At 44.4% G+C, this 42,250-nt stretch carries 34 protein-coding genes and 1 pseudogene; 29 read left to right on the forward strand and 6 right to left on the reverse strand.

Annotated elements, in window-relative coordinates; all coding sequences use genetic code 11:
- Positions 1-183 precede the first annotated feature (183 nt).
- Positions 184-2,856 carry a beta strand repeat-containing protein gene (locus EO124_RS08610; RefSeq protein WP_241230695.1) on the forward strand — a complete coding sequence of 891 codons (2,673 nt, stop codon included), beginning with the start codon at positions 184-186 and terminating at the stop codon, positions 2,854-2,856.
- 253 nt (positions 2,857-3,109) lie between these two features.
- A complete protein-coding gene (locus tag EO124_RS08615) occupies positions 3,110-4,732 on the forward strand; it encodes an LPO_1073/Vpar_1526 family protein (protein ID WP_127059197.1) in 1,623 nt (540 codons plus the stop codon).
- A gap of 102 nt (positions 4,733-4,834) precedes the next feature.
- Here EO124_RS08615 and EO124_RS08620 read toward each other — a convergent pair whose 3' ends face one another.
- A complete protein-coding gene (locus tag EO124_RS08620) occupies positions 4,835-5,551 on the reverse strand; it encodes a Crp/Fnr family transcriptional regulator (RefSeq protein WP_021840449.1) in 717 nt (238 codons plus the stop codon).
- A 212-nt stretch (positions 5,552-5,763) separates the two neighbouring features.
- Between EO124_RS08620 and hcp the strand changes: the two genes are divergently transcribed.
- From hcp to EO124_RS08720, 20 genes are all read left to right on the forward strand, one after another.
- Complete coding sequence (gene hcp, locus EO124_RS08625; RefSeq protein WP_127059198.1) at positions 5,764-7,335, forward strand: hydroxylamine reductase; 1,572 nt, start codon at positions 5,764-5,766, stop codon at positions 7,333-7,335.
- Between the two features lie 409 nt (positions 7,336-7,744).
- On the forward strand, positions 7,745-8,425 hold the full coding sequence (gene sdaAB / locus EO124_RS08630) for an L-serine ammonia-lyase, iron-sulfur-dependent subunit beta (protein WP_127059199.1): 681 nt from the start codon (positions 7,745-7,747) through the stop codon (positions 8,423-8,425).
- A complete protein-coding gene (sdaAA, locus tag EO124_RS08635; RefSeq protein WP_127059200.1) occupies positions 8,422-9,294 on the forward strand; it encodes an L-serine ammonia-lyase, iron-sulfur-dependent, subunit alpha in 873 nt (290 codons plus the stop codon). Before sdaAB ends, sdaAA begins: the two co-directional genes overlap by 4 nt.
- Before the next feature lie 181 nt (positions 9,295-9,475).
- Positions 9,476-10,897, forward strand: coding sequence for a CCA tRNA nucleotidyltransferase (locus EO124_RS08640; protein WP_127059214.1), 1,422 nt, complete (start codon positions 9,476-9,478; stop codon positions 10,895-10,897).
- 9 nt (positions 10,898-10,906) lie between these two features.
- Positions 10,907-12,868: a penicillin-binding transpeptidase domain-containing protein gene (locus EO124_RS08645; RefSeq protein ID WP_127059201.1), complete on the forward strand. Its 1,962-nt coding sequence runs from the start codon at positions 10,907-10,909 to the stop codon at positions 12,866-12,868.
- 33 nt (positions 12,869-12,901) lie between these two features.
- Entirely contained in the window at positions 12,902-13,750 is an 849-nt protein-coding gene (locus tag EO124_RS08650; protein ID WP_127059202.1) for a bifunctional 5,10-methylenetetrahydrofolate dehydrogenase/5,10-methenyltetrahydrofolate cyclohydrolase, read from the forward strand.
- Positions 13,728-14,069, forward strand: a complete 342-nt coding sequence (hypA, locus tag EO124_RS08655; protein WP_021840604.1) for a hydrogenase maturation nickel metallochaperone HypA — start codon at positions 13,728-13,730, stop codon at positions 14,067-14,069. The genes EO124_RS08650 and hypA overlap by 23 nt, the downstream gene beginning before the upstream one ends.
- Before the next feature lie 36 nt (positions 14,070-14,105).
- Complete coding sequence (hypB, locus tag EO124_RS08660; RefSeq protein ID WP_127059203.1) at positions 14,106-14,765, forward strand: hydrogenase nickel incorporation protein HypB; 660 nt, start codon at positions 14,106-14,108, stop codon at positions 14,763-14,765.
- Between the two features lie 2 nt (positions 14,766-14,767).
- The gene (locus tag EO124_RS08665; RefSeq protein ID WP_127059204.1) at positions 14,768-16,432 is read left to right on the forward strand and encodes a hypothetical protein; all 1,665 of its coding nucleotides are present in this window, start codon (positions 14,768-14,770) and stop codon (positions 16,430-16,432) included.
- Positions 16,433-16,456: 24 nt separating this feature from the next.
- Entirely contained in the window at positions 16,457-16,921 is a 465-nt protein-coding gene (brxF, locus tag EO124_RS08670) for a BREX-3 system P-loop-containing protein BrxF (RefSeq protein WP_021840601.1), read from the forward strand.
- Positions 16,922-17,280: 359 nt separating this feature from the next.
- Positions 17,281-17,430, forward strand: a complete 150-nt coding sequence (gene rpmG, locus EO124_RS08675) for a 50S ribosomal protein L33 (protein ID WP_006555618.1) — start codon at positions 17,281-17,283, stop codon at positions 17,428-17,430.
- 40 nt (positions 17,431-17,470) lie between these two features.
- Positions 17,471-17,701, forward strand: a complete 231-nt coding sequence (gene secE, locus EO124_RS08680; protein ID WP_241230696.1) for a preprotein translocase subunit SecE — start codon at positions 17,471-17,473, stop codon at positions 17,699-17,701.
- Positions 17,702-17,712: 11 nt separating this feature from the next.
- Positions 17,713-18,249, forward strand: a complete 537-nt coding sequence (nusG, locus tag EO124_RS08685; RefSeq protein ID WP_021840599.1) for a transcription termination/antitermination protein NusG — start codon at positions 17,713-17,715, stop codon at positions 18,247-18,249.
- A gap of 104 nt (positions 18,250-18,353) precedes the next feature.
- Positions 18,354-18,779: a 50S ribosomal protein L11 gene (gene rplK / locus EO124_RS08690; protein ID WP_006555621.1), complete on the forward strand. Its 426-nt coding sequence runs from the start codon at positions 18,354-18,356 to the stop codon at positions 18,777-18,779.
- A 79-nt stretch (positions 18,780-18,858) separates the two neighbouring features.
- Positions 18,859-19,569 (forward strand): 50S ribosomal protein L1, encoded by a 711-nt coding sequence (gene rplA / locus EO124_RS08695; protein ID WP_006555622.1) that lies wholly within the window; start codon positions 18,859-18,861, stop codon positions 19,567-19,569.
- A gap of 181 nt (positions 19,570-19,750) precedes the next feature.
- Positions 19,751-20,254, forward strand: a complete 504-nt coding sequence (gene rplJ / locus EO124_RS08700) for a 50S ribosomal protein L10 (RefSeq protein ID WP_006555623.1) — start codon at positions 19,751-19,753, stop codon at positions 20,252-20,254.
- Between the two features lie 52 nt (positions 20,255-20,306).
- A complete protein-coding gene (rplL, locus tag EO124_RS08705; protein WP_006555624.1) occupies positions 20,307-20,678 on the forward strand; it encodes a 50S ribosomal protein L7/L12 in 372 nt (123 codons plus the stop codon).
- Between the two features lie 308 nt (positions 20,679-20,986).
- Positions 20,987-22,732, forward strand: a complete 1,746-nt coding sequence (locus EO124_RS08710; RefSeq protein ID WP_127059205.1) for a multicopper oxidase family protein — start codon at positions 20,987-20,989, stop codon at positions 22,730-22,732.
- A 60-nt stretch (positions 22,733-22,792) separates the two neighbouring features.
- Positions 22,793-23,221 (forward strand): FKBP-type peptidyl-prolyl cis-trans isomerase, encoded by a 429-nt coding sequence (locus EO124_RS08715; protein ID WP_127059206.1) that lies wholly within the window; start codon positions 22,793-22,795, stop codon positions 23,219-23,221.
- A gap of 539 nt (positions 23,222-23,760) precedes the next feature.
- A complete protein-coding gene (locus EO124_RS08720; protein ID WP_127059207.1) occupies positions 23,761-25,176 on the forward strand; it encodes an aspartate ammonia-lyase in 1,416 nt (471 codons plus the stop codon).
- A 150-nt stretch (positions 25,177-25,326) separates the two neighbouring features.
- Here the strand turns inward: EO124_RS08720 and EO124_RS08725 are convergent, their stop codons facing one another.
- The 5 genes and pseudogenes from EO124_RS08725 to thiS all read right to left on the reverse strand — a co-directional run bounded on the left by EO124_RS08725 (position 25,327) and on the right by thiS (position 29,232).
- On the reverse strand, positions 25,327-26,079 hold the full coding sequence (locus EO124_RS08725; protein ID WP_127059208.1) for a thiamine phosphate synthase: 753 nt from the start codon (positions 26,077-26,079) through the stop codon (positions 25,327-25,329).
- Entirely contained in the window at positions 26,060-27,298 is a 1,239-nt protein-coding gene (gene thiH / locus EO124_RS08730) for a 2-iminoacetate synthase ThiH (RefSeq protein ID WP_127059209.1), read from the reverse strand. The genes EO124_RS08725 and thiH overlap by 20 nt, the downstream gene beginning before the upstream one ends.
- A gap of 119 nt (positions 27,299-27,417) precedes the next feature.
- Positions 27,418-28,242 (reverse strand): annotated as a pseudogene (locus tag EO124_RS08735) (thiazole synthase).
- Positions 28,243-28,246: 4 nt separating this feature from the next.
- Positions 28,247-29,038 carry a sulfur carrier protein ThiS adenylyltransferase ThiF gene (gene thiF, locus EO124_RS08740; RefSeq protein ID WP_127059210.1) on the reverse strand — a complete coding sequence of 264 codons (792 nt, stop codon included), beginning with the start codon at positions 29,036-29,038 and terminating at the stop codon, positions 28,247-28,249.
- Positions 29,038-29,232 (reverse strand): sulfur carrier protein ThiS, encoded by a 195-nt coding sequence (gene thiS, locus EO124_RS08745; protein ID WP_021842333.1) that lies wholly within the window; start codon positions 29,230-29,232, stop codon positions 29,038-29,040. Before thiS ends, thiF begins: the two co-directional genes overlap by 1 nt.
- A 505-nt stretch (positions 29,233-29,737) precedes the next feature.
- Between thiS and rpoB the strand changes: the two genes are divergently transcribed.
- From rpoB to EO124_RS08780, 7 genes are all read left to right on the forward strand, one after another.
- Positions 29,738-33,889 (forward strand): DNA-directed RNA polymerase subunit beta, encoded by a 4,152-nt coding sequence (gene rpoB, locus EO124_RS08750; protein ID WP_127059211.1) that lies wholly within the window; start codon positions 29,738-29,740, stop codon positions 33,887-33,889.
- A 33-nt stretch (positions 33,890-33,922) separates the two neighbouring features.
- Positions 33,923-38,134 (forward strand): DNA-directed RNA polymerase subunit beta', encoded by a 4,212-nt coding sequence (gene rpoC, locus EO124_RS08755; RefSeq protein WP_127059212.1) that lies wholly within the window; start codon positions 33,923-33,925, stop codon positions 38,132-38,134.
- A 413-nt stretch (positions 38,135-38,547) separates the two neighbouring features.
- The gene (locus EO124_RS08760) at positions 38,548-38,793 is read left to right on the forward strand and encodes a ribosomal L7Ae/L30e/S12e/Gadd45 family protein (protein ID WP_021842336.1); all 246 of its coding nucleotides are present in this window, start codon (positions 38,548-38,550) and stop codon (positions 38,791-38,793) included.
- Positions 38,794-38,870: 77 nt separating this feature from the next.
- Complete coding sequence (gene rpsL / locus EO124_RS08765) at positions 38,871-39,245, forward strand: 30S ribosomal protein S12 (RefSeq protein ID WP_006555648.1); 375 nt, start codon at positions 38,871-38,873, stop codon at positions 39,243-39,245.
- A 46-nt stretch (positions 39,246-39,291) separates the two neighbouring features.
- A complete protein-coding gene (gene rpsG, locus EO124_RS08770; RefSeq protein ID WP_006555649.1) occupies positions 39,292-39,762 on the forward strand; it encodes a 30S ribosomal protein S7 in 471 nt (156 codons plus the stop codon).
- Between the two features lie 22 nt (positions 39,763-39,784).
- Complete coding sequence (gene fusA, locus EO124_RS08775; protein ID WP_021842338.1) at positions 39,785-41,860, forward strand: elongation factor G; 2,076 nt, start codon at positions 39,785-39,787, stop codon at positions 41,858-41,860.
- Positions 41,861-41,917: 57 nt separating this feature from the next.
- On the forward strand, positions 41,918-42,250 hold a 333-nt coding region (locus EO124_RS08780; protein ID WP_206512548.1), incomplete at its 3' end, for a GTP-binding protein.

Genomic DNA, 42,250 nt, shown 5'->3' on the forward strand with positions numbered 1-42,250 from the left:
GTGATTTTCATTTCTCTGATCCATATCCTAACTATCTCTGGGATTAAATTACCAACTCAAAATGTCCTATAACCCGTAAATTACTCACAGTTAAAAGATGTTGAAACATTAGCCGGTAAACATACCGTTGTAACGGTTGAAGGTGGTACTGCAGCGGGAACAGAAACTTATGCGGGTACTAACTTGCAGTTAAAAGAAACTACAACGGATGGTCAGAAATCGTATGACTTGAAATTAGCAGATATTATTTCTATTGGCGCTAAGAATGGTGTTGATGGTAAAGACGGTAAAGACGGCTCTATCGGTGTAAACGGTAAAGACGGTTCTTCCGTGGTTATTAACGGCAAGGATGGATCTATCGGCTTAACGGGTCCTGCTGGTGCTGACGGCACAGATGGAAAGACGATTACTATCAAAGGCCTTGACGGTAAAGATGGTGTAGATGGAAAATCTGTTGATCGTATCGTAGTTAATGATCAAACAGTAGCGACTATGAATGACGGCATGAAATACGGTGGCGACTTCGGTACTACATCTGCTGTAAAACTTAATAATCAAGTTAATGTAAAAGGCAATGCAACTAACGAAGCTGACTTAACTGATGGAAATATCGGTGTCGTATCCAGCCAAAAAGGCGACAATGGTCAATTGTTGATTAAGTTGAACAAAGACTTGAACCTCACCGATAAAGGCTCTGTAACTATGGGTAACACTGTAATTAACAACAGCGGCGTTATCATCGGCAGTGGTACATCTGCTGTAAAACTTACTGATGGCGGTTTAAATAATGGCGGTAAACAGATTACGAATGTGGCCAGTGGCACAACCGGTAAGACGTATGACACCACTAAAGACGGTCAGGCAAGCTGGAATAACGCAGCCAATATCGGCGATTTGAACACGGCTATTAATGACATCAAAGGTCAAGCAAACGGCGGCTTCGGTTTAACAGCTGATGACGGCAAGTCTGTAAAACAAGATTTAGGTCAGACGATTACAGTAACGGGCGATAAAAACATCGAAACGAAAGTGACCGAAGACGGCAAGTTACAAGTTGGCTTGAAAGATAATCTGAATCTTGGTCAGAATGGTTCCATTACAGCCGGCAACACAACTATCGATAAAGGTGGCGTTGCTACTGACAAGATTACTGTTAAAGATTCCGGCATTTCCATCGACAAAGATGGCATTAATGCAGGTAATACGGTGATCAAGGACGTAGGTAGCGGTCTTGGTAACAACTATGACACAACTGTAGAAGGTCAAGAAAACTGGAATAACGGTGCTAACATCGGCGATATCCATACTATTGTTGATAATGCAACGGAAGCTTCTAAAGCTAAGTCCGGTAAAAATATTACCGTTGATAAAGATAACAAAGTTAACTTGAACGATAATATTACTCTTGGTGATAAGATTGATCCAACTAAGCAAGTTAACATCGATGGTAACGGCGCAACTGTGACAGCCGGCAGCGGGGACAACCAGGTTAAGATGGATGGTTCTAAAGGCCAAATTTCCGCAGGCGGTGCAGTTCTTGGTAATCATGAAAACACAGCAGGTGACAAGAATCCGGCAAACGGCAGTTACCTCAACGGCTTGGACAATACTAAGTGGGATGGCCAAAACATTCAGTCCGGTCGTGCGGCTACGGAAGATCAGTTGAAAGCGGTTAATGATAAGATTACCGGCGCCCGTGTATTCGAAGGTGACGATGGTACCGATAATAAAGTGACTGTTGGTCTTGGCGACACCTTAAAACTTAACGGTGGTGCTGATACTTCTAAGTTATCTAGTGGTAATATCGGCGTCGTAAAAAATGCTAACGGTGATGGCCTCGATATTAAACTTGCCAAGGACTTAACCGGCCTTGATAGTGTAACAACCGGCAATACGACTATTAATAATAGTGGCGTTACCATCAAGACTGTAGACAGTGATCGTACGATTACTATCCAGGATAGCAATATCAACATGGGCAACAATGTGGTGAGCGGTGTTGCTGATGGTGTTGTTGCGCCGGGTTCCACCGATGCGATTAACGGCAGTCAACTTGCACAACGTGACCAGGCTATCAATAACATTGGTGGTGCGGTGAATAAATTAGATAACCGCATTAACAAAGTCGGTGCCGGGGCAGCAGCTCTCGCAGCCCTTCATCCGCAGGACTTTGATCCGGATGATAAATGGGATTTCGCATTTGGCTACGGCCACTATAATGGCGCGAATGCCGGTGCGCTTGGTGCTTTTTACAAACCAAATGAAGATACGACTTTCTCCATCGGTGGCACTATCGGCGGTGGTGAAAACATGATTAACGCCGGTGTATCCTTCAAATTAGGTCAAGGCAACAATGTGTCTAATTCCCGTGTTGGTGTGGCTAAAGAAGTGAGAGATCTTCGTGCCGGTATGGCCAAACTTGAAGAATTAGTTAATAATCAAAATGCTGTAATTAATCGTCAAAGCGAATTGATTAATCAATTGACCGGTCAAAATCCGGGCAGACTTCAGGAAGAAAACAGCGAACTCTTCCCTGATGTTCCTGATAATCATTGGGCATACGAATACGTGACTAAACTTCATGAACTGGGCATTGTTGAAGGCTATCCTGACGGAACCTTCGGCGGCGATCGCATGATGACTCGTTATGAATTTGCCACAATCGTGTATCGTGCCATTATGGCAGGTGCGGCTTCTAATGCGGCTCTTAAGGGTGACAACACCTTAAGTCGTTTGGCTAAAGAATTCTCGCCGGAACTCAAATATATCCGTATTGACACGGTAAGAAAAGACAAAGATGGTAATCCAACTATCCAACGTGTCCGTATCGTTCCGGAAAATAAGGATAAATACTAAGAAGTATTGATGTTTTAATGAATTGTTAAAAGGGTATTGATTAGTTTTGAAAAATTGGGTCGTAACATAATGTAGGTTTTAACTTGCATTGTGTTACGACCCTTTTTTCGTCATATCTTCATTGGCGAATACCCCAAGATGTGGTAACATAATATAATAATATAGGAATAAATAGAAAGGCCGGCACGGATTTTTGACAAGTATTAATCGTGTGGTCTATATGATCTAAATAAACTACAGCAGGAGGAATAACATGTCTGCATTTATACCATATTTAGTAGTGTTAGGGGTTATCGTCGTATTTTTCGGCGTATGCTATTTAGTATTTCGCGATAGCGATAAATCGGAAAAGACAAACGGTGCAGTCGCCGACAATGTAAGCAATCGAGATTATTATGAGCGTAAACGTCGTGACCACGGCGCCGCTTACTATCGTGAGGGTGCAAAACAGAATAGAGACAATTATAGCACCGGCAGTGCAGTTGGTAGCATTCGTCAAGAGGCAGGCAATGGGCAGCAAGAAACATCCGATAAAGAAATGGCAACGACTTTTGTGCCTTTATCCAATCGTCAAATGGAATCCGATTTCCATAATGCGATGACGGAACCGTCGGCATCGCGGTTCGGTTCGGCCCATGATGATTCAGCGGAAAGCAGTTTAAACCGTGACATAGTGTCTGATTTGGACATTACGAAGCCTATGCTTAAAATTCCGACCGAACCGCCAACAGCCGCTTTAGATGACAGCGAATTAACGCGTCGTATTCATCGTGTGACACCGACTGAAGCAACGTCGGAGGAAGTAGCAGATGATGCAACTCGTATCATTCCGATTGTGCGTGACCATGCAGGTTCTGATGCGGTTGCTCATGGCACCGGTCGCGGTGCAAGCCATATCGGCTATGGCGAGCCGGACATGTCCGACTTAATTACCCTTGGCACATCGCACTTCATGAGTTCTTTCGGTGCCGTTAGCGCAAGCACTAAAGAACAGGTGTTGGATATTACCAAAACGGCTTTCGACCGCTTAGGTATTACGGCCAGTGGTGAATTAAATGCCTTGTTGGAAAATATCGTGGTGCAGGAAGCCTTGCTTTGTATGCAAAAAGCCTACGCTACAACGCCGACGGTGTGGATGAAGGAAACCGCTATTGAGGCCTTTGTTGACGTAGTGCAGCAACCTAAATCCAGTACGCCGTACTTGGTAGCTTTTGACGCTTTGCGCATCTTGCCGCATTTGCAGCTCGGTCATTTTCAGATTATGGCCTTGGCGTTATTGCTTCAATACTCCCGCAACTCCAATAACTACAGCTTGGAACATCTACAGCATTATGTAGATAAATATATCGAGCCGTTCTTGTCCGAATTGCCAAGGGAAGAAGCTATGTATCGTCAATTGGATTATCTTCGTTGCTCCATTCAAGAGCCGGAACGTAATACCTTCTGGGATATTATGGTTCATTCCTATCCGCTCGTATTCGGTTATGCCGGTTTTGGCAAAGACGAATTGACCCGTGCCTTGCGCGGTAATTATTTGGATGCCCGTTATGTGGTGAAAAGTGTAAACTCTCCGCTTCTTAAATTAGCGGTTGTTGATGAAGGCTTGGCACCGCGTTACTTCCAGATGGCTCATTTGGATAATCCGGAAATTCAGCAACACATTTTAGGGTTGGCGATGAGCAAACCGGTTGATTTTAACTCAACCGAACGCAAACAGGTATTGGAATACATTTCACCGGTATTGCCTAAAGTGGCTGAAATGTATGACTCCATGCCACTTAGCCATTCCAGCTTGACCCTCTTGGGACTCTATTTAGGGCGTGCCCATGTGAAAGTAACCATTGGTGAAGAGTTCGATTTGTCCCCTTGGTTCTAAAAAATCCATTGTGTATATGTAAATAACAGATTATAGATGTACTATATATGTATATAAATAAAGAGTGTACCTCCGAGTCGAAACTCGATGGTACACTCTTTTTTAAAAGCTATACTCGTTAATCGCATTTAAATCCAATAGCTTAACTTTTTTACCTTCAAACTCGATTATCTTTTCATCCTGCAAGCGTCCCAGTTCGCGACTCAAAGATGTACGAGATACATTGAGCACATCTGCCATTTCTTGGCGATTGTGGGGCAGGCGAATGGGGTTTTGTTTTTGGTAAGTATATAAATCGTCAAAGTAGGCGAAAATTCGTTCACGCATCCCTTTTAAGGATAAATAGTGAACCTTACGGGTGAGGGCCAAGGCTTTTTCAGACATGTCATGCAACAGATTGGTCAGAATTTGCACCTGGCAGGCATCGCAATTGTTGAACGATGTGGTGAAGGCCGATTTTGGCAAAAACAAAACCGTACTGTCCAAGGTGGTTTGGATGGTGGCCGGCCAATTGGGCATGTCCGTAAAGAGGATGGCCTCGCCGAACATGGCGGACGGTGTGAGATCGGTCATAATCGTTCGCTGGCCTAAGACGTTTTCACGGGTCAGGTGAGCATGACCTTTGAGTAAAATGCCAATCCCTTCCATGGGTTCGCCGGCAATGGCGATAAAACTATTTTTTTTATAATTGGATATAGATAAGTTCGGTGAACTTAAGAAGCGACGTAACTGTTCTTCCGAAAGGTCGCGAAATAAGGGACTGCTGCTGAGCACAGCCAGATATTCCGTTACAAGTTCAGTAGATAATCCGATATGCATAGGAGCCTCCTTAATATAAAATTTTTGTAAATGTTGCCATAGCTACAGTTTTTTACCTATAAGTATACTATACTTTAAATGTAGTCACAAAGTAAACAACTTGCGATAAGTGACAATTTGATTTTGTAATAAGCAAGTATTTTATATTTTTTGCTTTCTTACGAGTGATAAGAAAGTACCGTATCGGGAGAGTCCCGAAGAAGGAGGCTATTATGAGTATGTTTTGTTTCCAATGTGAACAGTCTGCAAATCCTGGTGGTTGTACAGTACAAGGCGTATGTGGTAAAACAGCGCCGGTAGCTAACAAACAGGATGAGTTGACGTCCGCCTTAATCGGTTTGGCGCGTGCTTGTGATGCAAAAGGCGCTTCCGCTAAGGAATATCAATTGTTAAAACAGGGCTTGTTCATGTGCGTAACAAACGTTAACTTCGACGAAGAACGCGTTCAGGAATTCATCAACCGTGTAGAAGCAGCTCGTCAGGCTATTGACGCTACGGCTCAAGACTTTGATTGGGAAGCTCTTTGGGTAGGCGAAGAAGATATCATCTCCTTGCGTTCTACTTTATTGCTCGGCATGCGCGGTATGGCAGCTTACGCTTGGCATGCATCCGTACTCGGCTATGATGATGCTGAAGTAGATGCTTGGTTCGTAAAAGGCCTCGTTGAATTTGCTAAAGATCACAGTGCTGATGAATGGCTCGCTTTGTTGATGGAATTCGGTCACATCAATCTCAAATGCATGGCCTTGCTTGATTCCGCTAACACAGAAAGCTATGGCACACCGGTTCCGACTAAAGTGTCCTTGACTGTAGAACCTGGTCCATTCATCGTAGTAACCGGTCATGATTTACATGATCTCAAAATGTTATTGGAACAATCCGAAGGTAAAGGCGTTAACATCTATACTCATGGTGAAATGCTTCCTTGCCACGCCTATCCTGAACTTAAAAAATATGCTCACTTAAAAGGTAACTTCGGTACTGCTTGGCAGAACCAGCAGAACGAATTCGACGGCGTTCCGGCAGCCTTCTTATTCACTACTAACTGCTTAATGGTTCCTCGTGAATCTTATGAAGACAACATTTTCACAACCGATATGGTAGGCTTCCCTGGTTTGAAACATGTGGAAACTAACGAAGACGGTACAAAAGATTTCTCCGCAGTGATTGAAAAAGCGCTTGAACTCGGCGGTTACAGCGAAGCTCAAGAATTCACCGGTATCAACGGTGGTCACGAAGTAACTACCGGTTTCGGTCATGGCACCGTACTCAGCATTGCCGACAAAGTAATCGATGCTGTTAAAGCCGGCGCTATTAAACATTTCTTCTTGGTTGGCGGTTGCGACGGTGCTAAAGTAGGCCGTAACTACTATACTGAATTCGTAAAACAGACTCCGAAAGACACTGTTGTATTGACTTTGGCTTGCGGTAAATATCGCTTCAACGACCTTGAAATTGGTGAAATCGGTGGTATCCCTCGTATGCTCGACATGGGTCAGTGTAACGACGCTTACTCCGCTATTCAGGTAGCCGTAGCGCTTGCCGGCGCGTTTGAATGCGACGTAAACGACTTGCCGTTGACTTTAGTATTGTCTTGGTACGAACAAAAAGCGGTATGTATCTTGTTAACCTTGTTAGCATTAGGTATCCGCAACATCTACATCGGACCTACTTTGCCAAAATTCTTATCCAGCAACGTATTGGGTATCTTGGTAGAAAAATTCCAGTTACACCCAATCACGACTCCGGAAGCTGATATGAAAGCTATCCTTGGCAATAACTAATATATAGGTTATATTTGTCTGATAAATAGTGTTTGAGATATCAGAATAACTGTGTGACCTCGCAGTGTTGTCCATCTGGCAATTACTTCTGTTTCTCAGTAACTATCAATTAAAATTTCTCATAGCTCCCTCTATAGAGGGAGCTATTTTTTATATTTTTCTATGCAGTGGGTACTTTTTTGAATAATTCGTTCACCTGCTGTGTACCTTGCAAACCGCGTAGCAATAGGCTTTATGAGCAAATGAGAATCTTAAAAGAAGTAATATGCATAAAAAGTATGGCCGTGTCTATTCTATGGAAACAAACTATGGTATAATACAAATTAAGGAAATTCAAGGGTTTACCCTGAATTAGTTTGTGAGAAATGCACAGTGTAGGTGTGATAATGTTTTCTTAGGGAGGACATAAATGAGTAGTATCTTTGAGATTATCGGACCGGTTATGATTGGTCCATCCAGCTCTCATACTGCCGGAGCTGCCCGTTTAGGTAAAATGGCTCGCTCTATTTTCAAAGAGCCCATTGAACGCGTTGATTTAACCTTATATGGTTCTTTTGCCAAAACCTATAAAGGTCATGGTACGGACCGTGCCTTGGTAGGTGGTCTTTTGGGATTTGATGCGGAAGACGAACGTATTCGTGACGCATTTAAAGACGCCGCTGAAGCTAATTTGCAGTATCAGTTCATTGAATCGTCTGAAGAAGGCGGTCATCCGAACGAAGTTAAATTCGACCTTTACAGCAAAGACGGTCATCATATGAGCATTGTAGGCCGCTCCCTTGGCGGTGGTCGTATTTTGGTGACAAATGTAAACAATTTGGAAGTGGAGATTTCCGGTGAAGACTTTACTATTTTGACATTCCATCATGATTGTCCGGGGGTTATTGCTTGGGTAACGAGCCGCCTTGGTCAAGCAAGTGTTAATATTTCGACGATGAAAGTGTTCCGCAAACGTAAGCATTGTGAAGCTGTTATGTTGATCAATACGGATGAGCCGGTTGATACACAAGTTATGGCGGATATTCAGAATCATAAAAGTATTTCCTCCGTTATGTATTTTGAACCTTTGGAAAAGGCGGTAGCAGAATGAGTTATTTATATGATACATTAGCCGACTTGGCGCATTTGAGCGATACCCATAATTTACCTATGTGGGAAATTGTAATTCGCGCCGAAATGGAAGCGTCCGGTCAATCTCGCGAAGCCATTGAGAAAGAAGCTTTGCGTCGTATTCAGATTTTTAAAGATTCCGTTGTCAACGGTATTGAAGACCGTAAACGTACGGTGAGCGGTATGTCCGGCGGACAGGCCCACGTTTTGTTGGAACATACGCCGCGCTTAATGAGCCCGACAGCTTATAAAGCCTTAACGTATGCGATTGCGGTTAATGAAGCAAATGCCAAAATGTTCCGTGTCGTAGCCTGCCCTACAGCCGGTTCCTGCGGTGTTATGCCCGGTACGATGTGCGCTGTAGCCGAAGAGTTGAAGCTTGATGATGAGGCTATGTTACGCGGTTTCTTCATGGGTGCCGGTATCGGTAACGTTATTACGAATCAAGCCTGTGTAGCCGGTGCCGTAGGCGGCTGTCAGGCCGAAGTAGGTTCCGCTGCCGCAATGGCGGCCGGTGCCGTGGTAGCTATGCTTGAAGGCACTACTAAACAAGCTATTAATGCAGTTGCGCTTTGCCTCAAAAATGTATTGGGCTTAGTATGTGACCCGGTTGGGGGCCTCGTAGAAGTGCCTTGCGTAAAACGTAACGGTATTTATGCCGTTCATGCCCTTAGTGCCGCTGAAATGGCTATGGCCGGCTTGATCAGCCAGATTCCGGTTGATGAAGTGATTGAAGCGATGGACCGGATCGGTCGTGCGTTGCCAAGCACATTGCGTGAAACCAGTGAAGGTGGTTTGGCCACTACAGAAACCGGTCGTCGCATTGCTAAACAATTAGCGGAAATGTAAGAGTGCGTCATTAAAACGTCTTTATGAGGAAACTCATAAAGGCGTTTTTTTATTATTCAGCCACCTCGAAAGGGTGAATTCAATACATGGGTATGTTATAATAAATTATCGTGATAAGAGTGAGGTGATATGGGTGAGTTGGTTTACATCAAAGAAAATAACGTTAGAACCGAGCGGTGAAATCTGGCAAGGTGCGACGCGGATTTTGCGTGCTTTAGCGGATGCCGGGTTCGAAGCCTATGTTATTGGTGGTGCGGTGCGAGATTTGGTGCTCAAACAAACACCTCATGATTATGATATTGTAACGAAGGCAAGACCCGATGATATTATAGATATTATGGCTAAGGCCGGTTTTAATACGACCGGTGTAGTCGGTAAGTCTTTTGGCGTGGTTGTGGTGATGGTGCCGGAAGGCAGTTATGAAGTCGCCACATTCCGCCGCGAGCGCTATGGTGCGGACAGTCATCGCCCGGAAGAAGTGGTATATGCCGATACGCTTGAAGAAGACGTGGCTCGTCGCGATTTTACGGTGAATGGCATGGCCATGACCGCTCAGGGTGAAGTGATAGATTTAGTGGGCGGCCTTAAAGATATTAAAAGTCGTACTTTGCGTACCATTGGTAATGCGGAAGAACGATTTCAAGAAGACGCGCTACGTTTATTTAGGGCTTGCCGTTTTGTGGGCAAGCTCGGTTTTTTGCCACACCGCAGCTTATTAGATGGTATGGCGCCTAACTTTAAACGCGTAGAAGGGCTCTCCTTGGAGCGTGTTCGTCAGGAACTGGACGGACTCTTGGTCACACCTCATACGGCCAAAGGTCTTGATGTTTTGGTTCAGTCCGGCTTGGCCGATTGTCGCTGTCGCGTACTCATGAATGGTGAATATGAGTTAGTTCCGATTTTGCCGGAATTGCATCATTTGGTGGGATTACCGCAGCAACCGGAATTTCATGCCTATGACGGCTGGGTTCACACCTTGGCCGTAGTGCAGGCGATTAAGCCTGATCTGACATTGCGTTGGGCTGCTTTATTGCATGATGTGGCCAAAGGCATGGATGGCATTCGCGGTTTTCACAATGGCCGTATTACGGACCGTGGCCATGATCAATTGGGCGCTCAAATGGCAGAAGTTATTTTGACACGTTTACAATACCCCAAAAAGATGGTGCAGCGCGTAGCATGGCTCGTCAGCAGTCATATGCGCTTTCACTTTTTTGCCAATAATCAGGATGCCGACCCTTGGCGCTGGATGCGTAAAGAGGCTCAGAGTGGCCGCTTTCGTAAAAGCAGTGAGTTAAAAGAAGCGGTACAGCAAATGGCTGAAGTGTGTGCTGCCGATGTTATCGGCTGTGGCCGGCCCCATAGCAGTACCGATGGTACATACGCCATGGGCGAATGCCTGGCGGCGATAACGGAGTCGATGCCGATTCATACGCGCGATTTGGCGTATGGGCCTGAATTGCCGGCCCTATTGGGTGACAAAACAGGGGAGATATTGCAAGCATTGTTAGTTCAAGTGCGTAGCGGTCAAGTTGCGAATGAACCGGAGGCCTTAATGGAGGCGGCTAAGCGTAAACTGGCTCGTAAAGCACGTAAGGAGTAATAGGGATTCATGATTACTAATAAGGATCAGAAAGCCTTACAAAATAAAATATTTCTAATTCTCGTGATTTTTTCCGGCGTAATGGTTCTCTTAGCCGGGCGTTTGTTATGGCTCCAGGTGTTTGATAACAGTCAATTGGATACGAAGAATTTAAGTCAGGTAAAAGAAGAACGTAAACTTCAATCGCCACGCGGCACGATTTTTGATCGCAACGGGAATCCTTTGGCCATCAGTATCGTGACTCGTTCCTTGTATGCGGATCCGAAGATGATTAAACAGTCGCCGGAAGAAATTGCGAAGCTTATTGCGCCGTATACGCGTATTAAGGAAGAGACCATTGTCAAACGGCTGCAAGAAGATACAGCGTTTATTTGGCTTGACCGTATGATGGATCCGGATAAATCGAAAGCGGTTGATCAAGTTATAAAGGATAATGAACTTGTAGGCCTTGATTTCGTTAATGAAAGTCGTCGTTTCTATCCTAACGGTAATTTGTTGGCTCAGGTGCTTGGTTTTGTAGGCACCGATGATAAAGGGCTGGACGGTTTGGAAATGCAAATGGATGATACTTTGCGCGGTGGTACGACTAAAGAGTTAATTGCTACGGACTCACATGGTACCGCTATTTTTGGCTCTGTATTATCGCAGTTTTTGCCGGAAAAAGAAAAAAGTATCACCTTAACGATTGATACGACGGTTCAGTTTATTGCGGAACGGGCTTTGGATAAAGCCATGGCGGATACGAAGGCGACGGGCGCCAGCATTATTGTTATGGATCCGAAGACGGGCGAAATTTTGGCAATGGCTAATCGCCCGACCTATGACCCGAACCACTTTGATAAAGGGAATGATAATTCTTATAAAAACCGCGCTGTTACCGACATGTATGAACCGGGCTCTACCTTTAAACCGTTGACTGCCTCGGCGGCGTTGGCTTCCGGTAAATGGACTGTGGATACCGTTTTTAATGATACCGGTTCGTTTGTTGTGGGAGACCATACGATTCAGAACTGGGATGGCGAAGGCAACGGCCCGGTTCGTTTGTTGGAAATCTTAAAATATTCCCTCAATACCGGTATGGCTAAGTTGGGTATTACGACCGGTAAAGAGATTATGGATAAATATCTCCGGGCTTACGGATTCGGCAAGGCCACAGGTATTGAGTTGCCGGGTGAAGCGGAAGGTCAGCTCCGGTCGTTAGATGATATGTCTCAGCTTGATTTGGCGACAATTTCGTTTGGCCAAAGTGTTAACGTTACCCCGCTCCAAATGGTACAGGCCTTTAGTGCCATTGCCAATGGCGGTAAAATGATGAAACCGCATATTATTAAGAGTATTAATAATCCGGATGGCTCGGAAGAAGAGATAACTCAAGATATGTCGGCGGGTCAACCGATTCCGGAAGATGTGGCCAAGACAATTCTTGATATTTTGGAAAAAGAAGTATCCGAAGGGGGCGGCAATAAGGCGGCCGTTGACGGTTACCATTTTGCCGGTAAAACCGGTACGGCTGAAAAACTGGATCCGGAGCATGGCGGTTATTTAAAAGGGCGTTATATTGCGTCCTTCATCGGCATGGGTCCGGTGGAAGATCCACGGTTTGTAACGCTCATTGTAATTGACGATCCGAGCGGCACCTACTATGGCGGTCAAATTGCAGCACCTGTTTTTAAAGACATTATGAGTCAGCTGGTGCGTTACTTCCAGTTGTCACCATCGGTAACGCGTGAAAAAGACTTGAAAGGGCAGAGTGATACTCGTCCGGCTAAACCGAGCGTTGAAAAAGCGCCTGATGGTAGCGTTATCATTCCTGATTTTACCGGTTGGACGACCGGTGAAGTGCGCGATTGGCTCCATGACGCAGGTTTACAATTTGCTCCTGACGGTACCGGTTATGCAGTATCTCAGGATATCCCCGCCGGTGGTGAAGCCGAAGCGGGCGAAGCGGTAACAGTTTATTTTAAACGATAAAGATATTGTTATATATAATTAGGAGGCGTTGGCATGATTGAATTACGTGGCAAAGCTGTGGCGGATGCCCACAAAGCAGTGTTAAGTGAGCGTTTGGCAGAACTTCAGGCAAAAGGTATTGTGCTGAGTTTAGGCATTTTATTGGTAGGCGATGATAAAGCGGCGCAAATGTATGCTCGTTTTATGGAAAAAACTGCCAAGAGTGCCGGCTTTGGTGTTGAAGTAGAACATTTGTCGGCTGATGCATCCCAAGAGGAAGTACTGAGTGTTGTTAAACGGTGGAATGAAGATGACCGCATTTATGGTGTCTTGCCGTTGATGCCGATGCCACCGCAGGTAGACCCTGATGTGATTATTGAAAGCCTGGATCCCGGTAAGGATATCGACGGTCTTACGGCGCGCAATATCGGCCTTGCCAGCTCCGGTAAAGGCGGGTTCTGGCCTTGTACACCGCTCGCTTGTATGGCCATTTTAGAACATTATAAAATTCCGTTGGCCGGCAAACATGTTGTCGTTGTCGGTCGCAGTCAGGTTGTAGGTAAACCGGTAGCATTGCTCCTGTTGGAACAACATGCGACGGTTACTCTTTGCCATTCCAAAACGACAAATTTAGAGGAACATTTAAAGCAAGCTGATGTAGTGGTAGCTGCTGTGGGCCGAGCTCATGTTATTACCGGTGATATGCTAAAACCGGGCGCTACCGTTATCGATGTAGGCATTAATGATTTAGACGGCAAGACGGTAGGCGATGTAGAGTATGCCTCGGCTATTGAAGTGGCCGGCGCTGTTACGCCCGTACCGGGTGGCGTAGGTTCGGTAACGACTACGATGTTATTAGAAAATATTTACGAGGCCTATCATGCACGAAATGTCAATCGCTGAGGGAATTGTTGATATTGCCCTCGACACGCTAAAAGCTAATGAGGGCCACGTAATTCACGCTATTCAATTAAAACTCGGCGTTATGTCGGGTGTTGAACCGGATGCATTACAGTTCTGTTTTGATTCGGTTACTAAAAATACGGCCGCCGAAAATGCGGTTTTGCAAATTGAAATGATACCGCTTTGTGGCAAATGCCTTGATTGTGACAAGGAATTTTCCGTCACCGATTATGTATTTAAATGTCCTCATTGCGGCAGTTTGGCCATTTCCACCATAACAGGCCGCGAATTGCAAGTGGCGTCAATCGATATGGATTGATATGGTCCGTGTATATAGATTAAGAGTGAGGTAGCTATGGAAGTAAAAGTTATGACCAATGTGCTGGCCAAAAATGATGCTATTGCAGCTGATTTACAGCGCTTGTTTAAAGAAAAAAATATATTTGTTTTTAATTTATTGGGCTCACCGGGAGCGGGCAAAACCTCACTGCTCGAAGCGACCCTTAAGGAGCTCGCTGAAGAGTATTCACTCGCCGTAATTGAAGGCGATTTATATACCGCAAAAGATGCGGAACGCATTCATAAATTGGGCATTCCCGTTTTGCAAATCAATACGGTTGGCGGTTGCCACTTGGATGCGAAAATGATTGAAGATGCCTTGTCTGAACTGGATTTAGATAAGCTTGATATGATTATTATAGAAAACGTTGGGAATTTGGTGTGTCCTGCTGAGTTTGCCATTGGCGAAGCTATGAAGGTTACCGTGCTATCCGTTACGGAAGGGGAAGACAAGCCGCTCAAGTATCCTTTGATTTTTAAAGAATCGAAGGCGGTGTTGTTGAATAAGGTGGATTTGTTGCCGTATATTCCGTTCGATAAGGAAAAAGCCGTTACGGATATTAAGAACTTAAATCCGGAGGTTAGCCTTTTTGAAGTGAGCTGCACTGCTAAAACGGGTTTAACCGAATGGACGGATTGGCTTAAAGCTCAGATAGAAGCGGTACGAAAGGGGTAGTTATGAAACAATTACGGCGTATTTCATTGGCAGTTCTCATAAGCAGTGCCTTAACGGGCGGAGTTTTTGCAAATGGAACAGCTGATTTGGTTATGGACCCGGCCGATACTTGGGCACCGGAGAAGGCGGCCGTTAATAAAATGGCGGTGCGTTTGGCGGAAAGTATCGAGGCTCAAGAGAGTGAAAAAACCGGCATTGATTTGACGGCTATCGGCAAGAGTTATACGGCTGACTCTTTGGAAGCTTTGTCGGAAAAGGACTTTGCTATCGGCAAGCTGATTCTCGGTGCTGATTTTAGAATCTTAACGGGCAAGGACAGTGATTGGGAAGCATTGCTCGGTGGTCCTTTGAGTGATCGTGATGCGGCTGCCGGTGATAAAACGGCTACGGCCACTAAAGCGGCTACTGATACGGCTGATACCACTAAGGGCGCTGAGGCTAACGAAGCGGCTAAAGCTGATGCTGCAAAAGGTGACGATAAAGACGGTGATACTAAAGGTGCCGCTGAAGATGCGAAAGCTGATGCAGCTAATACAGCTAATACAGCTAATACAACTAATGCCGTTAAGACTGATTCTACCGATGCAGGAAAAGGTACTGATGATGCGGTAAAGGACGCTGGTGAGATTAAGCTTTTAGCCGATGACGCTAAGAAATCTAAAAAGATTCGTCCCGCAAAACCGGAGGTTAAACCGATTACCGTGAAAGATATGTTTACCACCTATACCGGTAAAGACGGGAGCTTCACCGTGTACACCGGCGTATACGGTCCTAATTCGGGCACTTTAAACGGTCATTTGGGTGACGGTGATACTTTGCGTCGTGAAGGTCTGGATTATACGTTTGCCCCTCAAACCATCACGAATATTCACATCACCGAAGGAACGGCTGAGACGGTTCGCGATATCGGTATCGGCAAAACGCGCGGCACAATCCTCTTTGCTTACGGGGCTCCGCAAGGCATGTGGCGGGATGCTAAAACGGGAACTGTAGCGCTTATTTATAAATATGAAAAAAGTAAAAATTCTGTAAAAAGTAAGAAGGAATTTGCGTCGCCTGTGGCGAAAGATAATGATAATAGAGAAGGCACACCGCTTACAACTAATGGTATTAATGCTCCGTCTTCGCAGTATTTAGTGTTTACACTAAAGAATAATAAAGTAAGCGCTATCGATATGATTGACGGCCAGGTGTGGTCGCGTCTTAAGCTACCGGCTGTGCAGGAACAGTATTACAAAGCCAACCAATTGACGGCTGATGATTTTAGTCTCATGGGCTATCGGGTGAATGAACCATTCGTTTCGAATCAGGATGAACAATGGCAACAACGAGGCTTTTTATATGACGATGAATTCATTGCCTACGACGATGTTTTGGTAGGCTATGACAAAAATCAGATGGTAGTGCGGGCGATGATTACCAAAAGCACGGCTTTGACGCGCCGCGGCATTTCGATTGGCGACAGTAAGTATTTATTGTTATATTTATATGGCATGCCTACGAGCGTGGAAACGGATACCGCGGCTAACGGCGATCCGCTCATGATATATACTTACAAGAACCCTGACTCGGCATACAGCTATTTGTTGTTTACAGTGGGTGAGAAAGACAATTTTATAAAAACGGTAATGTTGTCAGACAGACCTAACAAAGAATTGAGTAAGTAGGCTTTCGGTAAAGGAGGATGACACATGGTAACAGCACAGGACATCAAAGAACGATGGAATTCTCTGCAGGCGGATGAAGAACGGATTTTATTTATTGTCGGCGGTCCCGGCTCCGGGAAAAGTAAATTAATCCGCGAATTGGCAGAGCAAGACGGTTGGAAGTACATTGAAGCAAAAGAACTTATTGACGATGAGTTTTTGGAAGTAGCTCGCGATTTACGTCCCGATATGGCGAAGGACGTTATGTGTGAAGCTCTAAAGGCGTGCGGTTCCGATGTAATTTTACTGGATAATGTTAATGTATTGTTTGCACCAATCTTAAATTTGAAGCCTATTGAATTATTAAAGACAATCAGCACCATGTATCCAATCGTAGTGGGTTGGCGCGGTCGCTTTGATGGTGAAAATTTGTTCTTGGAACATAACAATAATCCTAATTATTTCTCCTTTAAAGTAGAAAAAGCAGAACGTATCGTATCTATTGACTAAGTTTTAATAATAGCGTAAGATATGTAATTGTAAATGACGATAAAGAGTCTTTGCCCGGTATAAGCCGATGGTAAAGGCTCTTTGTTTCGGTGGGAAGTTTGATTACCGTGTAAACTGAAGATTTAGTAGAATATTCGAGAATATTCGGTGGGAAGTACGGTTTGCAGGCGAGCCGAAAATTTTGTGAAAAAATTAGATTTAAACTATAGACACAGTAGGTAAAGTTTGTTATAATAAATTGTCAGGTGGTCGCCTGGCTTTTTTAAGTTGCCCAAAACTTGACATGCTTGCCCTGCTGTGGTAGGCTATATAAGCATATTTGTTTAAGGCAAGTTTATTTTGAAGTGAGGTGTATCCGGATGCGTAATGCAGTGACTATGGCATGTACTGAATGCAAACAACGTAACTATCAGACGAACAAGAATAAGAAAAACAATCCTGATCGTATTGAAATGATGAAATACTGCAAATTCTGCGGTAAACATACGTTACATCGCGAAACGAAATAATTCGTTTCATCCAATTAACCCGATGATTTAAGGATGTGAAATGATGGCAGGATCCAATTCTACAGCACCGCAGCAGCGTCGTGGCGGCGTAGGTCGTATGGCGCGCGAAATGAAAGCGGAACTCAAAAAAGTAGTCTGGCCGACAAGAAAAGAGCTCATCAATTACACGATTGTAGTATTCGTTACCGTAGTATTTATCTCCGCCTTAATCGGCGTTGTAGATGCTATCTTTAGCGAATTATTCCAGTTGTTGATGCGTGTTGTCGGATAGGAGGCCTTTCCGTGGAAGCAGAAAAGAAATGGTATGTTATACATACTTACTCAGGCTACGAAAATAAAGTAAAAACTAATCTTGAACGTAAGGTTCAATCCATGGGCATGGAAGATACGATTGGTCGTATTTTAGTGCCTGTTGAGGATGAAATTGACGAGAAAGATGGCGTTAAAAAAGTTGTAAAACGCAAAATCTTCCCCGGCTACGTAATCGTAGAAATGGAAGTAAATGATCGTTCCTGGTATGTAGTACGTAACACACCGGGTGTAACAGGCTTCGTAGGCTCTGCTACCAAACCGGTACCGTTATCTGATTCCGAGGTTGAATATATCCTCAAATCACAGGGGCTGGATCAAGCACCAAAGCAAACGATTGATGTCGTAGTAGGCGAAACAGTGCGCATTACTTCCGGTGCCTTTGAAGATAGATTAGGTACTATTACTGAAATCAATCACGAAAAACAGACATTGAAACTTGATGTGGAAATGTTCAATCGTGAAACGTCGGTAGAGGTAGATTTTTCTCAAGTTGAGAAAGATCTTTAATATATACAATATAACTCTAAACTTTTTAGGCGGCTTGGTGGTCGCCAGTGGGAGGAAATTTTTCCGTTACCACCACATTTTGAGCACAAGGAGGTGTAATCACCATGGCTAAAAAAGTTACAAAAATTGTAAAACTTCAGTGTGAAGCAGGAAAGGCTAGTCCAGCGCCACCTATCGGCCCGGCTCTTGGTCAGGCAGGTGTTAACATTATGGCGTTCGTTAAAGAATTTAATGAACGTACAGCACAGCAGGCTGGCTTAACTATTCCGGTTGTTATTACTGTATTTGAAGATAGAAGCTTCACTTTCGTTACAAAAACTCCACCGGCAGCTGTACTTTTATTAAAAGCAGCTGGTATCCCTAAAGGATCCGGTGTCCCTAACCGTGACAAAGTAGCAAAAGTTAGTCGCGATAAAGTTCGTGAAATCGCTGAACTCAAAATGCCTGACTTGAATGCAAATACTGTAGAACAAGGCATGCGTATGGTAGAAGGTACTGCACGCAGCATGGGCATTGTAATCGTTGATTAATTAGCGTACGACGTGTGCCAATGAGGGCACATATCGGTGGGAGGGAATTCCCGTTAAACCACATAAGGAGGATTTTAGAATGGCAAAAGTAGGTAAGAAATACGCTGAAGCAGCTAAACTTATCGAAGCCGGCAAATTCTACGAACCAGTAGAAGCTGTTGAGCTCGTTAAGAAAACTGCGACTGCTAAATTCGACGAAACTGTTGAAATCTCTTTCAACTTGAATGTCGATCCTAAATACGCTGATCAACAAGTTCGTGGTGCAGTAGTTTTACCTCATGGTACTGGTAAAACTAAACGCGTCCTCGTATTTGCGAAAGGCGAAAAAATTAAAGAAGCGGAAGATGCTGGTGCAGATTTCGTAGGTTCTGAAGAATTAGTAGCAAAAATCCAGGGTGGCTGGAGCGACTTTGACGTTGCTGTAGCAACTCCTGACATGATGGGCCAAGTTGGTCGTTTAGGTAAAATTTTGGGTCCTAAAGGCTTAATGCCAAACCCTAAAGTTGGTACTGTAACGATGGACGTAGCTCGTGCTGTTAACGAAATTAAAGCCGGTAAGATCGAGTATCGTACTGATAAAGCAGGTATTATCTCCTGTGCAATCGGTAAAGCTTCTTTCGATGATGCAAAATTGCTTGACAATTACCGCACTATCGTTGATACTATTATTAAGGCTAAACCGGCAGCAGCTAAAGGTCAGTACATTAAATCTGTAACCTTGAGCTCTACTATGGGCCCTGGTGTTCCACTTAACGTATTCAAATTGACTACTGTTACGAAGGAACAATAATTAGATATGTTCTCTTAGCTGTAGACCGCAGGTATGTATAATGGATGTAAATCCGCCCGCTGAGGCTGACACCGATTTCTTATTTTAGAACGGTTCCGACCTCATCGCGTTGGCGGTGAGGTCGTTTTTTACGCTAAGATAGTACATAGAGCATCACCAAAATCTATAAGGAGGTATTCTAATGGCTGTCACTACACAGAAACAGGCAATCGTTGCACAGATGAAAGAAAATCTTTCTGAAGCAAAGGGGGCCGTACTTGTTGGTTACCATGGCTTGACAGTAGCTCAGGTAACTGATTTACGCCGTAAATTCTTGGCTGAAGATGTAGAGTACAAAGTAATCAAAAATACATTGACTCGCATTGCAGTTAATGAATTAGGTATTGAAGGTTTCGCGGAGCATTTGGAAGGTCCAACTGCGTTGGCTATTTCCAAAACTGATGCAGTAGCTCCGGCACGTATCATTGAAAACTTCATTAAAGACACTAAAACTGAAGCAATTGACGTTAAAGTAGGTCTTGTTGAAGGTAAATTAATCAATGCTGACGAAGTTAAAGCGCTTGCTAAATTGCCTAACCGTGAAGGTATGCTTTCCATGCTCCTTTCCGTACTTCAGGCTCCAATCCGCAACGTGGCTTACGCTGTAAAAGCGGTTTCCGAAGCAAAAGACGAAACTGTAGCATAATCGGTAATTTAAACATATTACTACCAAATATAATTAGTGGAGGAACTAAATCATGGCACTTAACATTGAAAACATCGTTGCTGAATTAGAACAAGCAACCATCCTTGAATTAAATGATCTTGTAAAAGCTATCGAAGACAAATTCGGCGTAACTGCAGCTGCTCCTGTAGCTGTTGCTGCTGCTGGCGGTGCTGCTGGCGCAGGCGAAGAAAAATCTGAATTCGACGTAATCTTGAAAGACGCTGGCGCTGGTAAAATCAACGTAATCAAAGTTGTTCGCGAAGTAACCGGTCTTGGCTTGAAAGAAGCTAAAGCTGTTGTTGACGGCGCACCTGCTCCTGTAAAAGAAGGCATTGCTAAAGCTGACGCTGAAGCTCTTAAAGCTAAATTGGAAGAAGCTGGCGCAACTGTTGAACTTAAATAATTTAAGTTTAGCATCATAGCTTAACAAATCAAGCACCCTGTGGCTTAGGCCATGGGGTGCTTTTTTATGTTAAAAATTTGTTTAAGATTATCTACAAAAGACAGATGTATACAGATATACCCCCTTGTTGAGTCTTTCCTACAATCATGGTATGATTACATGGTGAAAAACATAATATACTGGTATGGGGTATATACTATTTCAAAATCATGTATATATTAGTATCGGTATAGACCTACATATATCCTGTTTTTCAGGTGAAATATTAAGATAGTTGTAGTAAAAATGTAAGTATTGGAGACGGTGAAATGAAGAAGTATTCAAATTATGTGAAAGCCCTCTTGGTAGCGATTGTGGTTACCGGCGGCGCAACAATAGTATCGGCCCATGACACGGTGACGAATGATTGCTGTTATGACAGCACCACAAGCACATCAAGTCAAAACATGACGGCTAACATGAGTTCTATGATGGGCGGCATGGTGAATGGCATGATGAATAATCAAAATAACTCATCAGATAATAGTTCGATGCACTCCATGATGAATGGCCAAAACTCCATGGACAGCAACTCCATGCACTCCATGATGTCCGGTATGGGCATCATGAACGGTGGCATGATGGGCATGACCGGCACAAACATGATGAATGGTATGAGTGGTATGATGGGCCATATGCACGGCGTTGATGATGTGCCTGCTTTGAAGCAAGTACAGCAGGCTGAAAAACCATTGGCTATACCCCCTATGCAAAAAGGGACGGTTGATGCAAACGGGGTGCGTCATTTAGAAGTGGTAGCTCAAGAAGGCAAAACAGCCATTAAAGATGGTGCTCTCACAAATACCTATGGCTATAACGGTAGCGTACTCGGTTCTACTTTATATATGAAGCAAGGTGAAAAAGTAGCGATTAAATTAAAAAATGAATTGCCTGAAAAAACAACGTATCATTGGCATGGCATGGTAGTTCGTTCCGATGTTGACGGCGGTCCTCATTATCCGATTGCCGCTAATGGTGGCACCGGCGAAGTTGAGTTTACTGTTGATCAGTCAGCCAATACAGCTTGGTATCATCCGCATGCCATGGGCTTAACGGCCAGCCAGGTGTATAAAGGCTTAGCCGGTTTCATTTACGTAGATGACAGCAAAGAAGGGGCTTTGAACTTACCGCACACTTATGGTGTTGACGATATCCCGGTAGCTATTCAGGACCGTAACTTCACGGCCGATAATCAATGGGATTATGAGAAAGATTATAACGCCGACGGCGTATATGGTGATACCCTCGTAGTAAATGGCACGATTAATCCATACTTTGATGTAAAAACCAATATGGTACGTCTTCGTTTGTTGAATGGTTCCAATGCTCGTACCTATACTTTGCAGTTATCCGACATGAGTCCTATGATGCAAGTAGCCGGTGACGGTGGCATCTTGCCTTGGCCGGTACCTAAACAATCCATTACGATTGCACCGGGGGAACGTGTTGAAGTGTTGGTTGATTTTTCAAAATATAAAGAGGCCTTGCCAAGCTTGGTAACTACAAACGGTACTAACGGTACAGCCAACGTATTGAACTTTAAACGTGGTGCCGATACCTTAGCGACAGAAGCTAAAGTAAACACGGACATGGCTGCTTGGAACTATAACAATATGAATGCGTCCGATGACTTGACGAAACCGGCCGATAAATCTATCGTTATGTCCGGTATGGCTCAAAACGTAATGATTAATGGTAAAAAATTCGACATGGGTCGTATTGATTTCACCAGCAAGTTGGGTTCCACTGAAATCTGGGACGTATCTAATTCAGATCCGGGTATGATGGGCATGATGCATCCGTTCCACGTTCACGGTGTTCAGTTCGAAGTCTTGTCCCGTAACGGTCAACCGGTAGATGCTGCTGAAAAAGGTCTTAAAGATACCATTCAGGTAGATCCGGGCGAACACGTACGTATCAGACTTCACTTCACTAAGCCAGGCGTATTCATGGTTCACTGCCATATTTTGGAACATGAAGAAAACGGCATGATGTTGCAGTTGGAAGTTAAATAATGTACAATTAAATGGATTCAAACATTTTTCAGAAATTCTCTAAACAGAATGGAGTACATTATGAGCAACGAAAACAAAAAAGTACAAGTACATTACACCGGCACTTTTAACGACGGTACGAAGTTTGATTCTTCTTACGATCGTGGCGAACCGTTAGAATTCATTTGCGGCGCCGGTATGATGATTAAAGGTTTTGACGAAGCGGTTAAAGACATGGCTGTGGGCGAAGTAAAAGACATTCATTTGATGCCCGCCGATGCTTATGGTGAAGCAAATCCTGCTTATATTTTAACAATTGAAATTGCTGAATTACCGGGTTCCGAAAAACTCGAAGTAGGCAACCGTGTTCAGTTAACCAATACGGCAGGTCAACCGGTACCGGCTAAAGTAATTGATAAAACTGAAAAAATGATTACTTTCGACGCTAACCATGAAATGGCCGGCAAAGAACTTAACTTCAAAATCGAATTGGTGTCTGTAGAAGATTAGTGTATTGGCCATCTGATATATGGTCATCGAAACACAACATAAATGAGCTGTAGCGAAAACAGAGTATTTGTATTTCGCTATGGCTCTTTTTGCTTGTACGGAAGAGGCTGACGAGCCTTTATATTCTATAGTCTTAGCCAAATGTATATTACCGTACTAAAAAACGTCAAAAACTCGTCAGTACTATGCATCAAACTCATTGTTGTTATACCTTGATAGTTTGCATGTTTGTTGACTGTTCTATAGAAAAAGACATGGCCTATGCTCGCTATATCCTTATTTGATATAGCTTTATAGCCCTTTTAGCCTTTGTTGTACATTGTATACATGTTATAATGAACGTGTCCGGTAGATATTGGATGGAGCGAACTTAGCCCATGCCGGACATTTCCTATATGCAGCTTGAATAATGATGATTTATTAGCTACATATAAGAACGAAAAACAATACATTATAAAACAGTCAATATAACATAAGATTTCAACCGATTTGTGATAATCGGTACAATAGTAGGTAATAGAAGGAATGAGGTAAAACGTATGCGTAAGGAACATGATTTTTTAGGCGAAATGGAAGTTGCCGACGAATTGTATTACGGTGTGCAAACATTGCGCGCTATGGAAAATTTCACTATTACGGGCAAACATCTTGACCGTGATTTCATTAAATCCATGGCTATGGTTAAAAAAGCCAGCGCCTTGGCCAACATGAAAACCGGTCGTATGGATCCGACTATCGGTAATGCCATCGTTCAGGCCGCCGATGAAATTATTGCCGGTCAATGGGTAGAACAATTCCCAATCGATCCGATTCAAGGTGGTGCCGGTACGTCTTTCAACATGAACATGAACGAAGTGTTGGCGAACCGTGGCCTTGAAATCTTAGGTCATGCCAAAGGCAGTTATGACATTATTTCCCCAAACAACCACTGCAACATGGCTCAGTCCACCAATGATACGTTCCCGACGGCCATTAAAGTGTGTGCCATTTTAAAAAGCAAGCCCTTAATTGACGCGTTGCAGCGCTTAGTTGATGAGTTGGAAAAGAAAGCGGAAGAATACAAAGAAGTATTGAAAATGGGTCGTACTCATTTACAAGACGCTGTGCCGATTACCCTTGGTCAGGAAATGGGTTCCTATGCGTCCGGTATTCGCCGCGGCATTAAACGTATCCAATCCTCCATCGAAGGAGCTCATGTAGTAAACATGGGGGCTACCGCTGTAGGTACGGGCCTGAATGCTGAACCTTCTTACATCGAAGATGTGGCGCATGAGTTGTCTGAAGTGGTTGGTGAAAAATTCGTTACCGCCGACAACTTGATTGATGCTACTAACAATACTGATATTTTTGCCGACATCTCCAGCGGCATGAAAGTAACGGCTCTCGTTTTGATTAAAATGGCGAACGATTTCCGCTTGATGGCTTCCGGCCCTCGTTGCGGTATCGGCGAATTGAAATTACCGCCTCGCCAACCGGGTTCTTCTATTATGCCGGGCAAAGTTAACCCTGTAATTGCGGAAGTATTGAACCAGGTTTGCTACCAGGTAGTGGCTAACGACTTAGCCGTAACCTTGGGCGTTGAAAACGGTCAGTTCGAATTGAACGTTATGGAACCGGTGATTGCGTATAACTTGTTTAACGCTATGTGCTACTTGAAGAACGGCGTAAATACCTTTGTTGATAAATTGTTAATCGACCTCGAAGTTGACCGCGAACGTTGTGCTTATTGGTTGAACCGCAGTGTGGGTATCGTAACAGCTTTGTTACCGCATGTTGGTTATGAAAACGCTTCTGCTTTGGCTAAAGAAGCGTACACAACGGGCCGTGCTATTAAGGAAATCATTTTGGAAAAAGGTTTGTTGACCGAAGCCGAAATGAATCATATCTTATCGCCGGCTGAAATGACGAAGCCGGGTATTGCCGGCGCCGACATCTTAAAAGTTAAAGGCAACTAATAGATATTAAATTGACAATGAGTATTAGATATGTAAAGCCTAATTGCCCAATACCCAATGCTCAATATTTAGTATCTGATATTCAATAATGATATAGTCAATGACAAAAAACCACCCTAATCTTTTCTCTGCTAAAGATTAGGGTGGTTTTTATTTGTCGGCCATGATTTCATGCCACTTCTTCGTGTAACTCTCGATATCGGGCTGTTCCATCGTTTCCGTCATGACACAGATGCCTGCATAAGCCTTCGGAAGTTGCGGGTAGGTAGTAAAGTTGATACCGCCGATGCCGTGAATCGGAATTCGGTGAGTGGCCGCCAATTCAAGGATATGTCGGCATTCTTCCGTATTACGAGGCGTAAGACCCGGTTTACACCGGGACGGAAAGAGATGGCCCAGGACCAGCCAATCGGCTCCATGAGTGATTGCCGCTTTGGCTTCGAGTAACGAGTGAACGGACACGCCGAATGGCAATGGGGTGGGGCGAAGCGTTTTTTGACTTAAAACACCGTCTGTTACGGTTTGAGCTGTCGCCTCAATGCATTCCGCTACCGACAGTTGCACCGGCAAGTTATACTTAACGGCCAAGTCGATATGATGGCTCACTATAAGTTGTACGCCTGCCTTGTTTGCTATCGGCAATAGTTCTGTCAGCAGCTTTTCGTAGTCTTGTACTGGCAGTTCTTTGGCGCGTAGTAGCACATTGTCCGGCTTGGCGCAGATGAGTGTTTTTAAATAGGCCGTGGCCGAATTAGTGGAATTGCTTTTTTTCAAAAACTCATAGAGTGCCGGCAAGTGGGTGACATAGGTCAGCTTCTTAGGCGCTAGTGGGCTTACCTGTTTCTTGGCCGCTACTCCGGTATTCATAGTAGCTTTATTTGTATTAGACTCTGATGTGGTCATGGTACACTACCTGCAACCCCAGTTTTTGAATATCCTCATGCATTTCGGGGACACTTCGGGTATCGCTAATGTCAAACTGGTCGCTACTGCGATGTTTATTACTTGCGCTGTGGCCGCCTACATCCACTTGAACGCCGGCGGATACTTTAGTGGCACAAATATTCATGACTGCATTGCGGAACTCACGACTTTCACGGCTGGATACGGTAATTTGTGCTTGCGGTACAAATAAACGATAGGCACACATGATTTGTAAGAAGTCGCGGTCGCTCACTAAATGGTTGAAGTGTCCGAGCTCACCGTTAACCGGACGCAAGCGTGGTACGGAAAAACTGAGTTCAGCAGCCGGGAAGGCTTGCTGGGTACTCCAGACGTGAAGCCCGGTGGCTAAGGCATCGTAGCGGAAATTGCTAAGACCTAATAGAGCGGCAAAGCCGGCGCCTCTAAAGCCGCTGTTCAAGGCTCGTTCCTGGGCATAGAAACGGTATGGGAAGGATCGTTTATTGCCGTAAGGGTGGTAATATTCGTAGGCTTTGAGGTCGTATGACTCTTGGAAGACGGTAATAAAGTCCGCGCCCGCTTGATGGAGAATTTCGTAGTCCGCTTGATTGGCCGGATAGATTTCTATGCCGATGTTGGCGAAATATGGTTTGGCCAGTTCGAGGGCGGATGCAATATATTCGATGGAAGAGCGTGATTCCGATTCACCGGTTAAAAATAAAATTTCTTGTAAGCCTGTTTGGGCAATGCTTTCCAACTCGCGTTTGACATCATCCATGGAAAGTTGGGCTCGTTTAATCGTTTGCTTGCTGTTAAAACCACAGTAACGACAACCGTTATGGCAGTAGTTGGCGATATAGAGGGGCGTGAATAGTTGCACGTTATTGCCGAAGCGAGCCCTGGTTAAGGTTTTGGCTTTTTGCGCCATCGCCTCCAAATAGGGAGCAGCAGCTGTACTGAGGAGGGCCATAAAATCTTCCGGTTCCAATGTGTCTTTGGTCAAGGCTTGCTCTACATGGTTGGCGGTAAAGTTTTTATCAGAAAAGCTGTTTTTAGTATTCAGTACATAGTTGAGCCGTGTCATATCCAATTGGTCCATGGACGAAGTGTAGGCCATGATGTCATTTTTTAATATGGCTTCGTCGTCAGGCGTGGTCGTTTTGATGTGGCCGTTGAGCCTGGGCGGCATCATATGACGAAGATTAGGTAATATATTCATTATGATCTCCTAAATTATTGAGCTTCAGTTTATTTGCGCATTAGGAAAGTAATGCGGTAATCAATGTGGGAAGAACTTGTTTCTAAAGGTGCGCACGTAATCATTTCATGTGTAGGCGCTTAATCGTTTAAGAATCCGGTGAGCGGACTGGATGCTTCCGCTTGGTCTGTAATGACGCGCCCGGTTTTGCCAAGGTACGCCAGGCGATCGGCTTCGATGGCCAGGCGGAAAGCTTTGCACATTTGCGCTACATTACCGGCCGTAGCAATAGCCGTATTGCACATGATGGCGGTGACGCCCATTTCCATGGCTTCACACGCTTCCGACGGTTTGCCGATGCCAGCGTCAACGATGATTGGCAGATCAGTGCTTTGAAGGACGATGTCGATGAAGGCTTTGGTGCAAAGGCCACGGTTACTGCCAATCGGTGCGGCTAATGGCATGATGGCAGCAGCGCCGGCTTCTTTGAGAGCCTTAGTGGCATAATAATCGGGATACATATAGGGAAGTACGACAAAGCCTTTATCAGCCAACATTTTGGTGGCGCGAATCGTTTCTTAATTGTCCGGTAGGAGCCAACGGGCATCGCTGATAATTTCCACTTTGACAAAATCGCCGCAGCCCATGGCACGGGACAGTTCGGCGATGCGGACAGCTTCTTCCGCGGTGCGGGCACCGGATGTATTCGGCAATAAGGTGATATCTTTAGGCATGAAGTCTAAAATATTTTCCTGTCCGTCCGGGGTAGCACGGCGAAGGGCCAAGGTTATAATCTGAGCCTTGCCTTCTTCGGCAACGGCTTTTATAAGGGGCAGTGAAAACTTGCCAGAACCTAAGATAAGGCGGGAAGAAAATGTTTTGCCACCCAGCGTGAAGGTGTCGCCTTCCGGTGTAAATTTAGAACTTGGTTCGATGGTGGCCTGTTGTGAGGCTGTTGTTGACATAGTGTCACTCCTTTTGAGTCAGTAATAAATGTAAGAGCATGGTTGCTTCGTGAGCGGCGCAGAGCATGACACGCGGGGCCAAAAGTCCGAGGGTGCTTTCGCTGTGGCCGTCACCCGTTTGGTAATAGCGGCTGAATAATTCTTTAGTTTGTACCGTATTCGGATGGTCGTAACCGCTGACGCCACTGGCACCGATTAACGTTGTTGCGGGATAGTGCGTTAGTACATAGCTTGTTAATTCCGCTTTGTTTTCAGCCGAGTCGAAGGCTTCGATGATGTAGGGGAAGCCTTTTAAATAGTTGTCGTAATTGTTACTGTGAATCGTGTCGTGAATAGCGTTGACCTTAATGAATGGATTGATGCGGTGAAGAATGGCTTTTAAGGCTACAACTTTCGGTTTGCCCAAATCCGTCATTTCATAAGCTTGGCGACCGAGGTTCGTAATGTCTACCACATCTTTGTCGATGATGGTGAGTTCGCCGATGCCAAGCCGCGCAAGGCTAATGGCGATATGTGAGCCGAGACCGCCGGCACCGCAGATCGGAACATGACTTTGTTTGAGACACCCATAAATTTTGGTGCCGTACCGTGCGTTCCATACCGCATCGTACGTTGCTTCATCGGGCGCTTCGGTGCGTGACACGCGTAATAAAGCGTCGCCTTCTTTGAGGGGTGTTGCACCATCGACGGCGAAGCCGTTCAGTAACCAAAGGTCATCACTGCCGTTGGTGATAATATTCGCCGTAACCGAGTCGGGAGCTACCGACCGGGATTGGCCGTTTACTGTAATATTCATCAGCCGCCTCCTACGAAGTGAACAATTTCCAGCGTGTCGCTGTCCAGTAACCAAGTTGATTCGAATTCGCTTTGCGGAATGATGATGCGGTTTCGCTCCACCACAACGCGTTTGGAATTGTAGCCCGCAGTTTCGAGAAAGGCGGAAACTGTCACAGATTCCGTGAGCGTTTGTTCTTTGCCGTTGACGATCATGGATGCCTCCTTATAAAAAAAGACATGAAGGGAGAGCACCCTTTTGGTGGTGCTCCCCCTTCATGTCATGGTTATATATTGATTTCAGTATAGCAGAGTTTTGAGAATGGGCAAAGTGATTTTTCAAAAATTTTTTTCAGCCATTGTCCGGGAAATATTTTTTGCAAAATATTTTTGACAAAGCAATTTTATAATGATATAATACTAAATTGCAAATGTACTCAGATATATATTGATTAATGTATAATATTATTTTATAGGCGTACGAATGCGTCGTATAAATTAAGGAGTACTCAATAATATGACTATAACATCGTTACTGATAAAGGGTAAATCTTCCAAGGTTGTGTTAACCGAAGGCGAAGCAAGGTTCAAAATAAAAAAATGAGAGCCTTGCTTATTTTGTCATTGCGTTAACAGGAAAACTGAGACCTGGATTTTTGTCTGATGTCATACCGTTATAGAATAGAAGGTAAGCCAATTGAAATGAGGGGTGAAAGCTGGTATGTTCAAACCTGAGAAGGTAGGTAAAAGAACGCGTTATACGTATGCTAAAATTAACGAAGTTCTAGAAATGCCACATTTGTTGGACGTGCAACGCAAGTCTTATGAGTGGTTTTTGGAGAGCGGTTTACAAAATATTTTTGACGATATTTCTCCGATTAAAGACAATTCAGGTAATTTAGTGCTTTCTTTTGAAGGATTTAGCCTTGGGGAGCCAAAATATGATATTAATGAATGTAAAAACCGTGATGCTACCTATGCAGCACCATTGCGCGTTAACGTTCGTTTGATTAATAATGATCCTGAAAACCAGGATATTAAAGAGCAGGAAGTTTTCATGGGCGACTTCCCGTTGATGACCGAAACCGGTACATTCATCATCAACGGTGCGGAACGTGTTATCGTATCTCAGCTCGTTCGTTCCCCGGGTGTATATTATACTCGTGAAATTGATACTATGGGTAACCGCTTGTACGGTTCCACAGTAATTCCTAACCGTGGTGCTTGGATCGAGCTCGAAACGGATGCTAATGAAATCGTGTCTGTACGTATCGACCGTAACCGCAAATTACCGGCTACAATTTTAGTACGTGCCCTTGGGTGGAGCACGGATGAATCCATTTTGGAATTGTTCTGGAATGGTGAAACTGACGAAGAAGGCAATCGCGTATACGACGAACGCTTACTCCGCACGCTTGAAAAAGATACAACCGAATCTTCCGAAGAAGCATTGGTTGAAATTTACAAAAAATTACGTCCGGGCGAACCGCCTACAGTAGAAAGTGCTCGTAATTTATTCGATAATTTATTCTTCGATCCTCGTCGTTATGATTTGGCGCGCGTAGGTCGTTATAAATTGAATAAAAAATTAGGCTGGCGTCAACGTATGTTGGGTCAGACTTTGGCTCAGCCAATCGTAAACATGGAAACCGGCGAAATTATCGTTGATGCTGATACAGTAATGAACGAAGAACAGCTCGATATCGTTGCTAATAGCGGCGTTTTCAGCGGTGAAGGTTTTGCGGAATTCTATGTGAAGAGCTCTGAAGGTCATTCCTTCAAAGTTATCTGCAATAACAGCAACTTACCGTTTGAACATCGTACGGTAACTCGCGAAGATATGATTGCCAACATCAGCTACTTGTTAAACTTGATGGATGGTGTTGGTCATGTGGACGATATCGACCACTTGGGTAACCGTCGTTTGCGTTGCGTAGGCGAATTGTTACAGAACCAATTCCGTATCGGTTTAACTCGTATGGAACGAGTTGTGCGTGAACGTATGACGATTCAAGACAATGCTATGATTACGCCACAGGCGCTCATCAACATTCGTCCGGTAGTAGCGGCTATTAAAGAATTCTTCGGTTCCTCTCAGTTGTCCCAGTTCATGGACCAGACTAACCCACTTGGCGAATTGACTCATAAACGTCGTTTGTCCGCATTGGGACCTGGCGGTTTGTCTCGTGAACGTGCGGGCTTCGAAGTTCGTGACGTGCATCACTCCCACTATGGTCGTATGTGTCCGATCGAAACGCCTGAAGGTCCGAACATCGGCTTGATTTCTTCCCTTTCCAACTATGCGAAAGTTAATGAATTCGGCTTTATTGAAGCGCCATATCGTCGTGTAGAAAAAATCTACGGTACCGGCGATGACGCTAACAAAATCATTAAAGTACAAGTTACGGATCAGGTTGTGTACATGACTGCCGACGAAGAAGAAGGCATGACCATTGCACAGGCTAACTCCATTCTCGATGATGAAGGTAACTTCGTAGATACTCATATCGCTTGTCGTCGCGGTTCTGAAGTCCTTGAAGTAGCTCCTGAAAAAGTTGACTACATGGACGTTAGTCCGAAGGAAGTTGTTTCCATCGGTACCGCTATGATTCCATTCCTCGAAAACGACGATGCCAACCGTGCCTTGATGGGGGCGAACATGCAGCGTCAGGCCGTGCCTTTGCTTCGCGCTCAGGCTCCGCTTGTAGGTACCGGTATGGAATACAAAGCCGCTACTGACTCCGGCGTTTGCGTACTTGCTAAAGAAGAAGGTATCGTTACTCGTTGTTGGGGTAATGAAATCCATGTACAGCGCGACAACGGTCGTGTTGACGTTTACAAATTGAATAAATTCCTTCGTTCCAACCAATCCACATGTTTCAACCAGAAACCAATCGTATTCCGCGGCGACCGCGTTGTTAAAGGTCAGGTATTGGCTGACGGCCCGGCTACCGACGGCGGTGAATTGGCACTTGGTTTTAACGTGCTCGTGGCGTTCATGCCTTGGGAAGGTTACAACTACGAAGATGCTATCTTGCTTAGTGAAGAACTTTGCAAAGAAGATATTTATACATCCATTCACATTGAAGAATACGAATGTGATGCGCGTGACACCAAATTAGGTGCCGAAGAAATTACTCGTGAATTACCGAATACGGGCGATGACAATCTTCGCAATTTGGACGAAGAAGGTATCATCTGCATCGGTGCGGAAGTTCATCCGGGGGATATCTTAGTTGGTAAAGTTACACCAAAAGGTGAAACAGAATTAACGCCGGAAGAACGCTTATTGCGTGCCATCTTCGGTGACAAAGAACGTGAAGTTCGTGATACTTCGCTTCGTGTACCACATGGTGAATCCGGTAAAATCGTTGACGTTAAAGTCTTCACTCGTGAAAACGGTGATGAATTACAACCGGGCGTTAATAAATTAGTTCGTGTATATATTGCACAAAAACGTAAAATCCACGAAGGCGATAAAATGGCCGGTCGTCATGGTAACAAGGGTGTCGTTTCCCGCGTAATGCGTCAGGAAGACATGCCATTCTTGCCGGACGGCACACCGGTTCAAATCGTATTGAACCCATTGGGCGTACCTTCTCGTATGAACATCGGTCAGGTATTGGAAACTCACCTCGGTTGGGCTGTTCAGGGTCTCGGCATGCAGATTAAAGCTACGGACCTGAAGATTCAAAATGTATTGAACCAAGCGAAAGCCGACAGCCGTTATTGGGATAATATCGACCGTATTAAAGAATTGTACGGCGAAATGGACGCTTTAAAAGCTAAAGTGGCGGAAAACGTAACAGTTGCCCATCTTGATGTGGACAGTGAAATCGATGCACGCCGTGAAGAAGCGTTGAGCTTAATTTATACGGAAGCACAGAACCAATTAGCTGAACTCGGTGGCCGCGAACGTTATGACGAATTGCGCGCTATCGAAAAAGAATACAGCGATGCTGAAATTGAATATTTTGACGATGAAGAACAAGCTCCGGAAATGGAAGAGTCTTTACAGATTGAATTAAAAGAAATTTCCGTAGTTGTTGATATCATCGATGCTATTGAATCGGCACGTGAAAAACGCGAAGAAATCCGCAAAGATTTGGAATCTTACGGTTATGACTACGAAACTTACGGCATGCCAAAACCTGATGTAGCCGGTATCCATATCGCTACACCGGTATTTGACGGCGCGCACGAAAGTGACGTGTTCGATACCCTTCGTATTGCCGGCAAAAACGATGACGGTAAAACCGTATTGTATGACGGTCGTACCGGGGAACCGATGGATAACAAAGTTACCGTTGGTTATGTATATATGTTAAAACTTCACCATTTGGTTGATGATAAGATTCATGCCCGTTCAACCGGTCCTTACTCCTTAGTAACGCAACAGCCATTGGGTGGTAAAGCTCAGTTCGGCGGTCAGCGTTTCGGGGAAATGGAAGTATGGGCGTTGGAAGCCTATGGTGCAGCGTATACCTTGCAGGAATTGCTCACTGTTAAGTCTGATGACGTGGTAGGTCGTGTGAAAGCATACGAAAAGATTGTTAAAGGTGAAAATATTCCTGAACCGGGCGTGCCGGAATCTTTCAAAGTATTGCTTAAAGAACTTCAGAGTATCGGTCTTGATGTGAAGATTTTGAACGAAGATCAAGAAGAAGTTGTAATCAAAGAACTTGATGATGACGATGATGTAGATACGAATGAAGATGAAATCAAAGAAGTAATGGAAGGCTCAGATGCAGTAGCTGACGATACGGAAGAAGCGAATGTTATCGAAGAAGAACCGGTAACGAGCGGAGAAGATGACGACATACTTAGCACAATGGCTACGTATGACGGCGAATCCGAAACTGATGAAGACTAATATTTGAGTATCCGAAAGAAGGGAGCGATACTTGTGCTAGACGTTAATGAATTCGATTCTATGCGAATCGGCTTGGCTTCGCCGGAACAAATTTTAGATTGGTCCTATGGGGAAGTTAAAAAGCCGGAAACAATTAACTATCGTACGCTTAAACCGGAACGTGACGGCTTGTTCTGCGAGCGTATTTTTGGACCGACCAAGGACTGGGAATGTCATTGCGGTAAATATAAACGCATTCGCCATAAAGGCGTAGTCTGCGATAAATGTGGTGTAGAAGTGACTCGTTCTAAAGTGCGTCGTGAGCGCATGGGTCATATTGTATTGGCTACACCGGTATCTCACATTTGGTATTTCAAGGGTATCCCATCTCGTATGGGCCTTATCCTTGATGTATCACCACGTTCCTTAGAGCGCGTACTTTACTTTGCTGCTTATATCGTAGTTGATCCGGGCAGCACACCGCTCATGAAACGTCAGTTATTATCTGAAACTGAATTCCGCGAATATGAAGCGCAATTCAATGAAGAAGATTACAAAATCAACGGCAAACAGGTTGAAATTGAAACCGTGGCTCAGCGCCGCGAACGTTTGGCGATTATTGCCGAAGCACAACGCAAAATTGCTGCTAATGAAGCATTAAAAGCTAGCACTGAAATTGCCGAAGAAGAAAAAGAATACGAAGAATTGACTCGTGAAGAACGTTACGAATTAGGCGCTCAAGAAGAAGTGGAATTCGTATGCGTTGACATGGGCGCTGAAGCCATTAAAGCATTACTTAGTGAATTGGACCTTGAAGCCCTTAATGTTGAACTTCGCAGTGAACTCGAAACGGCGACAGGTCAGCGTAAAATTCGTGCCGTACGTCGTTTGGAAGTGGTTGAAGCATTCCGCCAGTCCGGCAATAAACCGGAATGGATGATTATGGATGTAGTACCGGTTATTCCACCGGAATTACGCCCTATGGTTCAGCTCGACGGCGGTCGTTTTGCTACATCTGACCTTAACGATTTATATCGTCGTGTAATTAACCGTAACAACCGTTTAAAACGCTTGCTCGACTTAGGTGCGCCGGATATTATCGTGCGCAACGAAAAACGTATGTTACAGGAAGCCGTTGACGCCTTAATCGATAACGGTCGTCGCGGTCGTCCGGTAACAGGTCCGGGTAACCGTCCTTTGAAATCTTTATCCGATATGCTTAAAGGTAAACAAGGTCGTTTCCGTCAGAACCTCTTAGGTAAACGTGTTGACTACTCCGGCCGTTCCGTAATCGTAGTTGGTCCGGAACTCAAAATGCATCAATGCGGTTTGCCTAAAGAAATGGCCCTCGAATTGTTCAAACCTTTCGTTATGAAACGTTTGGTAGAACGCCAGCAGGCAAGCAATATTAAAGCGGCTAAACGTCAGGTTGAACGTATCGGCCCGGGCGTTTGGGAAGCATTGGAAGAAGTAATTAAAGAACATCCGGTACTCTTGAACCGTGCACCGACATTGCACCGTTTGGGGATCCAGGCATTCGAACCTATCCTTTGGGAAGGTCGTGCCATTAAATTGCATCCGTTAGTATGTACTGCGTTTAACGCCGACTTCGACGGTGACCAGATGGCTTGTCACTTGCCATTGTCCGTAGAAGCTCAGTCCGAAGCGCGTACCCTCATGTTGTCTTCCCATAATATCTTGTCCACTAAGGATGGTAAACCGGTAGCGGTTCCTTCCCAGGATATGATTTTGGGTACTTACTACTTAACTGTAGTACGTCAACATACGAAGGAAAAAGCTAAATACTTCGCTAATTACGACGAAGTTATGTTGGCTTATGATTCCGGCGTAATCGGCTTGCAAGATATTTTATACATTCGTGAAGAAGGCTATGGTCGTGTGGAAACAACGGCCGGTCGTTTGATCTTTAACAACGCCCTCTATCCTGAACTTCGTCAATACGAATTGCAGGAAGACGGACATTATACATTGGGTCGCGTAATGGACAAGAAGATGGTTGGTAAATTGGTTGACCAGTGCTTCCAGTTGTTCGGTAACGAAAAAACCGCCGAACTTCTTGACCGCGTAAAATCCTTGGGTTACTCTTACGCTCGTCGTGCCGGTATGACTATCGCTATTGCGGATATTAAAGTACCGACTGAAAAAGCTGAAATTTTACAAAAAGCCGATGAAGATGTAGAAAAAGTATCCCGCAACTACCGCCGTGGTTACATGTCCGAAGATGAACGTTATCGTAAAACTATCCAACTTTGGACTCAGGCTACGGAAGATGTAACGGATGCCATGATGGATACCATGATGCGTGACCAGGAAGGTTTCAACCCGGTTTACATGATGGCTATCTCCGGTGCCCGTGGTAACAAACAGCAGATTCGTCAGTTGGCCGGTATGCGTGGTTTGATGGCCGACCCATCCGGTCGAATCATCGACTTGCCGATCAAGGCTAACTTTAAGGAAGGTCTTACTGTATTGGATTACTTTACATCCAGCCATGGTGCTCGTAAAGGTTTGGCCGATACGGCGCTTCGTACAGCTGACTCCGGTTACTTAACTCGTCGTCTCGTTGACGTATCGCAAGACGTTATCGTTCGCGAAGAAGACTGTGACGTAGTAGGTATCGACTTAGTGCGCGAACGCGCTCGTTTGGCAAGTTCCACTCGTCAGGCTCTTTCCTTGTTGAAAGATAAATTGATCGGTCGCGTACTCGATAAAGATGTTGTAGATCCTGTAACGGGTGAACTCGTATTGGCAGCTGAAACCATCTTGACTCTTACAGATCTTGAAGCATTAGCCGATCATAAGATTACCGATATCGATCTTCGCGGCGCTCATTTGGGTAGCGACAGCGATATTAACCATACGAACTTGGTACAAAAAATCAGCCTCGGTGAAACTGATGAAGGCATTCGCCAGACATTGCGTGAAACCATGGTTCAGAATATGCTCGGCAAGGATACTGTTAACGCCGTAGTTGACAGCGAAGGCAATGAAGTATTCCCGGCTCACAGTGCCCTTACTGAAGAAGGCATTGAAGCTATTCTTGACAGTGATGTTAAAGAAGTACAGGTACGCAACAATGACATCCACGGCATTGAAGTGGAAGCCATCGTTGAAGGTTCCGGTATTATTGAACCGCTTAAAGACCGTATCGTAGGTCGTACAGCAGCTGAAGAATTAATCAATAAAGAAACCGGCGAAGTTATCGTGCCACTCAATGGCGAAATTACGGAAGAATTGGCTGATGAAGTAGTTAAACACTATGAAACGGTTAAGATCCGTTCTGTATTAACTTGTCATTCCCCTTATGGTGTATGTATGAAGTGCTATGGCCGTGACCTCGGTACCGGCAACCAGGTACAGGTTGGTGAAGCTGTTGGTATTATTGCCGCTCAGTCTATCGGTGAACCGGGTACACAGCTTACAATGCGTACATTCCATACAGGCGGTGTTGCCGGTGATGATATTACGCAAGGTTTGCCACGTGTTGAAGAATTGTTCGAAGCACGTCGCCCTAAACGTCATGCTATCATCAGTGAAGTGGAAGGTACTGTTCGCGTAGTACCTAATGACAATAAAAAAGGTACCAATACTATCTTTGTTACCGACAAAGACGGTGTGGAATATGATTACCTCATTCCATACGGTGCTCGCATTATCGTACGTGACGGTGATGTAGTTAAATTGGGTGCTCGTTTAACAGAAGGTTCCATTAATCCACATGACATCATGCGCGTAATGGGTACCGAAGCTACTCAGCGTTACCTCGTTTATGAAGTACAGAAAGTATATAAATCTCAAGGTGTAGAAATTAACGATAAGCACATTGAGGTTATTGTGCGCCAGATGCTTCATAAAGTGAAGGTAGAAGAAGTGGGTGATGCCGACTTATTACCTGGCGATCCTATCGATGTTAACACCTTTGAAGAAGAAAACCGTCGTCTTATCTTGAACGGCAAACAACCGGCTACGGGTAAACGTATTTTACTCGGTATTACTAAAGCTGCGTTGGCTACCGACAGCTTCTTGTCGGCCGCATCCTTCCAGGAAACGACTCGTGTTCTTACTGATGCTGCTATTAAAGGCAAAATCGATCCGTTATTGGGTCTCAAAGAAAACGTTATTATCGGTAAGTTGATTCCGGCCGGTACCGGCATGAGCCGTTATCGTAAGATTAAGGTTACTAAAAAAGAGCCTCAGATCGAAGATGTGGTAGCGGTTGACGCTCCGGCTGCAGCTGAAGAATAAGTAGAATGTTGACAATTGGCGTATCGGTAGAGAGGAGAGCTTACGGTTTTCAACTTTACCGGAGCCAATGTCATAAATAATGTCATAAATATAGTTATGTAAGAGAGTGTTATTATGTAAAAAATAATGGCACTCTTTTATATTTAATTCGAAATCTATGTATGCTAATTTAGCAATTGATGTATAGAATTGTATAAAATGAAGAAAATTTACGTAAATTTTGTATAAAATTATGTGAAATATGCAAAAATAAAGCCTTTTGAAACACACGGATAAGTGTACATATAAAATGTTGATTTAATGCGGTGAAAAGGCTATAAAAGTTGTTGACAGGCATGGGGTAGTAATGCTAAACTGTTATAGTGCTCGGGGGAGAGTGTGCCTGAGTACAAGAAAAATCAAGGAGTAATGGTATGGAAATCGAAGTATTAACATCAGCGAAAAAGACAATCGGAGCTAAACAAACGTCGAAAGCGATTATGCGCGGCGAAGTTCAGATGGTGTTTGTTGCTAATAACAGCGATGATCGAGTGGTGTTGCCCATACTTGAACTTTGTGAGAAAAACGCCGTACCGGTAAATCAAGAACACTCCATGGAAGAACTTGGTAAGGCCGGTAAGATTAAAGTGAAAGCAGCTGCCATTGGGGTGCTGCGCTAAATTTGGTAATATCTGTGGTGACAATTTGTCACGGCAGATCAATTATAAATCTAATTGTTTGGAAAGGAGGTGCCCACATGCCAACTATTAACCAGTTAGTACGCAAAGGCCGTCAAACTTTGACAAAGAAATCCGACGCTCCTGCACTTAAAGAAAGTCCGCAGAAACGTGGTGTATGTACTCGTGTATATACTGCTACTCCAAAGAAACCGAACTCCGCGCTTCGTAAAGTTGCCCGTGTTCGTTTGACAAACGCTATTGAAGTAACTGCTTACATCCCAGGCATTGGTCACAATTTACAGGAACACAGTGTAGTACTTATCAGAGGTGGTCGTGTTAAAGACTTACCAGGTGTGCGTTATCACATTGTTCGTGGTGCTTTGGATACAGCCGGCGTACAGAATCGTATGCAGAGCCGTTCCAAATATGGCGCTAAAAAAGCTAAGAAATAATTATAGCTAAACAATTGAAATCACACATCGTAGAGGAGGAAATAACATGCCAAGAAAAGGCCCTGTGTTGAAGCGTGATGTACTTCCAGATCCGGTGTACAACAGCAAATTGGTTACACGCTTCATTAACAAAGTAATGTACGATGGTAAAAAAGGTATTGCCGAAACTATCGTATATGATGCATTTGAAATTATTCGTTCCAAAATGGGTCAAGACCCAATGGAAGTATTTGATCAGGCTTTAAAAAATGTAATGCCTGTATTGGAAGTTCGTGCTCGTCGTATCGGCGGTGCTAACTACCAAGTTCCGGTTGAAGTTCGTGCCGATCGTCGTCAGACGTTAGGTATTCGTTGGATGGTAAATTACGCTCGTCTTCGTGGCGAACGCACCATGAAAGAACGTTTGGCCGGTGAATTAATGGATGCGTTCAATAACACTGGCGCAGCTATTAAGAAAAAAGATGACACTCATAAAATGGCAGAAGCTAATAAAGCATTTGCTCATTATCGTTGGTAATTAGTAAGAGGAGTTGACATTCGTGGCAAGAGAATTTTCGTTAGAGAAAACTCGTAATATCGGTATCATGGCTCACATCGACGCCGGTAAAACAACCACAACGGAACGTATTCTTTACTACACAGGCCGAGTTCACAAGATCGGTGAAGTTCATGAAGGCGCTGCGACGATGGACTGGATGGCACAGGAACAGGAACGTGGTATTACAATCACGTCTGCTGCGACTACTTGTCACTGGAAAGAACATCGCATCAACATCATTGATACCCCGGGTCACGTTGACTTTACTGTAGAAGTAGAACGTTCGTTGCGCGTACTTGACGGTTCCGTTGCAGTGTTCAGTGCTAAAGGTGGCGTTGAACCACAGTCTGAAACTGTATGGCGTCAAGCATCTACCTATGGCGTACCACGTATCGCTTATGTAAATAAGATGGATACCGTAGGCGCTGACTACTTCAATGTTGTAAACATGATGAAAGAACGCTTGGGTGCAAACAGTGTTGCTCTTCAAGTACCAATCGGCGCTGAAGATACTTTCAAAGGCATCATCGACTTGATGACGATGAAAGCCGAAATCTACATCAGCGATGATGGTAAAGAATTCGAAATCACCGATATTCCTGAAGATTACGTACAAGTAGCTCAAGAACGTCGTGAAATGTTGGTAGACGCTATTGCCGAAACTGACGACGAAATCATGATGAAGTACTTGGAAGGCGAAGAAATCAGCATTGATGAATTAAAAGCTGCTCTTCGTAAAGCAGTTTGTGAAAACAAATTGTTCCCTGTTCTTTGCGGTTCTTCTTATAAGAACAAAGGTGTGCAGATGTTATTGGATGCAGTTATTGACTACATGCCATCTCCACTTGATATTCCAGCTATTAAAGGTGTTAACCCTGATACAGGCGCTGAAGAAACTCGCCCTGCATCCGATGAAGAACCATTCTCCGCATTGGCCTTCAAAATCATGGCTGACCCTTATGTTGGTAAATTAGCGTTCTTCCGCGTATACTCCGGTTCCTTAGAATCCGGTTCTTACGTGTTCAACTCCACAAAAGGTAAGAAAGAACGTATCGGCCGTATCCTTCAGATGCATGCTAACAGCCGTCAAGAAATCGAACGTGTTTACTCCGGCGATATCGCAGCTGCTGTAGGCTTGAAAGATACAACCACCGGTGATACTCTCTGTGATGAAAAGGCTCCGGTAATTCTTGAATCCATGGAATTCCCAGAACCGGTTATCTCCGTAGCAGTTGAACCAAAAACTAAAGCTGATCAGGAAAAAATGGGTATCGCTTTAGCCCGCTTGGCTGAAGAAGATCCAACCTTCAAAGTTCGTACTGATGAAGAAACCGGTCAGACAATCATTTCCGGTATGGGTGAACTTCACCTCGACATTATCGTTGACCGTATGAACCGTGAGTTCAAAGTTGAATGTAATGTTGGTAAACCGCAGGTTGCTTACCGTGAAACGATTCGCAAATCTGTTAAAGCTCAAGGTAAATTCGTACGTCAGTCCGGTGGCCGTGGTCAATATGGTGACTGCTGGTTGGAATTAATTCCACAAGAACCTGGTGCAGGCTTCGAATTTGAAAACAAAATCGTCGGCGGTGCAATTCCTCGTGAATACATCGGACCGGTTGAAAACGGTGTTAAGGAAGCTATGGAATCCGGTGTTATCGCCGGCTACCCAATGGTTGACATCAAAGTAATCGTATTTGACGGTTCTTACCATGATGTTGACTCCTCCGAAATGGCGTTTAAAATCGCCGGCTCGATGGGCTTCAAAGAAGGTGCACGTAAAGCTGACCCAGTACTTCTCGAACCATACATGGCGGTAGAAGTTGATGTACCGGAAGAATACATGGGCGACGTAATCGGCGACTTGAACTCTCGTCGTGGTCGTATGGAAGGCATGGAAGCTCGTAACGGCAGCCAGCATATCAAAGCATTCGTTCCATTGAGCGAAATGTTCGGTTATGCAACGGACCTCCGTTCCAAAACTCAGGGCCGTGGTAACTACTCTATGACAGTAGACCATTACGAAGAAGTGCCTAAGAAAATTGCTGAAGAAATTCAGGCAAAGAAAAACGGCTAATCCCTTAAGGGTTAACACAATAAGTAAAATTTTAATTATCCGGGAGGACAATTCAAAATGGCAAAAGCAAAATTTGAACGTACTAAACCGCATGTTAACATCGGTACTATCGGTCACGTTGACCATGGTAAAACTACTCTTACTGCAGCAATCACTAAAGTACTTGCTGAAGAAGGCAAAGCTCAGTTCCAGGACTACAGCATGATTGACAAAGCTCCTGAAGAACGTGAACGCGGTATCACAATCAACACTTCTCACGTAGAATATGAAACTGAAAACCGTCACTATGCTCACGTTGACTGCCCAGGCCATGCTGACTATGTTAAAAACATGATCACCGGTGCTGCTCAGATGGACGGCGCTATCTTGGTTATCGCTGCAACTGACGGC

Source organism: Veillonella ratti (assembly GCF_003992115.1).
Classification (GTDB): Bacteria; Bacillota; Negativicutes; order Veillonellales; family Veillonellaceae; genus Veillonella_A; species Veillonella_A ratti.

What these genes read in the sequence shown, in the direction of transcription:
- rpsG (WP_006555649.1), top strand. Translation starts at nt 39,292, where the DNA reads ATGCCAAGAAAAGGCCCTGTGTTGAAGCGTGATGTACTTCCAGATCCG.
- thiS (WP_021842333.1), bottom strand. Translation starts at nt 29,232, where the DNA reads ATGATCGTCAACGGCAAAGAACAAACGCTCACGGAATCTGTGACAGTT.
- hcp (WP_127059198.1), top strand. Translation starts at nt 5,764, where the DNA reads ATGAGTATGTTTTGTTTCCAATGTGAACAGTCTGCAAATCCTGGTGGT.
- hypA (WP_021840604.1), top strand. Translation starts at nt 13,728, where the DNA reads ATGCACGAAATGTCAATCGCTGAGGGAATTGTTGATATTGCCCTCGAC.
- EO124_RS08665 (WP_127059204.1), top strand. Translation starts at nt 14,768, where the DNA reads ATGAAACAATTACGGCGTATTTCATTGGCAGTTCTCATAAGCAGTGCC.
- EO124_RS08710 (WP_127059205.1), top strand. Translation starts at nt 20,987, where the DNA reads ATGAAGAAGTATTCAAATTATGTGAAAGCCCTCTTGGTAGCGATTGTG.
- rpsL (WP_006555648.1), top strand. Translation starts at nt 38,871, where the DNA reads ATGCCAACTATTAACCAGTTAGTACGCAAAGGCCGTCAAACTTTGACA.
- sdaAA (WP_127059200.1), top strand. Translation starts at nt 8,422, where the DNA reads ATGAGTTATTTATATGATACATTAGCCGACTTGGCGCATTTGAGCGAT.
- rplA (WP_006555622.1), top strand. Translation starts at nt 18,859, where the DNA reads ATGGCAAAAGTAGGTAAGAAATACGCTGAAGCAGCTAAACTTATCGAA.
- EO124_RS08620 (WP_021840449.1), bottom strand. Translation starts at nt 5,551, where the DNA reads ATGCATATCGGATTATCTACTGAACTTGTAACGGAATATCTGGCTGTG.
- EO124_RS08645 (WP_127059201.1), top strand. Translation starts at nt 10,907, where the DNA reads ATGATTACTAATAAGGATCAGAAAGCCTTACAAAATAAAATATTTCTA.
- rplK (WP_006555621.1), top strand. Translation starts at nt 18,354, where the DNA reads ATGGCTAAAAAAGTTACAAAAATTGTAAAACTTCAGTGTGAAGCAGGA.
- thiF (WP_127059210.1), bottom strand. Translation starts at nt 29,038, where the DNA reads ATGAATATTACAGTAAACGGCCAATCCCGGTCGGTAGCTCCCGACTCG.
- EO124_RS08615 (WP_127059197.1), top strand. Translation starts at nt 3,110, where the DNA reads ATGTCTGCATTTATACCATATTTAGTAGTGTTAGGGGTTATCGTCGTA.
- EO124_RS08650 (WP_127059202.1), top strand. Translation starts at nt 12,902, where the DNA reads ATGATTGAATTACGTGGCAAAGCTGTGGCGGATGCCCACAAAGCAGTG.
- EO124_RS08760 (WP_021842336.1), top strand. Translation starts at nt 38,548, where the DNA reads ATGGAAATCGAAGTATTAACATCAGCGAAAAAGACAATCGGAGCTAAA.
- EO124_RS08720 (WP_127059207.1), top strand. Translation starts at nt 23,761, where the DNA reads ATGCGTAAGGAACATGATTTTTTAGGCGAAATGGAAGTTGCCGACGAA.
- rpmG (WP_006555618.1), top strand. Translation starts at nt 17,281, where the DNA reads ATGCGTAATGCAGTGACTATGGCATGTACTGAATGCAAACAACGTAAC.
- sdaAB (WP_127059199.1), top strand. Translation starts at nt 7,745, where the DNA reads ATGAGTAGTATCTTTGAGATTATCGGACCGGTTATGATTGGTCCATCC.
- rplJ (WP_006555623.1), top strand. Translation starts at nt 19,751, where the DNA reads ATGGCTGTCACTACACAGAAACAGGCAATCGTTGCACAGATGAAAGAA.
- hypB (WP_127059203.1), top strand. Translation starts at nt 14,106, where the DNA reads ATGGAAGTAAAAGTTATGACCAATGTGCTGGCCAAAAATGATGCTATT.
- rplL (WP_006555624.1), top strand. Translation starts at nt 20,307, where the DNA reads ATGGCACTTAACATTGAAAACATCGTTGCTGAATTAGAACAAGCAACC.
- brxF (WP_021840601.1), top strand. Translation starts at nt 16,457, where the DNA reads ATGGTAACAGCACAGGACATCAAAGAACGATGGAATTCTCTGCAGGCG.
- thiH (WP_127059209.1), bottom strand. Translation starts at nt 27,298, where the DNA reads ATGAATATATTACCTAATCTTCGTCATATGATGCCGCCCAGGCTCAAC.
- EO124_RS08725 (WP_127059208.1), bottom strand. Translation starts at nt 26,079, where the DNA reads ATGACCACATCAGAGTCTAATACAAATAAAGCTACTATGAATACCGGA.
- secE (WP_241230696.1), top strand. Translation starts at nt 17,471, where the DNA reads ATGATGGCAGGATCCAATTCTACAGCACCGCAGCAGCGTCGTGGCGGC.
- EO124_RS08715 (WP_127059206.1), top strand. Translation starts at nt 22,793, where the DNA reads ATGAGCAACGAAAACAAAAAAGTACAAGTACATTACACCGGCACTTTT.
- rpoB (WP_127059211.1), top strand. Translation starts at nt 29,738, where the DNA reads ATGTTCAAACCTGAGAAGGTAGGTAAAAGAACGCGTTATACGTATGCT.